Below are 57,403 nucleotides of genomic sequence, written 5' to 3' on the forward strand. Positions count from 1 at the left end.
CAGCATCCCCGCTACGCACTCCGGATCCGGAAGAGCCGGTTATCGCGCACGGTGCGCTCACCTTAAAGCGACGCCCTGTGCCGGAGGAAGCGGTCATGGCGTCAATCAGCGGGGGCGCCTCCCGCAACTCGACGTCGGGTCCGCGCAGGAACGCGTCTCGGTTGGCTGCCGAGACGAGACGCGCCCCGCCGCCCGACCTCGTGGGAGGATGAGGCGGCGGGGTGAGTCGACACCGCGCGTCGATGCGAGGCGGGAGGTCAGCTCCCGAGGTCGGACGAGCCCTCGACGATCTCGGCCTGCTCGGTGCGCTGGGTGCCGTGCGAGACGGCGATCTTGCGCGGCTGCGCCTCCTCGGCCACCGGGATCACCAGCCGGAGGACACCGTCGGTGTAGTCGGCCTCGATCTTGTCGGTGGCCAGGCCCTTGCCCAGGGCGAGTTGGCGGGCGAACGCGCCCGACTGGCGCTCGTGCATGAGCCACTGACCGTCGCCGTCGATCGGGGAGCGACGCTCGGCCCGCACGGTCAGCGTGCGGTCCTCCACGTCGATGTCGATGCTCGCCGGATCGACGCCGGGCATGTCGATGAGGCCGATGAAGCGGTCACCCTCGCGGTAGAGGTCCATCGGCAGGGAGGTCGAGGCGGTCGCGCTGCGCAGCCCCTCGCCCAGGAGGCGGTCGAGCTCACGGAACGGATCAAAGCGGTTGCTGGTGGCCATCGCAGGTCTCCTTCAGGACTGATCGGGGAGCGCCCGGTCTTTCCGGGATCGCACCTCGTCCAACGGAGCCCATTCGTTGAGTATTCCCGACTCATCTTTCCTTGCTCGAGGCAGTCAGGTGGCGGGTGACGAACTCGTCCTCGGTGCATGGTCGGCCGATCCCGAAGCCCTGAGCGAGAGCGATCCCCTCCCGGCTGACCACGTCGAGCACCCCGGGCGAGCCGACGGGTTCGGCCACCGCCTGCATGCCCAGCTCGGTGGCGAGGTCGACGATGGAACGCACGATCGTGCAGTCGGTATCGGACGTGTCCAGTTCGGCGACGAACTCCCCGTCGATCTTGACGAAGTCGAACAGCAGGTGCCGCAGGTACAGCAACGAGGCGAACCCGGTGCCGAAGTCGTTCAGTGCCAGGCGGACTCCGGCTGCGCGCAGTCGCTGCGCCAAAGATCGCGCCGCGGAGACGTCGTTCACGGGCGAGGTCTCGGTCAGTTCCAGAACGACCGCGCTCGGCGGAACTCCGTGGTCCGCCAGGTTGGCGAGCAGGGCGGTCCCCAGTTCCTCGCTGGAGACCGACTGGGCCGAGACGTTGATCCACATCGAGAAGTCGGGCTCGATCCGGCGCAGCCGCGCGGCCATCGCGACCGCCGCCCGCACCACCCAGTGATCGAGGCGGGTGGCCATCCCAGCCCGCTCGGCCACCCGGACGAATTCGGACGGCGGGACCACCACGCCGTCGTCATCGAGCCGGACTAACGCCTCCGCGCCGACGACCCGCCGCGTCGGGACGTCGATGATGGGCTGCAGATGCAGGAGCAGATCGTCGGCCTCGAGCGCGCGCTCGAGCCGGTTCTTCCACTCCACCCGGGTGCGGGTCCGCTCGCGGGGGCCCTCGCTCCGACCCACGACCATCTACTCCGCGCGGTCGCGCAGGACGAGCGCCCACAGGGCGATCACGCCCGCGACGGGCCAGTGCAGCGAGACGCCGGACTCCTGGAGCTCACCGAGACGCCCGAAGGCCGTGGCCACGAGCAGGACGAAGGCGAACACCGCCGAGCGGCGCGGGGTCGTCCACGGCTGCATCGGCCAATGTTAACAGCACCCCCTCCGTTCGAGGAGGTGAACCGCGCCGTTCCCGCCCTTCCGGGCGACGGTCACCGCTTCTCCAGGGCAACCCGGAAGTCGACGGTGCCGTCCGGCGCGACGGTGACGAATCCCAGGCTGGGCGGTTCCACCCCCAGGTCGGTCCACGTCACCGGAATCGAGCCGGAGGCGATGATCCGATCGCCCGACCGGAGCACCGTCACCTCGACGGGCGTCCGGACGGTGGTGCCCTTGACGGTGAGGTTGACCTGCATCGGCACGGTCGCGGTGGTGCCGTCGTCGGGCACGGCGCCCAGGTCGACGGGATCGGCCACCTCGAGGGTCGAAACGGGGTGCCCGGCCACGTCGAGGATGTCGGCCGAGCGGGCCATCTCGTCGCGCGCGCCGATGTCGGTGGACAGGCCGCCCATGTCCACCTCGAAACGGCCCGTCTCGAGCACGCCCTCCGCGATCACGGCCTCGCCGCTCACCTTGTTCGTCGTGCCGACGACCGTCACCGGCTCGCCGCGGAGCATCTCGTCGACCGTGTACCCGGCGACGGTGCCGTTCGGCGGTTCGCCGGGCACGACGACCCAGGTGCCGTCGAGGTCGGTCGCCGCGGCGTCGGCGGCCTCGACATCGATCACCGTCGGCGCGGTGTCATCGCCGCCGCGAGCGGCCTTGTAGACGAACGGTGCGGCGAGGACGACGACGAGGACGACGGCGAGGGCACCGACCACCCACAGGAGTTTCCGCATGCCGACGAGCATAGAAAGCGGGGGCCGCGGAAGGATGAGCGCCGGCTGACAATCCGTGCGCGGCGTGTGCGTGGGTCGCACGACCCGCCCGGCGGTCACCCGGGCAGGTGGCCCGAGTCGCGGACGCCGTCGGCGGCACTAGACTATTCGGGTGGCCGCGCGGGTCATGGCCCACCGTGTGCTCGCGACACGGGCGCCGATCCGGCCCGCGGCCACGGTGCTCCCGAGGAAAGGCCACACCATGCTCTCCCGCATCGACCTGCGCGGTCGCTCTCTCGGCACGGCCGAGCTGAGGCGTACGCTCCCGCGCGGCGCCGCCGACGTCGACTCCGTCGTCGACACCGTCCGTCCGGTGGTCGAGGCGGTCCGCGAGCACGGAGCCGGGGCAGCACTCGACCACGGCGAGAAATTCGACTCGGTGCGGCCGGCCTCGGTGCGCGTGCCCGCCGACGTCATCGCCCGCGCGGCCGAGGAACTCGACCCTGACATCCGGGCCGCACTGGCCGAGGCCATCAGGCGCGCGCGCATCGTCCACTCGGCGCAACGGCGCAGCGACAGCGTCACCGAGGTCGCCCCGGGCGGGTTCGTCACCGAGAAGTGGGTGCCCGTCGAGCGGGTGGGGCTCTACGTCCCGGGAGGCAAGGCCGTCTACCCCTCCAGCGTCATCATGAACGTCGTCCCGGCCCAGGTCGCCGGCGTCGGATCCCTCGTCGTGTCCTCACCGCCGCAGGCCGACTTCGGCGGATGGCCGCACCCGACCATCCTCGCCGCGTGTTCGCTCCTCGGAGTGGACGAGGTCTGGGCCGTCGGCGGCGCGCAGGCCGTCGCGCTCCTCGCCTACGGAGGGGAGGACACCGATGGCGAGGCCCTCGAGCCCGTCGACATGGTCACCGGCCCCGGCAACGTCTACGTCACCGCCGCCAAGCGGCTGTGCCGCAGCGTCGTGGGCATCGACTCCGAGGCCGGCCCCACCGAGATCGCCGTCCTCGCCGACGAGACCGCCGACCCGGTGCACGTCGCCTACGACCTCATCAGCCAGGCCGAGCACGACCCGAACGCCGCCAGCGTCCTGGTCACGGACTCGGAGACGTTCGCGGACGCGGTCGACCGCGAGATCGAGGCCCGGTACGACGTCACCCTCAACTCCGAGCGCGTGCGCGAGGCACTCGAGGGGCCGCAGTCGGGCATCGTCCTGGTCGACGACATCGACGCCGGCCTGAAGGTGGTCGACGCGTACGCGGCCGAGCACCTCGAGGTGCAGACCCGCGACTCCGCCGCCGACGCCGCGCGCGTCCGCAACGCCGGCGCCGTCTTCGTCGGCGCCTATTCGCCGGTGCCGCTCGGCGACTACGCCGCCGGGTCCAACCACGTCCTGCCCACCTCCGGCACCGCCCGCCACTCGTCGGGCCTGAGCGTGCAGACCTTCCTCCGCGGCATCCACGTCGTCGACTACGACCAGGCCGCCCTCAAGGAGATCGCCCCCACCGTCGTGGCGCTGGCCGACGCCGAGCGGCTGCCCGCCCACGGCGAGGCCGTGCGCGCCCGCTTCGAGGACCTGGCCGCAGGGCGGGACGAGCGATGACCGCCGACCCCCGCCCCGGCGTCGGCCTCGACGCCCTGCCACTCCGGGAGAACCTCCGTGGCCAGAGCGCCTACGGCGCGCCGCAGCTCGAGGTCCCCGTTCAGCTCAACACCAACGAGAACCCGCACCCGCCCGGCCCAGCGCTGGTCGCCGATATCGCCGCCGCCGTGTCCGCCGCCGCGACGGATCTCAACCGCTACCCCGACCGTGACGCCGTCGGACTCCGCACCGATCTGGCCGCGTACCTCACCCGTCAGACCGGTGTCGCGGTGGACGTCGCCATGGTGTGGGCCGCCAACGGTTCCAACGAGATCCTCCAACAGCTGCTGCAGGCCTTCGGTGGTCCCGGGCGGTCGGCCATGGGGTTCGTGCCCAGCTATTCGATGCACCCCATCCTCGCGTCCGGCACCGATACCGAGTGGATTCCCGTGCCTCGGGGCGAGGATCTGTCGATCGACGTCGACGCCGCGCTGGCGGCGATCGGTCGCCACCGGCCGGATCTGCTGTTCGTCACGACCCCCAACAACCCCACCGGTCACGTAGTGGACCTCGACGACCTTCGTCGACTTCTCGACGCCGCGCCCGGCATCGTGGTGGTGGACGAGGCGTACGCGGAGTTCTCCCCGTCGCCGAGCGCCTGCACCCTGCTGGCCGAGTACCCGGCGAAGCTGGTCGTGTCGCGCACGATGAGCAAGGCGTTCGCCTTCGCCGGCGGCCGCCTCGGCTACTTCGCTGCCGACCCGTCCTTCGTCGAGGCGGTGCTGCTCGTGCGACTGCCGTACCACCTGTCGATGATCGCGCAGGCCGCCGCGCGCGCCGCCCTGCGCCACGCGGACGAGACGCTGGCCTCGGTCGCGCTCCTCGCCGAGGAGCGGAAGCGGGTCACCGCCGGACTCGAGGAGCAGGGTTACGAGGTGCTGCCCAGTGAGGCGAACTTCGTGCTCTACGGCCCGTTCGCGGACGCCGGCCGCGCGTGGCAGCGCTACCTCGACGCCGGCGTGCTGATCCGCGACGTGGGCATCCCGGGTCGGCTCCGTGCGACCATCGGGCTCGAGCACGAGAACGACCGGTTGCTGCAGGTGAGCGCCGACCTGGCGGCCGATGAGATCGCCACCGGAAGCGAGGAGAGACGATGAACGAGCACAACGCGCGGCGGGCACGCGTCGAGAGGACCACCAAGGAGTCGTCGATCGTCGTGGAGATCGACCTCGACGGCACCGGTCAGACCGACATCTCGACCGGGGTGCCGTTCTTCGACCACATGCTCACGGCCTTCGGGCAGCACGGCGCCTTCGACCTCACGGTCCGCGCCACGGGCGACATCGAGATCGAGGCTCACCACACCGTCGAGGACACGGCGATCGTCCTGGGCCAGGCGTTCGGTCAGGCACTGGGGGACAAGCGCGGGATCCGACGTTTCGGACAGTGTTCGATCCCCATGGACGAGACGCTCGCGGAGGCCGTCGTCGACGTCTCCGGCCGTCCCTACTGCGTGCATACCGGTGAGCCGGACATGATGCTCGGTTACCTCATCGTGGGCCACGACAGCGCGCCATACGGCACGGTCCTCAACCGGCATGTGTTCGAGACCCTGGCCTACAACGCCCGCATCGCCCTCCACGTCCGCGTGCACTACGGACGCGACCCGCACCACATCACCGAGGCGGAGTACAAGGCCGTGGCCCGCGCCCTGCGCGCTGCCGTCGAGCCCGACCCGCGCATCACGGGGATCCCGTCGACCAAGGGCGCGCTGTGATGCCGGCGTGAACGCGGGGGTAGAGAACTCGGGGGCGTTCGCACGCCTGGCCCGCACCCCCGGCGTCCCCGCGGCCTTCGTTCTGGTCCTGCTCGCGTTCGGCGGTTTCTCGCTGCTCCTGCCGGTCGTCCCGCTCGCGGTCGTCCGCGGCGGCGGCAGCGAACTCGTCGCCGGGGCCACCACCGGCGTGTTCATGACGGTGACGGTCCTGTTCCAGCTGGCCACCCCCCGGCTCACGGGGATCATCGGGTACCGGTGGGTGCTCGGGATCGGCAGCGCCCTGCTGGGCTTGCCCTCGGGCCTGCTGGCGGTCTTCGACGGGTCGTTCGCGGTGCTGGCCATCAGCGGAGTGCGCGGCGCCGGCTTCGGCATGATGACGGTCGCCGGTTCCGCGCTCGTCGCCGAACTGGCACCGCCGGGAATGCTGGGACGCGCGACCTCGCTGATCGGCCTCGCCGTGGGCATCTCCGAGGCGCTCTTCCTGCCGGTCGGGCTGTGGCTGCTCGACCTGTTCGGGCTGCCGACGGTGGCCTGGGCCGCCACGGCCTTCGGCGTCGTCGGACTCGTCGCCGCGGTGCGTCTGCCACACGTCTTCCCGACCCCGCCCGAGGGGTCCGACCACGAGGGGATGGGACCCCGGAAGGTGCTGTTCCTCCTCGCCGGACCGTTCCTGGTGATGGTCGCGGTGACGCTGCCTTACGGCGCGGCGGCCTCGTTCCTGTCGCCGGCCCTCGACTCGATCGTCTCCGGCAGCGGCGCCGTCGTCGCCGGGCTGGGGCTCGGCCTGCTGGGCGCCGGCGTCATCGTCGGCCGCACCGTCGCGGGACTCGTGTCGGACCGGCGCGGCCCCGGCGCGCTGGTGTGGCCCGGACTGGGTGTCGCAGCTCTCGGAATGCTGGGCATCGCCTGGCTGTTGACACTGGAGGCGAACCCCTGGTGGTTCCTCGTCCCGACCGTGGTCTTCGGCCTCGGGTTCGGCGCCATCCAGAACGAGGCCCTCGTGGGCTCGTTCGAGCGGATGCCGCGTTCCCGGCTGGGCACCGCGTCCGCGTCGTGGAACATCTCCTTCGACGCCGGCACCGGGCTCGGGTCGGTGGTCATGGGTGGGTTCGCGGGCTTCGGTTACGTCGTGCTGTTCACGGTCGCGGCCGGGATCGTCCTCGTGGTGGGCGGCCCGGCGGCGGTGGGAGCACGCCGCACGCGGCCCGTACGAGATCTGGCCTCAGACGACAGCGGCGATAAGGTGAACTCATGACGAAGACGGCCCCGCGGGTAGCGCTCCTGGACTACGGCTCCGGCAACCTGCGCTCGGCTCACCGCGCTCTCGAGCGTGTCGGCGCCCGGGTGGAGCTGACCTCCGACCCGCGCGTGGCGACCGAGGCCGAGGCGCTCGTCGTGCCCGGCGTCGGTGCGTTCGCCGCCTGCATGAAGGGCCTCGAGGCGGTCAAGGGGCCCCGCATCATCGGAGAGCGTCTCGCGGGCGGTCGCCCGGTTCTCGGCATCTGCGTGGGTATGCAGGTGATGTTCGAGCGCGGAACCGAGTTCTCGGACGGCGAGCACGAGGACTCTCCCGGCGCGCCCGGCTGTGGGGAGTGGCCCGGTGTCGTGGAGAAGCTCGACGCCCCCGTCCTGCCGCACATGGGATGGAACACCGTCGAGGCGCCCGCGAGCACCGTGCTGTTCGCCGGAATGCCCGCCGACGAGCGCTTCTACTTCGTGCACTCCTACGGCGTCCAGCGGTGGGAGATGGAGCCCTCCGACCACCTGCGCGCCCCCGACGTCACGTGGGCGGAGCACGGGACCCGGTTCATCGCCGCGGTCGAGAACGGCCCGCTGTCGGCCACCCAGTTCCACCCCGAGAAGTCCGGGGACGCCGGCCTGCAGCTCCTCGAGAACTGGCTCCGCTCTGTCGCCTGAGAGCGACCGCGGCCCGGCCGCGGTGTCGTTCGCCGCGCTCGCCATGGCGGTGGCGGGGGCGGGCGTCCTGGTTCTCGCGCTCACCGCGCTCGCGGTCGCACTGCTGCCCCTGCCGCCCGCCGGGCGCGCGGTCGTCGCCCTCGTCGGGGTCGTCGCGACGGTGGCGGCGATGGGCCTGACGTCGCGCCGGATCACCGATCGCGCGATCCGCGCCGAGTACGGCGAGGAGCTCGGCGGGCAGGCGGAGCGCCCCGCTGACGACGGACTAGGCTGATGCCCGTGACCAACGCCAGATACCTCGAACTCCTGCCCGCCGTCGACGTCGCCGACGGGCAGGCCGTCCGCCTCGTCCAGGGCGAGGCCGGGACGGAGACCTCCTACGGTGCACCGCTCGACGCGGCGATGCAGTGGCAGAACGACGGCGCCGAGTGGGTACACCTGGTGGACCTGGACGCCGCGTTCGGACGGGGCACCAACCGGGAGCTCCTCGCCGAGGTCGTGCGGGCGCTCGACGTCAAGGTCGAGATGTCCGGCGGGATCCGCGATGACGAGTCGCTCGAGGCCGCGCTCGCCACCGGCTGCGCGCGCGTCAACCTGGGCACGGCCGCGCTCGAGAACCCCGAGTGGTGCGCCTCGGCCATCGCCCGCCACGGTGACCGCATCGCGGTGGGTCTCGACGTGCGGGTCATCGACGGCGAGCCGCGGCTGCGCGGCCGGGGATGGGTCTCCGACGGCGGCAACCTGTGGGAGGTCCTCGAGCGCCTCGACAAGGACGGGTGCGCCCGCTACGTCGTCACCGACGTGTCCAAGGACGGCATGCTCAACGGGCCCAACCTGGAGATGCTCTCCCAGGTGTGCGCTGCCACCGACGCGCCGGTGGTGGCCTCCGGTGGCGTCTCGTCCGTCGCGGATCTCGAGGCCATCGCCTCGCTGGTGCCGCAGGGCGTGGAGGGGGCCATCGTGGGCAAGGCCCTCTACGCCGGTCGGTTCACCCTTCCCGAAGCGCTCGCCGCCGTCAGCGGCCGCTGAATCCGTCGAGCGCCGTGTTCACCCGGTAGCTCCACCCCCGCACGACCTCGAGCAGGAGGCCCGAGATGTCAGATCAGACCGGAAACACCCTGCCGACGGGACTCCCCGTCGACCCCGCCGAGGCGCTCGCGCTGGCGACGCGGGTGCTCGACGAGGTGACGCCCCGGTTCGTCGAGGGCGTCGGCGCCCCCGGCGTCCAGAACAAGGGCGCACGGAACGACTTCGCCACCGAGCTGGACCTGGAACTGGAGCGCCGGATCTCCGACGCGCTGCCTGAGGGGACGGGCCTCGAGGTGCACGGTGAGGAGTTCGGCGGCCCGCCCGTGAACGAGGGCACGCTGTGGGTGGTCGACCCGATCGACGGAACCGCCAACTACTCGCTGGGCATCCCGACGGCGGGCATCCTCGTCGCGTTGGTCCACGAGCGCCAGCCGGTGCTCGGCCTGACGTGGCTGCCGTTGCTCGGCCTGACGTTCACCTCGATCGCCGGTGGGCCGCTCATGGAGAACGGCGTCGAGTCCCCGCGGATGTCGGACGTCTCCATCCGCGACGTGGCACTCGGACTCGGCTCTCTCAATACCGGCGCCCGGACCACGTACCCGCCGGCCTACCGCCGCGAGGTGTTCGAACAGCTCACCCTCGACGCCGCGCGGACCCGCAAGTTCGGCTCGACCGGTGTCGACCTGTCGTTCGTCGCGTCAGGGCGGCTGTCCGCCGCGGTGAGCTTCGGCAACTACGCCTGGGACAACGCCGCGGGCGCGTCCCACATCCGTGCCGCGGGCGGTGTCGTCACCGACCTCACGGGTGGACCGTGGTCCATCGACTCGCCCTCGCTGCTGGCGGCGGCCCCACGCGCCCACGCGGAGGTGTTGGACACGGTCCGGCAGCTCGGTGAGCCGGGGAACTTCTTCGAGGCCGGTCGACGCCGGTCCACGCCGGAACCCGAGAGTCCGCGCCCGTGGCTGGCCGGGGAGCGGTGATCCGGCCATGACACTCGCCACCAGGGTCATCCCGTGTCTCGACGTCGACGCCGGCCGTGTGGTCAAGGGCGTGAACTTCCTCGATCTCCGCGACGCCGGCGATCCCGTGGAGCTCGCCGCGGCCTATGACGCGCAGGGAGCGGACGAGCTCACGTTCCTCGATGTCACCGCGTCGTCCGCGGGTCGCGGCACCATGATCGACGTGGTCCGCCGCACGGCCGAGCAGGTCTTCATCCCACTCACCGTGGGCGGCGGCGTCCGTGCCGAAGAGGACGTCGACCAGCTCCTGCGGGCCGGCGCCGACAAGGTCAGCGTGAACACCGCGGCCATCGCCCGACCTGAGCTACTCGGTGAGCTCAGCCGGCGCTTCGGTTCGCAGTGCATCGTGCTCTCCGTCGACGCGCGCACCGTGCCCGAGGGCTCAGAGCCGACGCCGTCGGGGTGGGAGGTCACCACGCACGGTGGCCGCCGCGGCACCGGCATCGACGCCGTCGAGTGGGCCCGGCGCGGGCAGGAGCTGGGCGTGGGGGAGATCCTGCTCAACTCGATGGACGCCGACGGCACCAAGGAGGGTTTCGACCTGGCGATGGTGCGGGCGGTCCGTGAGGCCGTGTCGATCCCCGTCATCGCCTCGGGAGGCGCGGGCGCGGTGGAGCACTTCGCGCCCGCCGTCCACGCCGGGGCGGACGCGGTGTTGGCCGCCAGCGTCTTCCACTTCGGGGAGATGACCGTCGGCGACGTCAAGAAGGCGCTCGCGGCCGAGGGGATCACGGTCCGATGACCGCGCACGTCCTGGACCGGTCCATCGCCGAGCGGCTCTCACGCAATGCCGACGGCCTGATCGCGGCCGTCGTGCAGGACGCCACCTCGGGTCGGGTGCTCATGATGGCGTGGATGGACGACGCCGCACTCGCCGAGACCCTGGCGACCCGCCGCGGCGTGTACTACTCGCGCTCGCGGGGTCAGCGCTGGGTGAAGGGGGAGACCTCGGGCCACGTGCAGCACGTCCGTAGCGTGGAGATCGACTGCGACGGGGACACAGTCCTGCTCCGGGTCGACCAGACCGGGGCGGCGTGCCACAACGGCACGACCAGTTGTTTCGACACCGCCACACTTCTCGGGGAGGACTGATCGCCGTGCCGTTCATCCAGATCAACCAGCTCGACGGGATGACCGCGGAGGGCAAGGCCCGCGTCATCGAGGCCGTCACCGCGGCGTACGCGGAGGCCTCGGGCAAGGACCCCGCGAAGGTGTGGGTCCATGTCAACGACATGCCGCACGACTCCTTCGGCATCGGCGGCAAGGCCCTCGGATGAGCACCGCGACCACCACGTTGGAGCAGTTCCGCGCGCTCGCCGCGGGGCACCGGGTGGTGCCGGTCGTGCGCACGGTCCTCGCCGACTCCGAGACCCCGCTCTCGGCTTACGTCAAGCTGGCGGGGGACCGGCCGGGCACGTTCCTGTTGGAGTCGGCCGAACACGGGCGCTCCTGGTCACGGTGGTCGTTCATCGGCTGTGGCGCGGCGGCCGCGCTGACGGTCGACGAGGCCGGCGAGGCGACGTGGTGGGGCAGCGTCCCCGCCGGCGCGCCGACCGGCGGTGATCCGCTGGACGCCCTCCGACGGACCCTCGAGCTGCTGCGGACCGACCAGATCGTGGGCCTGCCGCCGCTGACGTCCGGGATGGTCGGTTACCTGGGGTATGACATCGTCCGCAGGCTCGAGCGGATCGCCCCCGACACGATCGACGACCTACGGGTGCCGGAGCTCGTCCAGTTGCTGGCCACGGATCTGGCCGCCTTCGACCACCACGAGGGCCGGATCCATCTCATCGCGAACGCCGTCAACTGGGACGGCAGCGACGAGCGGGTGGACGAGGCGTATGCGGACGCGGTCGAGCGGCTCGAGTCGATGACGGCGCGTCTCGCCGAGCCCGGCGCCGGCGGGGTGAGCGTGTTCAACACACCTGATCCGCGGGTGCGTCGTCGCACCGACGAGCCCACCTATCACGCGCGGGTCGCCGACATCATCGAGCAGATCCACGCGGGCGAGGCGTTCCAGGTGGTGCTGAGCCAGCGCTTCGAGGTCGACACCGACGCCTCGCCGCGCGATGTGTACCGCATCCTGCGTACCACCAACCCCAGCCCGTACATGTTCCTCATGACGATCCCGGACGGCACGGGGCCGGACGGGTTCGGCGGGACGGCGTTCACGATCGTGGGATCGAGCCCGGAGGCTCTGGTCACCGTGGTCGACGGCGTCGCCACGACCCACCCCATCGCGGGGACGAGGCCCAGGGGTGACGACGACGAGCACGACATCCTGCTCGCCAAGGACCTGGTGGACGACGCCAAGGAGAACGCCGAGCATCTGATGTTGGTCGACCTCGGGCGCAACGACCTGGGCCGCGTCTGCGTCCCGGGCACGGTCGAGGTGACCGAGTTCCGCCAGGTGGAGCGGTACAGCCACGTGATGCACCTCGTGTCGACGGTGACGGGGCGCCTGGCCGACGGGCGGACGGGCATCGACGCGGTGACCGCGTGCTTCCCGGCCGGCACCCTCTCGGGTTCCCCGAAGCCGCGGGCCCTGCAGATCATCGAGGACCTCGAGGACACCCGCCGCGGCGTGTACGGCGGCGTGGTCGGCTACGTGGATTTCGCGGGCAACACCGATCAGGCCATCGCGATCCGCTCGGCGGTGATCAAGGACGGCACCGCGTTCGTCCAGGCCGGGGCCGGAATCGTCGCCGACTCGGTGGCGGCCTCGGAGGACGCCGAGTGTCGCAACAAGGCGATGGCGGTCCTGCGGGCCGTCTCCGCCGCGGAGACGCTGCGGCCGGCAGGGGAGTCCCGGTGAGCCGTCGCGCCCGGCTCCTGGTGCCCGTCGTCCTGCTGCTCGTCGGCGCGGCCCTGCTGTGGATCGCCTCCCGGATGGTGTGGCTCGATGTGGCCGCGTTCAACGACCAGTCGGGTGAGGCCCGGCGCGCGCTCGTCGGCGCCGAGTGGCAGCCGGCTCTTGTGCCGCTCGCGCTGGGCGCCCTGGCCGCCATTGCGGCGGTGGCATTGGTGCGGGGGCTCGCGGCCCGCGCCGTGGGAGCGGTCATCGCCCTGCTCGGGGTGGCGGCCGTCGCGTTGCTGATCTCGTCGGTGGGCGGCGTCGACGCCGAGCGGGTCCATACGGTGATCACGAGTGACGAGGGGGTCGCCCGGACCAACGCGGGGCCGGGCGCCGAGGGCTCCGAGTCGATCCCGGAGTGGTCCCGGATCACCGAGTCGTCGACCCGGCCGGTGGGCCCGTCGCTCACCGGCGCCGGCGCGGCCGCGCTGCTCGCGGCGGGGATCGTCGTCCTCGCGCGGCCGGCGCGTCCGGTGCGGCGCGACGACCGGTACGTCACGCCCGCCGTACGCCGCGGAACCGGCGGAGAAGCGAGGGATGACGCGGACGGCGACGCCGGTCGTGACCTCTGGTCGGAGCTCGACGAAGGACGCGATCCGACCGGTTGACCGCGACGGGGTGGACCCGATTCGGGAACCCGGCTCCGGACCTCTATTGTCGATCTCGATCACACTTTCCGCCCCGATCACTGCTGAGGGAGGTCACGGTGGGTACCGTGCTGGACTCGATTCTCGACGGGGTCCGCGAGGACGTCGCGGCCCGCGAGGCCGTCATCGACCTGGAGTCGGTGAAGAAGGCGGCCCTGTCCGCGTCGGACCCGCTCGATGCGCTCAAGGCGCTGCGCGACCCGGGTGTGGGCGTCATCGCCGAGGTGAAGAGGGCGAGCCCGTCCAAGGGGGCGTTGGCCGACATTCCCGATCCGGCGGTGCTGGCCCGCATGTACGAGGACGGCGGGGCGCGGATCATCTCGTGCCTGACCGAGGAGCGACGCTTCCACGGCAGCCTGGCCGATCTCGACGCGGTCCGGCGCGCGGTCGACATCCCGGTCCTGCGCAAGGACTTCGTCGTGGGGCCGTACCAGATCCACGAGGCGCGGGCGCACGGAGCGGACCTGGTCCTGCTCATCGTGGCCGCCCTCGAGCAGGACGCCCTGGTGTCGCTGCTGGACCGTACCGAGTCGCTCGGGATGACCGCGCTGGTGGAGGTCCACACCGAGGAGGAGGCGGACCGCGCCCTGGAGGCCGGAGCGAGCGTCATCGGCGTCAACGCCCGCAACCTCAAGACCCTCGAGGTCGACCGGGACGTGTTCTCCCGCATCGCACCGGGCCTGCCGTCCGACGTCGTGAAGATCGCCGAGTCGGGTGTCCGGGACGCCTCCGACCTCCTGGCGTACGCCAGCGTGGGTGCGGACGCGGTCCTCGTCGGCGAGGGGCTGGTGACGCAGGGCGACCCGCGTGCGGCCTGCAACGCGCTGGCCACGGCGGGTGCTCACCCCTCCTGCCCGCAGGGGCCCCGCTAGGCCCCGGTGGTGGGCTTCCGGCAGACTGGGAGTCGTGAACTCCAAGGATCTGACGTCACTGCCCACCATGGGGGAGGTGCTCCGGACAGCCACCGGACACGAGCCTGACCAGCGCGGCCACTGGGGGCCGTTCGGGGGCCGTTACGTTCCCGAGGCGTTGATGGCGGTCGTGGACGAGGTGACCGACGCCTACGCCAAGGCCCGCGCGGACGAGGAGTACCTCGACCAGCTGGACCGGCTGCAGAAGCACTATTCGGGTCGGCCGTCCCCTCTGTACGAGGCCACGCGGTTCGGCGAGGAGATCGGCGCCCGGGTCTTCCTCAAGCGCGAGGACCTCAACCACACCGGCTCGCACAAGATCAACAACGTGCTCGGTCAGGCGCTGCTCGCCCAGCGGATGGGTAAGAACCGCGTCATCGCGGAGACCGGCGCCGGCCAGCACGGGGTGGCCACCGCCACTGCGTGTGCGTTGCTGGGGTTGGAGTGCAAGATCTACATGGGCGCGGTGGACGTGCGTCGTCAGGCGCTCAACGTCGCCCGGATGCGTCTGCTGGGCGCGGAGGTCGAGGCCGTCGAGATCGGCTCGGCCACGCTCAAGGACGCGATCAACGAGGCGATGCGCGACTGGGTCGCGCACGCCGACGACACCTACTACGCGTTCGGCACGGCGGCCGGGCCGCACCCGTTCCCGACGATGGTCCGCGACTTCCAGCGGATCGTCGGTGCCGAGGCGCGGGTGCAGATCCTCGAGCAGGCGGGACGGCTGCCGGACGCCGCGGTCGCCTGCGTCGGCGGTGGTTCCAACGCGATCGGCCTGTTCCACCCGTTCATCGAGGACGAGTCCGTGCGCCTCGTCGGCTGCGAGGCCGGCGGTGACGGTGTGGAGACCGGGCGTACCGCGGCGACCGTCAACGCCGGCCGGCCCGGCGTGTTCCAGGGCTCGTACGCCCACCTCATGCAGGACGAGGACGGTCAGACGATCGAGTCGCATTCCATCTCCGCCGGCCTGGACTACCCGGGCGTCGGGCCGGAGCACTCGCGGCTGTCGGATATCGGTCGCGCCGAATACCGGCCGATCACCGACACCCAGGCCATGGACGCCTTCGCGCAGTTGTGCCGTACGGAGGGCATCATCCCGGCCATCGAGTCCGCACATGCGGTCGCCGGAGCGGCCCAGCTCGCCGCCGAGGGGGTCGGCCTGATCCTGGTTAACGTCTCCGGCCGCGGGGACAAGGACGTCGACACCGCCGCGCGGTGGTTCGGGTTGTTGGGCGGTGGTGAGCCGCCGGAGGCCGGGGTGGATTCGAGCCGGGGTGCCGACGACGGCGAGGGTGCGTACGCGGACGGGGGAGTCGAGGGATGAGCGTTCTCAGCGACGTGTTCGAGCGGTGCCGGGCGGAGAACCGGGCCGCGCTCATCGGCTACTACCCGGCCGGGTACCCGACCCTCGAGGGATCGATCGAGGCCGTCCGGACGATGGTCGAGGGCGGCTGCGACATCATCGAGGTCGGCATCCCCTACTCCGACCCCATGATGGACGGCCCCACCATCCAGGCCGCCGCGGACACCGCCCTCGAGGCGGGATTCCGGGTCGCGGACACCTTCGAGGTCGTCCGGGCGGTCGCTGACGCCGGCGCGGTGCCCGTGGTGATGACCTACTGGAACCCCGTCCTGCAATACGGGGTCGACCGCTTGGCCGCCGATCTCGCGGCGGCCGGCGGCACCGGCGTGATCACTCCCGACCTCATCCCCGACGAGGCGGACGACTGGATCGCCGCCTCCGATGCGCACGGCATCGACCGGGTCTTCCTCGTGGCCCCGTCGTCCACCCCGGAACGGCTGGCGATGACGCTGTCGCGCACGGGTGGCTTCGTCTACGTCCAGGCGGTGATGGGGGTGACCGGCGCGCGGGACGTCGTTTCGGACGCGCCGCGCACGCTCACCCGGCGCGTACGCGAGATATCCGATCTGGCCTGTGGTGTGGGTCTGGGTGTGCGGAACGGCGACCAGGCCGCCGAGATCGCCTCCTACGCCGACGGCGTCATCGTCGGCTCGGCGCTCATCACGGCGGCGACCGAGGGGCCGGACGCGCTCAGGCGTCTGACGGCGGAGCTGGCCGAGGGTGTCCGTCGCCGCGGAGTGTCGTCGTGATCCCGAGCCCTCCCCAAGGCGTGTGGGAGATCGGCCCGTTCCCGCTGCGCGCCTACGCGTTGTGGATCATCCTCGGCATCGTCATCGCGGTTTGGTGGGGCGAGAAGCGCTGGGTCGCGCGTGGCGGGCGGGCGGGGGTCGTGCTCGACACCGCGCTGTGGGCGATCCCGTTCGGGCTCATCGGCGGGCGCATCTACCACGTGGCCACCGACTGGTACCGCTACTTCGGTGAGGGCCGTAACCCGGTCGACGCGCTGAAGATCTGGGACGGCGGTCTGGGCATCTGGGGCGCCGTCGCGTTCGGTGCGCTCGGGGCCTACATCGGACTCCGGCAGCAGGGGATCCGGGCCCTCGGCGCACTGGGGGACTCGATCGCGCCGGGCGTCGTCCTCGCGCAGGGCATCGGCCGTCTCGGGAACTACTTCAACCAGGAGCTCTACGGACGCGAGACAGACGTGCCGTGGGCCCTGGAGATCTACCAGCGCTACGACGAGGCGTACGGCTACTCCGAGACCATCGGGCGTTCCACCGGGCAGGTGCTGGCGACGGTGCACCCCACGTTCCTCTACGAACTGCTGTGGAACGTCCTCGTCGCGGTCGCGCTGGTGCTGATCGACCGCCGGTTCAGGCTCGGACACGGCCGGCTCTTCGCCCTCTACGTGGCGCTGTACTGCTTCGGCCGGTTCTGGGTCGAGTTGCTGCGCGCCGACGCCGCCACCGAGGTGTTCGGCCTCCGGATCAACACGATCGTGTCGCTGGTCGTCATGATCGCCGCGCTGCTGTACTTCTGGCGTGCCCGCCGCGGCCGTGAGGCCCCCTCGGAGCTGCGCGCTCTCGGCGATCCCGTGGACGAGTCGGTGGGGGACGGCCCGACGGACGCACCCCCGTTGTCCGGCCGTTGACGTCGGGTTAACCGGCCAGCCGGTCGAGGGGACTAGATTGGGTCGGGTGAATCGTCGTACCAAGATCGTCTGCACCCTGGGTCCCGCTGTCGCCTCGGAGGCCGGCATCCGTGAGCTGGTCGACGCGGGGATGGATGTCGCCCGCCTCAACTTCAGTCACGGAGAGCATGCCGACCACGAGGCCAACTACAAGTGGGTCCGCAAGGCCTCCGACGAGTCCGGACGCGCGGTCGGCGTGCTCGCGGACCTCCAGGGCCCCAAGATCAGGCTGGGCCGGTTCATCGAGGGCCGGCACGAGTGGGCGGAGGGCGACCACGTCGTCATCACCGTCGCGGACGTCGAGGGCACCAAGGACCGCGTCTCCACCACGTACAAGGGTCTCGCGGCCGACGCGCGCCCGGGGGACCGCCTGCTGGTGGACGACGGGAACATCGGCTTGACCGTCGAGCGGGTCGAGGGCGACGACGTGCGCTGCGTCGTCACCGAGGGCGGCACCGTGTCCAACAACAAGGGCGTCTCGCTTCCGGGCATGAACGTCTCCGTGCCCGCACTGAGCGAGAAGGACATCGCCGACCTGAGGTTCGCCCTCGCTCTGGGCGTCGACTTCATCGCGTTGTCCTTCGTGCGGTCCCCCGCGGATGTCGACCTCGTGCACGAGGTGATGGACGAGGTGGGCATCCACGTCCCCGTCATCGCCAAGCTCGAGAAGCCCGAGGCCGTCAAGAACCTCGAGTCCATCGTGCTGGCGTTCGACGCCATCATGGTGGCGCGCGGGGACCTGGGCGTTGAGCTGCCGCTGCAGGAGGTCCCGCTGGTCCAGAAGCGGGCCATCCAGATCGCCCGCGAGAACGCCAAGCCGGTCATCGTGGCCACGCAGATGCTCGAGTCGATGATCACCAACTCCCGGCCCACGAGGGCGGAGGCCTCCGACGTGGCCAACGCGGTCCTCGACGGGGCGGACGCGGTCATGCTCTCCGGCGAGACCTCCGTGGGCAAGTACCCCATCGACGCCGTGCGGACGATGTCCTCGATCGCGCTGGCTGTGGAGTCGGATTCCACCGCCGCACCCGACCTGGTCCACATCCCGCGCACCAAGCGTGGCGTGATCTCGTACTCGGCGCGCGAGATCGGCGAGCGGCTCGGGGCGAAGGCGCTCGTCGCGGTCACCTCCACCGGTGACACCGTCCGGCGTCTCGCCCGCCTGCACAGTCACCTGCCACTCATCGCCATCACCGGCGATCCGCGCATCCGCAGTCAGCTGTCGCTGACGTGGGGAACCGAGACCTTCCTCACCGACCGCGTCACCGAGACGGCGGAGCTGGTGAAGGTCACCGACGAACTCCTGCTCCCGGTCGAGGGATACAACGAGGACGACCTCATCGTGATCGTCGCCGGCAACGTGCCGGGGGTGGAGGGGTCGACCAACTTCATCCTCGTGCACCGGATCGGCGAGGCCGACCACTGAACAGGGCGGGGACGAGGCGTCGACCGCCTGTAGTCACCATCTGATAACACCCGGAAGCGCCGGTGAGCACCCCCGCTCACCGGTGCTTTCGTCTGAGTTCGTGCTTTTGACGTGACAGCGCCGAGACAATTCTGTTACCTTCTTGGAGGCCACCGGGGAAGCCGGTCGGCTCACCGCTTCACCCCTCTAGACCCCGAGGTTTCCCCTGATGTCCGACGCCACTCGCATCACCTTCGCCGAGCTCGCAGACCGACTCGGCGTCGAGGGTTCCGGCGCGACCGCCGGTCGCCACCGTGCAGCCCGTTCCTCCAACGCCGTGGGCCGCCTCGTCGCCGGCACCGTCGCCGGCGCGGCCCTCACCGGCGGCGCGGCCCTCGCCGCCGCCCCCGCCGCGTCCGCGCAGTCCGCCGAGATCGGCGTGGACCAGCTCACCGAGATGGCGCAGGGTGTCGTCCAGGGCATCGGACTCACCCCCGAGCAGCTGCGCGAGTACGCGATCGACCCGGCGATGTTCGGTTCGCTCGGCCTCCCGGCCGCCGGTGGTGCGCACGCCCCGACCTACGGCCCGATCACCTCCGGCTTCGGCCCGCGCTGGGGCACGTTCCACAACGGCACGGACTTCGGCGCCCCGATCGGCACCCCGATGTTCGCCGCCAAGTCGGGCACCGTCGTCGCGGCCGGGCCGGCGTCCGGGTACGGCCTGTGGATCCGCATCCAGACCGACGACGGGCACCTCCTCGAGTACGGCCACAACGATCAGAACTACGTCTCCGTGGGGCAGCGGGTCAACGCCGGCCAGGTCATCGGGACGGTCGGCAACCGTGGCTACTCCACCGGGCCGCACCTCCACTTCGGTGTGCGGAACCCGGCCGGCCAGTGGATCGATCCCGTGCCGTGGCTGCGCGCCAACGGCATCGCGGTCTGATCGCGAGGGCCTCGCCGTCTGACCGGGCCATCCCGGCTCACGCACGCACTGCGCCCCGCCTCCCCTGAAGGAGGCGGGGCGCATCGCTTTGTGCGGTCGGGCTCCGTGCGCTTCTGACAGAGTGGGTGGGGAGTATCCACATCTAATCGAGAGGCGATCCATGTCGCAGACCGTGAAGGGCGTCATCGCCCGCAGCAAGGGTGCCGAGGTCGAACTGGTCGATGTCGTGGTGCCCGATCCGGGGCCCAACGATGTCATCGTTCGGGTGCAGGCGTGCGGCGTCTGCCATACCGATCTGGCGTACCGGGACGGCGGCATCAACGACGAGTACCCCTTCCTCCTCGGCCACGAGGCCGCAGGAGTCGTCGAGACCGTCGGGGACCGCGTCACGCACGTGGCCGAGGGTGACTACGTCGTCCTCAACTGGCGGGCGGTGTGTGGCGAGTGCCGTGCCTGCAAGCGCGGGCAGCTCGAGTACTGCTTCAACACCCACAACGCGTCGAAGCCGATGACCCTCACCGACGGCACCGCGCTCACGCCCGCTCTCGGTATCGGGGCGTTCATCGACAAGACGCTGGTCCACGAGGGCCAGTGCACGAAGGTCGATCCGTCCGCCGATCCGGCGGTCGCCGGTCTGCTCGGCTGTGGCGTGATGGCCGGCATCGGTGCCGCGATCAACACCGGCAAGGTGACCCGCGGCCAGTCCGTGGCCGTGATCGGGTGCGGCGGTGTGGGCGTCGCCGCGATCGCCGGCGCGCGACTCGCGGGCGCCTCCGAGATCATCGCGGTGGACATCGACGACACCAAGCTCGAGTGGGCCAAGGACTTCGGGGCGACCCACACGGTCAACTCGACCTCCACGGACCCCGTCGCCGCGATCCGGGAGTCCACCGGCGGTTTCGGCGCAGATGTCGTGATCGACGCGGTCGGCCGGCCCGAGACGTACGAGCAGGCGTTCTACGCCCGCGACCTCGCCGGCACGGTCGTCCTCGTGGGCGTCCCCACGCCGGAGATGCGCCTCGAGCTCCCGCTGCTGGACTTCTTCGGCCGCGGCGGGTCCCTCAAATCCTCCTGGTACGGCGACTGCCTGCCCGAGAGGGATTTCCCGATGCTCGTCGACCTGCACCTGCAGGGTCGACTCCCGCTGGAGAAGTTCGTCTCCGAGCGGATCGGCATCGACGCCGTCGAGGCGGCGTTCGACGCCATGAAGTCCGGTTCCGTACTGCGATCGGTGGTGACGTTGTGAGTGAGACCTACACCAGCGCCGGCTACGCCGGTGGACTGCGTATCGAGAAGGTCATCACGAGCGGGATCTTCGCGCTCGACGGCGGCGAATGGGAGGTGGACAACAACATCTGGATCCTCGGGGACGACTCCGAGGTGTTCGTGATCGACGCGGCCCACACGGCCCAGCCGATCATCGACGCGGTCGGGGGGCGGAAGGTCAAGGGCATCCTGTGCTCGCACGCCCACAACGACCACATCACGGTGGCACCGGAGCTGTCCGAGAAGCTCGACGCCCCGATTTTCGTCCACCCCGGCGACCAGATGCTGTGGGACGAGACGCATCCGGACGTGTCCCACGGTGAACTGCAGGACGGTCAGCAGTTCGAGATCGCGGGTACCCGCGTCGACGTGATGAACACCCCCGGGCACTCGCCGGGCTCGTGCGTGTTCCACGTCCCCGAGGCGGGTGTCCTGTTCTCGGGCGACACGCTGTTCTCGGGCGGGCCGGGCGCCACCGGGCGCTCGTACTCGGACTTCCCGACGATCATCACCTCCATCCGCGAGCGGATCCTCACGCTCCCGGCGGAGACCCTCGTGCACACCGGTCACGGTGACGGCACGAAGGTCGGGGACGAGTCCCCGCACCTCGAGGAGTGGATCAGGCGCGGGCACTGATACCCCGCGCAGAACCAGCCGGCCCGCGGTGGCCCGCCCGGTGTGACGCCGGGTGGTGTCGCCGCGGGCCGGTCCCGTCCCGGCGGGCCGACCGGCTGTCAGACCCACCGCTCGGCGGGCCGATACGGACCGCCGTCGTCGGGCAGGATGGGAGTGGTCTGACGCGCCCACCGGGCGCCACCCTCGCGACCGCGTCGGGTGCGAGAGGGTCGGACCCACGAGGAGGAGTCACCGACATGGCCAGGGTCACCGCCACCAACACCATCGTCATCGAGGCACCGGTCGACGCCGTGACCACGGCGATCGCCGACTACGCCCGGGTCCGGCCGCGGATTCAGCCCGAGCAGTTCAGCGCCTACCGGCTGATCGAGGGCGGGCAGGGCCACGGCACCGTCGCGGCCTGGAACCTGCAGGCGACGAAGAAGCGCAATCGCGACGTCAAGGCGACCGTGACGGTGGACGACGCGGGCGCGCACTGGTCGCTCGTGGAGAAGGACGAGAACTCGTCCATGGCAACCACGTACACCGTCCGCGAGGCCACGGGCGGCTCGCTCGTCGAGATGACCACGTCCTGGAACGGAGCGGGGGGAGTGGGCGGGTTCTTCGAGCGGACCTTCGCGCCGGCCGGACTCAAGCGCATCCAGCACCAGCTGCTGACCAACCTCAAGGCCGACGTCGAGGGCTGACTTCCTGGCGTGGGCGCTGAACGGCACAGTTTCCCCGCCATGGTGCGGAAGGGTCGGCGTGGTGGTGCCCCCGGTCGGACTCGAACCGACACTGGACGGGTTTTGAATCCGTTGCCTCTGCCAATTGGGCTACGGGGGCGAGCGCGGCGAGCCGCTGCTCGGTGAGTCTAACCGACGACCGGTGAGCGTCTGTCCGACGCCCGCCCTAGAGTGGCCGTGTGAGCACCACGAGCCAGACCACAGACGTCACCACCGCCGCACCCTCCTCCGCCGTCCAAGGGGAGGGGCCGGCGAGGCTGCTGCTGCTGGACGGGCACTCGCTGGCGTTCCGTGCGTTCTACGCGCTGCCAGCGGAGAACTTCTCCACCGCGTCCGGTCAGCACACCAACGCCGTCTACGGCTTCCTGTCGATGGTGGCAAACCTCGTCACCGAGGAGGAGCCCACCCACCTCGCCGTGGCGTTCGACGTCTCACGGGCCACGCTGCACCGCACGGCCGAGTACCCCGAGTACAAGTCGACCCGTTCGGCCGCCCCGGAGGAGTTCAAGGGGCAGATCGAGCTCATCCAGGAGGCGCTCGCCGCACTCGGGGTGCGGACGCTCTCACTCGAGGGGCACGAGGCCGACGACATCATCGCCACCCTCGCGACGGGCGCCACGCACTCGGGCGATGCCCGGATCCTCATCTGTACCGGTGACCGCGACGCGCTGCAGCTCGTTTCCGACGCCGTCACCGTGCTCTATCCGGTCAAGGGCGTCTCGGAGCTCGCGCGCTTCACGCCCGAGGCGGTCGAGGCGAAGTACGGCGTCACGCCGGCCCAGTACCCGGACGTCGCCGCGCTGCGCGGGGACAACTCCGACAACCTGCCGGGGGTTCCGAAGGTCGGTGACAAGACCGCCGCCAAGTGGATCACCCAGTACGGCAGCCTGTCCGAGCTCATCGCGCACGCGGACGAGATCAAGGGCAAGGTGGGGGAGAGTTTCCGCGAACACCTCCCGCAGGTCCAGCTCAACCGCCGCATCACCGAGCTCACCCGGGACCTGGATCTGGGTGTCGAGCTCGCCGACCTCGTCCGGTCCACCCCGGAGCGCGGTGATGTCAACGCACTGTTCGACCGGTTGGAATTCGGGCCCCAGGCCCGCGACCGCTTCCTGTCGGCCTTCCTTCCAGAGGGGGCCCCGGAGCCCGCCGCTGAGGTCGCGCTCGAACAGGCGTCGCTCCTGCACGCCGGCGAGGTCTCGGACTGGCTCGCAGCCCACGCGCCGGCCGGGAAGCGGCACGGCCTCGTCGTCGTCGGTCCCTCCCGGCCCGGCGCCGGTGACGCACAGACCATCACCATCGCCGCCGCAGGCGGCGCCTCCGCCCACCTCGACCTCGCGGCGATCGGACCCGACGACGAGCAGGCCCTCCGGGGATGGCTCGGGGACGACGCCGTCCACAAGGCGGTCCACGACGCCAAGGCCGCCACCCACGCGCTGATGGGACGCGACCTACGTCTCGGCGGGGTCACGATGGATGTCGCTCTGGCGGCGTACCTCGTCCGCCCGGGGCAGCGCAGCTACGGACTCGCCGAACTGTTCCAGCGCCACCTGCGCCGCGAACTCCCGGAGGCGGAGGCGGCGGAGAAACAGCTGTCGCTCCTCGACGAGGTCGATGACGCCGAGGCCGCACAGAAGGCCGCCGACGCCGCCGCGACCCGCGCCCGCGCGGTGGTCGACCTCGCCGAGCGGTTGGACGTGGAGCTGGACCAGGTGCACGGCGCCACCCTCATGGCGGAGATGGAGCTACCTCTCGTGCCGGTGCTCGCGCGGATGGAGTCCATCGGCATCGCGGTCGACGCCGCCGCGCTGGACGGACTGCGCGACGACTTCGCCGACCGCGGCCGGCAGGCGGCCGAGGCCGCGTATGCCGCGATCGGGGGCGAGCAGATCAACCTCGGATCGCCCAAGCAACTCCAGGTGGTCCTGTTCGAGACGCTCGGGATGCCCAAGACCAAGAAGACCAAGACCGGGTACACCACCGACGCCAAGGCGCTGGAGGAACTGCTCGCCAAGGAGACGGGCGACACCCCGGGGCGGGCCTTCCTCGAGGCGCTGCTCCTGCACCGTGAGACGACGAAGATGCGCACGACCGTAGAGGGGCTGATCAAGACCATCGGCGACGACCGACGCATCCACACCACCTTCAACCAGACCGTCGCCGCCACCGGCCGCCTGTCCTCGACCGACCCCAACCTGCAGAACATCCCCGTGCGCACCGAAGACGGCCGGCGCATCCGCGGCTCGTTCGTCGTGGGTGAGGGGTACGACTGTCTGCTCACCGCCGACTACAGCCAGATCGAGATGCGCGTCATGGCGCACCTGTCCGGCGACGCCGGCCTCATCGAGGCCTTCCGCACCGGCGAAGACCTGCACTCGTTCGTGGGGGCCCGGGCGTTCGGGGTCCCGATCGACCAGGTCACCCCCGAGCTGCGGCGCCGCGTCAAGGCCATGAGCTACGGCCTCGCGTACGGGCTCAGCGCCTTCGGCCTCGCCGCCCAGCTCGGAATCAGCCAGGGCGAGGCGCGCGAGCAGATGGAGGCGTACTTCTCCCGGTTCGGCGGGGTCCGCGACTACCTCCAGGCGGTCGTCGAACAGGCCCGTAAGGACGGGTACACCGAGACTCTCTTCGGTCGCCGGCGCTATCTCCCCGAGCTCAACTCGGATAACCGGCTCAAGCGCGAGAACGCGGAACGTGCCGCCCTCAACGCGCCGATCCAGGGCACCGCCGCCGACATCATCAAGGCCGCGATGCTCGAGGTGGACGCCGACCTCACCGCACGGGGACTCAGAAGTCGACTGCTCCTCCAGGTCCACGACGAGCTGGTGTTGGAGGTGGCGCCCGGCGAACTGGACGAGGTCCGCGACCTGGTGGTCGACCGCATGTACTCCGCGATCGAGTTGGACGTACCGCTGGACGTGTCGACCGGCACCGGTCCGAACTGGGACTCCGCCGCCCACTGACAGGTCCAGGGAGGGTGGGGCCACCGGCGCGACGGAGCCACTACGCGACGGAGATCACTGGGCCCGAAACAGGTCGATTGGTTTTGAGCCGGTCCCCGTATGCCCTAGGTTCATTGCAGATTCGGCTTCCCGACGCCTGAAAGGGCACCCACATGACCCTCACCTCACGGCGCGGCCTGCGTGCCGCCCTGGCCATGACCGCCACCGCAGCCCTCGCCCTGACCGGCTGCACCACCAACACCGAGGGCCCGCAGGATTCCGGGGAGCCCCGCGAGGAGGTGTCGCTGGAGGCCGACGAGGCGATCGCCGCGCTCGTGCCCGCCGAGATCCGCGACAAGGGCGTCATAGTGATCGGCACCAACCCGCCGTACGCCCCCAACGAGTTCAAGGACGAGAACGGCGAGATCGTCGGCTTCGACATCGACGTCATGACCGCAATCGCCCAGCTCATGGGACTCCGCGCCGAATTCCGCGAGTCGGACTTCGACCGGATCATCCCGGCCATCGAGGGCGGCACCATGGACATGGGCGCCTCCTCCTTCACCGTCAACGACGAGCGCCTCAAGACCGTCGACTTCGTGACCTACTTCGAGGCCGGGATCCAATGGGCGTCGGCCGCCGGCAACGACGTTGACCCCGATGACGCCTGCGGTCTGAGCGTGGCCGTCCAGCAGACCACCGTCTCCGACCAGGAGGACGTGCCCGCCCGCAGCAAGGCCTGCACCGACGCCGGCAAGCCCGCGATCGAGAAGGTCCAGTTCGATTCGCAGGACGAGGCCTCCACGGCCGTCGCGCTGGGCAAGGTGGACGCGATGTCCGCCGATTCGCCGATCACCGCGTACGCGGTCAAGCAATCCGAGGGCAAGATGCAGCTCGCCGGCGACGTCTTCGACGCGGCGCCCTACGGATGGCCGGTGCGCAAGGGCTCCGAGCTGACCGCGGCCCTCGAGGCCGCCGCCGACAAGCTGATCGAGACCGGCGACTTCGAGAAGATCGCCCAGAACTGGGGCGTCGAGGACGGGATGATCGACGACGCCGAGATCCGGAAGGGCTGAGGGATCGTCAGGTGAGCACCGCGGAGAGGGGGGCCGGGGCCCCCGCGGCGGAGGCCCCGGAACCCATCAAGGCCGTACCGCTACGGCACCCGTGGCGCTGGGTGTCGGCGACGATCGTCCTCGTCCTGGTCTTCCTGTTCGTCTGGGGCGCGGCGACCAACCCGGCCTACGGCTGGGACACGTACGCCCGCTACCTGTTCGACACCAGGTTCGGGATGGCCGTGTTCTACACCATCGCGCTGACCGTGCTGTCGATGACCCTGGCCGTGGTTCTCGGCGTCATCCTCTCGGTCATGAGGATGAGCGCCAACCCGGTGCTCAAGGCCGTGGCGTGGGTCTACCTGTGGATCTTCCGCGGAACCCCTGTCTACGTCCAGCTGCTGTTCTGGGGTCTGATCTTCACCATCTACCGACAGGTGCAGTTCGGCATCCCCTTCACCGACATCGACTTCATCCGGTTCGACGACACCATGGTGCTCTACTCGGCCTTCTGGTTGGCCGTGGTGGGCCTGGCGATGAACGAGGCCGCCTACATGGCCGAGATCGTGCGGGCCGGCATCTCGTCGGTGCCGGAAGGGCAGGCGGAGGCGTCCACCGCCCTCGGCATGACGTGGGGCCAGACCATGCGCCGCACGATCCTGCCCCAGGCGATGCGCGTGATCATCCCTCCGACGGGCAACGAGTTCATCTCCATGCTCAAGACCACCTCGCTCGTCGTGGCGATCCCGTTCTCCGGGGAGTTGTACGGTCAGGCGCGCGACATCTCGGGCGTCAACTTCCAGCCGATCCCGCTCCTCCTGGTCGCGGCCACGTGGTATCTCGTCATCACCAGTGTCCTCATGGTGGGGCAGCATTTCCTCGAGAAGAGGTTCTCGCGCGGGGCGACCCGCCAGCTCACCGGCAAGCAATTGCGCGCGCTCGCCGACGCGGACGGTCTCACGCCGTCCTCCCTCGCCGCGGCCGAGGCCGCCGACCCGTCCGGAGGCAAGCGATGACGCCGATGGTCAAGGCCGACCAGGTGGTCAAGAACTTCGGTTCCCTGAAGGTGCTCAAGGGGATCTCCCTGGAGGTGGCCGCGGGTGAGGTGCTCTGCCTGGTGGGACCCTCCGGTTCGGGGAAGTCCACCTTTCTGCGCTGCATCAACCACCTCGAGAAGGTCGACGCCGGTCGGCTCTACGTGGACGGCGACCTGGTGGGCTACCGCGAGAAGGGCGACAAGCTCTACGAGATCTCGCCCGCGGAGGCGGCCCGCCAGCGCCGCGACATCGGGATGGTCTTCCAACACTTCAACCTGTTCCTGCACCGCACCGCGCTGGAGAACGTCATCGAGGCTCCGATGTTGGTGAAGGGGCAGTCGCGGGCGGAGGCCACCGAGCGTGCCCGCGAGCTGCTCGACATGGTCGGGCTCGCCGCCAAGGCCGACGCCTACCCGGCGCAGCTCTCCGGTGGGCAGCAGCAGCGCGTCGCCATCGCCCGTGCGCTCGCGATGGACCCCAAACTCATGCTCTTCGACGAGCCCACCTCGGCGCTCGACCCGGAGCTCGTCGGGGAGGTGCTCGGCGTGATGCGGGAGCTCGCCGCTGCGGGGATGACCATGGTCGTGGTCACCCACGAGATGGGTTTCGCGCGTGAGGTCGCCGACACCGTGGCGTTCATGGACGACGGCGTCGTCGTGGAAGCCGGCAAGCCCGCCGACGTGCTCGCCAGGCCGACTCACCAGCGCACCAAGGACTTCCTGTCGAAGATCCTCTGAGCGCACGCGCCGGGCGCCGGCCGGGATGACCCCGGCCGGCGGGTGTCACGGCAGGGAGGCCACGAAGATCGCGGTGCCGGGGAAGATCCCGCCCCGCAGCGGGCTCCACTGCCCCCATTCCCGGTCGAGCCACTCCGGCCACTCCGGCTCGATGAGGTCCTGAACCACGAACCCGGCGGCGACCAGTTCGCGGATCCGGTCACCCACCGTCCTGTGGTGTTCGACATAGGACAGCTCGCCGTCGTCGTCGTACTCGGTGTACGGCGATCGGTCGAAGTACGGGAACACGGCCTGCAGACCGCCGGGACCCGGGTCATCCCGGAAGATCCACCGCATCGGGTGGTTGACCGAGAACACGAACCGGCCGCCCGGGCGCAACACCCGCGCCGCCTCCGCCATCACGCCCGCCGAGTCCGCCACGAAGGGGATCGCGCCGAACGCCGAGAACGCCACGTCGAAACTCGCGTCGGCGAACGGGAGTCGCCGGGCGTCGGCCTGGATCAGCGGCACGGACGCCGCCGGTCCGGACGAGCGGCTCGCCGCCTCCGCGCCCACCCGGAGCATGCCCGCCGACAGGTCCACGGCCACGGCGCGTGCGCCCTGCCCGGCGATCCACCGCGCGCACGGCGCGGAACCGCACCCGATCTCCAGCACGTCGCGACCCGCCACGGCGCCGAGCAGATGCCAGTCGCCCTCGTGCAGGCCCTCGGGGCACCAGATGAACTCGCCGTCGGGGGAGTGGGCGCCGAGGAAGACGCCGTGTTCCTCGTGGTAGTCGGAGGCCTCCGAGTCCCACCACGAGCGGGAGGCTCGGACCGACTCTCCATGTCCGGGCGGGTTTGTGGACGTCACGGCAGAAGCGTACAGTTGACGGTCGCGTGCGTACGCGTTCGCGTTCAGTCCGTCCACCTACGATTCCTATCCACCTCGGAGCACCCCACCCTATGACCACCAACACCACGTCCCCGCAGGTAGCCGTCAACGACATCGGCTCCGCTGAGGACTTCCTCGCCGCCATCGACGCCACGATCAAGTACTTCAACGATGGTGACATCGTCGAGGGCACGATCGTCAAGGTCGATCGCGACGAGGTCCTGCTCGACATCGGCTACAAGACCGAGGGCGTCATCCCCTCGCGCGAACTCTCGATCAAGCACGATGTCGACCCCGGTGAGGTCGTCGAGGTGGGCGACGAGGTCGAGGCTCTGGTCCTGACCAAGGAGGACAAGGACGGCCGTCTGATCCTGTCCAAGAAGCGCGCCCAGTACGAGCGCGCCTGGGGCACCATCGAGGAGCTCAAGGAGAAGGACGAGGCCGTCAAGGGCACCGTCATCGAGGTCGTCAAGGGCGGCCTGATCCTCGACATCGGCCTCCGTGGCTTCCTCCCCGCCTCGCTGGTGGAGATGCGCCGCGTCCGCGACCTCCTGCCCTACGTCGGCCAGGAGCTCGAGGCCAAGATCATCGAGCTGGACAAGAACCGCAACAACGTCGTGCTCTCGCGTCGTGCGTGGCTGGAGCAGACCCAGTCGGCCGTGCGCTCCGAGTTCCTGCACCAGCTGCAGAAGGGCCAGGTCCGCAAGGGCGTCGTGTCCTCGATCGTCAACTTCGGTGCGTTCGTCGACCTCGGCGGCGTCGACGGTCTGGTCCACGTCTCCGAGCTGTCCTGGAAGCACATCGATCACCCGTCCGAGGTCGTCGAGGTGGGCCAGGAGGTCACCGTCGAGGTGCTCGACGTCGACCTGGACCGCGAGCGCGTCTCCCTGTCGCTGAAGGCCACCCAGGAGGATCCGTGGCGGCACTTCGCCCGGACCCACGCGATCGGCCAGATCGTCCCGGGCAAGGTCACCAAGCTCGTCCCGTTCGGTGCGTTCGTGCGCGTCGAGGAGGGCATCGAGGGCCTGGTCCACATCTCCGAGCTGGCCGAGCGCCACGTCGAGGTCCCCGACCAGGTCGTCTCCGTGGGCGACGACGCCATGGTCAAGGTCATCGACATCGACCTCGACCGTCGTCGTATCTCCCTGTCGCTCAAGCAGGCCGACGAGGACTACTCGGAGGAGTTCGACCCGTCGAAGTACGGCATGGCCGACAGCTACGACGAGGCCGGCAACTACATCTTCCCCGAGGGCTTCGATCCCGAGACCAACGAGTGGCTCGAGGGCTTCGAGAAGCAGCGCGAGGAGTGGGAGAACCGCTACGCGGAGGCCGAGCGTCGCCACAAGATGCACACGGCCCAGATCGAGAAGGGTCGCGTCGCCGCTGCGGAGGCCGCCGAGGCCGCGCCGACCAACTACTCGTCGGAGTCCGCCCCGTCCTCGCGTCCGGCTGCCGACGCCGGCACCTCCGAGACCACCGGCGGTTCGCTGGCCTCGGACGAGCAGCTGGCCGCCCTGCGTGCCAAGCTCGCCGGCGGAGAGTGATCGTCGCAGCCTGACGGCGCCCCGGGCGCCCGAGAGCATCGGCCACGGCCCCGGAGGGTCGCCCACCACGGTGGGTACCCTCCGGGGCCGCGGTCTATTTCGCGCGCCCGGAGCCGCGCACCCCGGAGTCGCCCGCCCGGATTCGCCCGCCCGGATTCGCCCGCTCGGGCGGGTGGCCGGACGGTCACCTAGACTCCAGACCATGCTGATGGTGGGTCTGACCGGTGGGATCGGCGCCGGCAAGTCAACGGTGACGGCGGTACTCGCGGACGCGGGAGCGGTGGTCGTGGACGCCGACCGCATCGCGCGAGAGGTCGTCGAACCCGGCAGTCCCGGTCTGGCGATGCTCGTCGCCGAGTTCGGCGAGGACATCCTCGGACCCGACGGTGCGCTCGACCGCGCCGCCCTCGCCGCCAAGGCGTTCGTCGACGACGAGCGCACGGCCGCCCTTAACGCCATCACTCACCCGCTCATCGCGGAGCGGACCGCCGAGCTCTACAACTCGGCCCCCGCGGACGCGATCGTGGTGCACGACATGCCGCTGCTCGTCGAGGGCGGGATGGCCCCCGGATACCACCTCGTGATCGTGGTCGACACCCCGGCCGAGATCCGGCTCCGGCGGCTCGTGGAGCAGCGCGGGATGCCGGAGGAGGACGCCCGAGCCCGGATGGCCAGGCAGGCGACCGACGAGGCCAGGCGGGCCGTGGCCGACGTGCTGATCGACAACTCCGGCGACCGGCAGACCACCATCGATCTGACCAACGCCCTCATCGAGCTCAGGCTCAGCCCGTTCGAGCACAATCTACGGACCGGCACGCCGGTCGTCGGGGACCGTACCGTCGTCCCGTTCCGTCCCGAGTGGGCCGGCGAGGCCGAGCGGGCGTGCGCGCGGCTCCGCCACGTGGTGGGCGAGCTCGCTACGCGCATCGACCACGTCGGGCCGACGGCGGTCGACGGACTCGACGCGCCGGATGTCATCGATCTGCAGGTCACGGTGCGCGATGCGCCGGCGGTCGAGTCCGCGCTCGCCAAGCTCACCGGCGCGGGTTACGTCCGCGACCGTTCCAGCGAGCGGCCGTTGTTGCACTGGTGCGACCCCGCGCGCCCACTGGAGGTGTCCGTGGTCGCCGAGGACGACCCTGAGCACGAGTTCGCGCTGTTGATGGCAGAAGTGATCGGTGCCGATCCCGGTGCCCGCGCCGAGTATTCCGAGATCCTGCGCCGGGCGAACCGTGAGGAGACGCGTCGCTTCGAGCGCACGTTGTGCGAGTCCTCGCGCCGCGGTCGCTAGGCCGCCGGCGCGAGGCCGCGAGGCGGAGAGGTCATTCGCCGGGGACGATCCCGTCCACGAGCTCGGAGACCGGCACGCGGCGGACGACTTCGGTCTCCAGCGGCCCGGGGGCCACGCCGCGCGCTGAGCGGGAGCGGTCCGGGAACACCTCCGGTAACCGGGTGCGTACGAGGAAGACGTTGTACGCGTTCCAGGTGGTGACGAGGTAGTACAGGTCCTCGCCCTGCGCCCAGGGGTGCATGAACGCCCCGTACACGCCGGGGAGCATGGAGTAGTCCACCAGCGTGGTCGGGGCGCTCCACGGCCCCTCGGGGCGGTCCGCGGTGCGCAGGACCACCGAGTCGAAGCCCTGGGAGTACATCGCCGTGTACTTGCCGAGATGCTCGTTCCACATCGTGGAGATCTCGCTGGCCGGGGCGGGCAGCACGCGTCGGGCGGCGCGGATGTCGGAGACCCACCCCGTGCCGTCCCAGTACTCGTACGCGCGGGGGTCGAGGACGCCGACGGCCGGCGGACCGCCGGGTGCGTCGAGGTCGTCGGCGGTCGGGGACCCGGCGAGGGGGACCCGGGAGACGATCGCACCGCCCTGACGGCCGGACGGGGTGAGGTACTCGTACAGGTGGTCGTCGGTTCGCAGGAACGAGCTCATCTGCGCGCCCCGCCGCGCGGCGTCGACGGCGGGGGATCCGGCGCCGGTGGGGACGGTGTCGGTGATCGGCCGGGCCATAGACGGCACGACGGTCCAGTTCTCCCCGTTGTCGACGGAGTAGGCCAGTCCCGAGTAGTTGGTGGTCCACGATCCCGGCTGACCCCAGTGGGCCACCGACATGAACCGTAGGTACTGGACGCCGTTCACCGCGATGCCCGCGGTGGGGATGATGGTCACCTCGCCGGGCAACCCCGAGCGCGGGACGATGGACTTGGCGAGTCCGTCGGTACCCATGGCGGCGGAGTCGATGGTGATCCCGTCGGTGAGGTCGGTGTCCGCGGAGCGGAACAGGACGTTGGAGCGCCACTGCGTCCCGGGCACGGTGCAGTCACCCATGGTGTCGCCGAAGGCCATGAGCACTTCGGGATCGTCGGGGTCGCCGTTGTCCCACATGATGCCGAGGTCGGTGCCGCCCACGCCGAAGCGACTGACGGACTCGGAGGGGCTGGTGGGCCCGGTGACGAGCTGCTCGAACCGGGTGGGGCCGCGTAGGACGGGTACGGTGCCCTCGTCGCCTGTGATCCACGGCGGCATCCCGTAGACCGAGCCGACCATCGAATCGAGGGAGCCCGACAGTCCGTTGCCGAGCGAGCCGGTTTCCAGTTCACGGACGAGCGACCCGGAACGGTCGGCCGAGCCGAGCGCGCGCGAGGTGGAGCCGAGGGATCCGGAGTCGCCGGACGACCCGAGCGAGCCGAGGGACCCGGTGGCCATGCCGGCGCCGGTGCGGTGTTCGAGCAACGACCCGAAGTTGCCGAACATCTCGCTGCACGGGCCCGCGGAGGCGGTCCCGACGCCGACGGTGCCGACGGCGGTGACCGCGGCGGCGAGCGTGACGGACACGGCGGTGATCGCCCCCGCGAGGCGGGGGAGCGTGCTGGTCACGTCAGACCCCCGGGATCTCGCGGCGCTCGACGAGGACGGTTTCACCGGTCTCGGCGGGGTCCGGGGTGTTGCGGGTCCAGCTGTCGTCGGCCGTGCGCATCCGGGCGTTCGGGTTGGGGACCGTCCGCGTCGGGATGTCGGACAGGTCCGTCCGCATGAGGAAGACGTTGTGGGCGATACGACGACGAGGGGGGCTCAAGGCCACGGTGTTCTCCAGACGACACGACGAGAGGGTGAGGAAGAGTCAAGAATACGGTAGTGGCCGCCTGAGACATCGGTCAGGAGATTGCCGGTGGGCGGGGGTGGGCGAGTGCTCGTACGCTGGTGGCATGGCATTCGCGACCGAGATCCCCGACGACGGGATCCCCGCCGACCCGACCGTCCTCTCGTACTCGGAATTCCGCCCGATCGGCGACGTCGAACGCAGCACCAACCGCTTCGAGGTGGTCAGCGAATTCACGCCGTCGGGCGACCAGCCGACGGCGATCGCCGAACTGAGCGAACGGCTCGCCCGGGGGGAGCGCGACGTCGTGCTGCTCGGCGCGACCGGCACCGGCAAGTCCGCGACCACGGCGTGGCTCATCGAGAAGGTGCAGCGTCCCACGCTGGTGATGGCGCCCAACAAGACGCTCGCGGCGCAGCTGGCGAACGAGCTGCGCGAGATGCTGCCCAACAACGCGGTCGAGTACTTCGTGTCGTACTACGACTACTACCAACCGGAGGCGTACATCGCGCAGACGGACACCTTCATCGAGAAGGACTCGTCGATCAACGACGACGTCGAACGGCTGCGCCACTCCGCGACGTCCTCGCTGCTGTCGAGGCGGGACGTGGTGGTGGTCAGTTCCGTCTCGTGCATCTACGGCCTCGGCACCCCCCAGTCGTACCTCGACCGGTCCGTGTCCCTGGCGGTCGGGCAGGAGGTCGACCGGGACCAGCTGCTCCGCCTGCTGGTGGACGTCCAGTACGAGCGCAACGACGTGTCGATGACCCGCGGAACGTTCCGGGCCAAGGGCGACACGGTCGACATCATCCCCACGTACGAGGAGCTCGCGGTCCGCATCGAGTTCTTCGGTGACGAGGTGGACGCTCTGTACTACATCCATCCGCTGACCGGCGACGTGGTCCGCCGAGTGGACGAGGTCCGCATCTTCCCCGCCACCCACTACGTCGCGGGGCCGGAGCGGATGGCCAAGGCGATCGCGTCGATCGAGGAGGAGCTGGAGGTCCGGCTCGCCGAGCTGGAGAACCAGGGAAAGCTGCTCGAGGCACAGCGCCTGCGCATGCGGACGTCCTACGACATCGAGATGATGCAGCAGGTGGGCTTCTGCTCGGGCATCGAGAACTACTCCCGTCACATCGACGGCCGGCCCGCGGGCAGTGCACCGGCGACCCTCATCGACTACTTCCCCGAGGACTTCCTCACGGTCATCGACGAGTCGCACGTGACCGTGCCGCAGATCGGCGCGATGTACGAGGGCGACGCCTCCCGGAAGCGCAACCTCGTCGACTTCGGCTTCCGCCTGCCGTCCGCTCTCGACAACCGGCCGCTGACGTGGGAGGAGTTCTCCGACCGGGTGGGGCAGACCGTGTACCTCTCCGCGACGCCGGGCCCCTACGAGATGGGCCGCACGGGCGGTGAGTTCGTCGAGCAGGTGATCCGGCCGACCGGCCTCGTCGATCCGAAGATCGTCGTCAAGCCCACCAAGGGACAGATCGACGACCTCATCGGGGAGATCCGCGCGCGGGCCGAGCGCGACGAGCGCGTGCTGGTGACCACGCTGACCAAGAAGATGTCGGAGGACCTCACGGACTACCTGCTCGAACTCGGCGTGCGGGTTCGGTATCTGCATTCGGAGATCGACACACTGCAGCGCGTCGAACTCCTGCGGGACCTGCGTCGTGGCGAGTACGACGTGCTGGTGGGCATCAACCTCCTGCGCGAGGGCCTCGACCTGCCCGAGGTGTCACTGGTGGCGATCCTCGACGCGGACAAGGAGGGGTTCCTCCGGTCGAGCACGTCGCTCATCCAGACGATCGGCCGTGCCGCGCGAAACGTCTCGGGCGAGGTCCACATGTACGCCGACACCATCACCGACTCGATGCGGTACGCGATGGAGGAGACCGAGCGTCGCCGCGAGAAGCAGATCGCCTACAACACCGAACACGGCATCGACCCGCAGCCATTGCGCAAGAAGATCGCCGACATTCTCGACCGGGTCGGTGAGGAGCGCGGTGATTCCGCCGACGGCGCGGATCGTCCGGAGTTGCTCGGCGCCCGTGCGGTCGGGGACGCCGCCCGGCCACGCAAGGAGCTCGAGAAGCTCATCGAGGAGATGACCGAGCAGATGATGTCGGCGGCCACGGACCTGAGGTTCGAGCTGGCGGGCCGGCTCCGCGACGAGATCGCCGAGCTGCGTAAAGAGCTCAAGGGGATGCGAGAGGCCGGCATCGACTGACCCGGACGGTGCGCACACGCACGCCCGGACCTCCGTGCAGACCGCGCTTACCGCGCACGGTCAGGCCCGCCTGGGACTACGCTGTGTGCAACGTGTTCCCGAGGAGAGGAAGCAAATGAGCGCCTACACCAAGGTGGTGGTGGGAACCGACGGCTCGGAGTCGTCCTACCGCGCCGTCGATCGCGCTGCCCGACTGGCCGCCGACGCCGGGGCGACGCTCGTGATCGCCTGCGCGTACGTGCCCGCCGACCCGCGGTCGGTCAGTCAGGCCGCCGACCAGCTGGGTGACGACGCTTACCAGATCCGTGGCGACAATCCCGCCGAGGACATCGTCCGGGGCGCCCGCGAGCGCGCTCTCGTCGCCGGGGCCACGCAGCTCGAGACGCGCACGGTCCGTGGGGCACCGGTGGAGTCGTTGATCAAGCTGGCCGACGAGGTGGACGCAGACCTCCTCGTGGTGGGTAACAAGGGGCTGAATTCGCTGACCGGGCGTCTGCTCGGATCGGTGCCCGCCGACGCGGCCCGCCGGGCCACCTGCGACGTGCTCATCGTCCACACCACCTAGGCGCTCGCGCCACGCGGCCGGGCCGGGCCGTCGCCGGGCCCGGCTGCTGGCCGTATTCGGCCATGAGTCGTACCCCGCCATCAGTCGCAGAGGTGGGCCCGGCTCGCGTCGATGAGCGCGCGACCGACCCTGGCCGTGTCCCACTCGTCGTTCTGGGACGCGATCGCACTGGTGAGGGGACGGATCCGATCGAGGACCGTCTCGGTGTCCGCGCCGTCGTCGATTCCCCGGCAGATGCCGAGACCGACCTCTAGGGTCGTCTCCGCGGTCATCTCGGTCGGCAACCCGAGACCGGCCAGGTCGGCGAGGAAGGCGCGCTCCTCCTCGGTGCGCAGCGGCCCACCCGTCCCCGGCCGGGCGCCGACCGACGTGTCCGCCGCGACGGTCTCGGGCGAGGCCGCCGTGGTCGACCCGTTGGCGTCAGACCCGTCCGCTGCATCGCCACACGCCGCCGCGACGGCCGTCACCGCGAGGAGCGCCGTCGTGGCCAACACCCGTGCACGGACGCGCCTCATGCGCTGAGCTCCCGGTCTGCGGCGGCCACGCGGTCCCGGATCCCCGCGAGCAGCGGGCCGAAGCCCCCGGGCTGGACCAGGACGAGTTCCTGGGTGGCGCGGGTGGTGCCGACGTAGAGATCCTGCAGACCCTGCGGCGAGCGCGCGAGCACACGATCCGGGTCCACGACCACGACCACGTCGAACTCGAGCCCCTTGGCCAGGGCCAATGGCAGCACCGATGTCCCCGGCCGGGCCCGTTCCGCGACCTCGGCGAGGGCGGCGTACCGCGGAGTGGTACCTTCGTCGTCGTCACCGTCATGGTCGCCGCCAACGCCAACGCCACCGTCGTGGCCGCGCCCGTCAACCTCCCCGCCGTCGTCCGGGACCAGAACAGCCACCGCGCGCTCCGACGGCACCGCGCGGATCTCCTCCGCCACGACCCGCGTGACCTCGTCGGCTTCCGGTTCCAGCCACGCCACCGGGCGCCGCCCCGGTCGCACCGGGCGCGGCGAGGCCGCGTCGGGATCGATCTCCGCCAGCAGCAGCTCCGCCACCGCGGAGATCGTCTCGGGCGTCCGGTAGTTCACCGTCAGCTCGGTCAGGATCCACCGGTCGTCGACGTACGGCGACAGGGCGTCGTGCCACGAGTCGATCCCGGCCGGACTCGACGTCTGGGCCACGTCCCCGACGAGGGTCATCCACCGGTTGGGGGAGCGGCGCATGATGACCCGCCACGCCATGGTGGACAACTCCTGGGCCTCGTCGACGATCACGTGCCCGAACGCCCACGTCCGATCGGCCCCCGCTCGGTCCGCGACCGTGAGGTCCGAATCGGCGCTGTGGCGGCGGGCCAGCGCCTCGGCGTCGACGACGTCATACGCCATGAGCACCTCGGGATCGAGATCGTCCTCGATGTCCTGGACCGCCGAGCCGGTGAGGATCTCCAGCGCCTCCTCCGCCTGGCGCAGCTGCTCCGCCCAGGCGCGGTCGGCCTCGCTGCCGTCCGCCGTCGGATCCTCCCCGAGCAGCTCCGCGAGCTCTTCGAGCAGCGGCACGTCCGCCACCGAGAACGCGGCGCCGTCCCGGCGGAAGAGCGCCTCCTGGTCCTCCGCGACGTAGTCACCCGCCGCCTCGGCGATCCGCTCGCGGCTCGAGAGCAGATCGGCCAGCAACTGCTCCGGCCGCAGGACGGGCCACCACTCGTCGACGATCTCCGCGACCTCGCGGGAGGCCTCCACCTCGCGCCGGAGCTCCGCGCGGTCGTCCGCGTCCAACAGCGGCCGGGCCGGATCCCCCAGATCCCCGACGCCGTCGCCCTCCGGCGACCACGCCTCGTCCTCCGCGCGCCCCACCGGATCGGTCAGGGCGGCCACGTACTGCTCGGTGAGCGCGTCGACGATCCGCGTCGCGAACGCCTCCCGCGCCTGGTTGTGGGGGCGTCGGGTCATCCGCGCCCGCCCCCGCGCCGCCCGCACCGTGGCCGGGGCGAGAGTGAGGTCGTGGCCCTCCACGCGCACCACCACCTCGGACCGCGGCGCGAGCTGACGCGCCCGCACGGCGGCCTTGAGGATGCCGACCATCTCGCCCGACCCCTTGACCTCCTCACCACGCAGCGTCTCGGGGCCGGTCGCCCGCACGCCCGGATAGAGATCGGCGAGGGTGCGCAGCACGACCCCCGACTCGCCGAGCGACGGCAGCACCCGGGCGATGTAGTCGAGGAACCGTGCGTTGGGGCCCACGATGAGTACGCCGCTGCGGTCGAGCCGCTGACGGTGGGTGTAGAGCAGATAGGCCGCGCGGTGCAGGGCCACCGCGGTCTTGCCCGTGCCCGGCCCGCCCTGGACGACCAGCACGCCCGCGTGGGGATTGCGGATGATCTCGTCCTGCTCGCGCTGGATGGTCGCCACGATGTCCGTCATGTGCCCGGACCGCGCGGTGTCGAGTGCCTCCAACAGGGCCGATTCCCCCACCACGTCGTCGTGGTCCTCCGGCAACTCGCCGTCCTCCGGCGCCGTCAGGTACTCGTCGTGGATACCGATCACCCGACGCCCGATCGTGCGCAGGTGACGACGGCGGTGCGCGCCCTCGGGCCGGGCGGTCGTGGCCAGGTAGAAGGGGCGGCTGTGGTCGGCGCGCCAGTCCAACAGCAGCGTGGTGAGGTCCTCGTCGTCGTCCCGCAGCCCCACGCGGCCGATCCGCCGGACCTCCCCGTCACCCATGTCCAGGCGGCCGAAGTACAGGCCCAGGTTGGCCGCGCTGAAGGCCGCGAGCTCCGACGAGTAGAGCCGGGCGAACGACTCCCGCTCCGACCGGGCCTGCGGCGTCCCGCCGGAGGTGCGCAGGACGGCGTCGAGCCGCGCGCGGGTGTCCGCCCGCAACTCCTCGAGGCGGTCGAGGAGACGACCGAGGTGACGCTGCTCCTCGTCGACGGCGTCGTGTCCCGTCACAGGCGCTCCTTCCGGTTGGGGCTGTTCGGGCAGGACGTCCAGGGTACCGGGATCCGCGACGTGCCCTCGGACGGCGATGACCCCGCCCGGGTGCGGGCGGGGTCATCGGGTGACGAGATCGTCCGGGGAGCCGACCGGCCCGAGTGGCGGCCGGGTCCCGAACGGGTCAGGGATGGATGGCGTCGGCCGCCTTCGCCCGGACCTCGTCGGTCTTCTTCTTGGCCATCAGGGCCGCCTTGCCGGCGTCCTTCTCGAACCGGGCGGTCTTCTTCTTGGCGTCCTTGCCGAGTCGCGCGGACTTCTTCTTGGCCTGCTTCTCCGCGGCCTTCTTCCGCGCCAGCGCGGCGTTGCGGACGTCGTCGGCCTGGTCGGACGCGACCCGGGCGGCGGCGTCGGCGCGGCCCCGCACCTCGGCGGCGACCGGCACGGCCGCGTCGCGGACCTGGGCGGCGATCGGAGCGGCCTGATCCCGTGCGGCGGCGGCGCGCCCACGCAGTCGGCCGGCGACCTCGGGAGCCTTCTCGCGGACGGCCCCGGCGACGCCGGTCGCCTGCTCACGAACCTGGTCGGCCACCTCGGGGGCCTTCTCACGCACCGTCTCGGCCACCTCCGGGGCCTTGTCCCGGATCGTATCGGCGGCGCCTCGCGCCTGGTCCGCGACGCTGTGGGCGACGCCGGCGATCGCCGCGCCGGCCGCAGCGGACTCGGCCTTCGCGCCGGGCAGCTTGGCGGCGACCGTGTCGCCGGCCTTGCGGGCGCGCCACGCCAGGCCGGGCTGACCGGCGGTGTCGACGGAGGCGAGCAGGAGCGCACCGAGGAGTGCGACGTCCGTGGCCAGCCCCGTGGTCTTGCGGCTGCGCGCGGCCGGGTCGGACTCCATCCAGAACGCGTGTCGGCTGATCGCCGAGGGGACGTGGGCGGCGGTGAGTGCCAGTGCCGACAGGCGGGGGGCCTTGCCCAGCGCGAACAGCGCGCCCGCGCCGATCTTCACCCCGGCGAGCGCCTTGACGAGCGTCTCGGTGTCCTTGGGCACCGGCGGCACCGACGTGGACACCTTCTCGTTGACGGCCTGCTCACCCTTCTCCACCAGCGGTGCCGTCTTGTCGACGAGCGGTGCGGCATCGGCGACGTGGGCCTGCGGATTGCGAAGCGTCTCAACGCCGTCGATGACGAACACCGTGGCGAGCATGGGTCGTGCGAGTCGTCGAATCATCGTTCCTCCTGGATAGGTGGGAGTGCGTCACCGAACCTAGTGCGAACTCGCGGCGCGCGCTTCCGGTCGCGGTCGCGGGTCGCCGGTCGGCGGGCGAGTCGACCGACCGTCACCACCCGCGGTCGCGCCACTCGGCCAGGTGCGGACGCTCGGCGCCGATCGTCGTGTCGTCGCCGTGTCCGGGGTGGACCACCACGTCGTCGTCGAGGACGTCGAAGACCCGGGACTCCAGGTCGTCCATCAGGGTGGTGAAGTCCTCGGGGGATCCGGTCTTGCCGGGCCCGCCGGGGAACAACGAATCGCCCGAGAACAGATGGGTCCCCGCGTCCGTCCGCAGGAGCAGGGCGATGCCGTCGGGCGTGTGGCCGCGCAGTCCGATGACCTCCAGTCGGAGGTCGCCCACCTCGAGTTCGTCCCCGTGGGAGACGTGTCGATCCGTGGGGACGTCGATGCCCGCGGCGTCACCGGGGGAGGCGATGGTGGTCAGGCCGAGCGCCTCGACCGTCTCAGCGAGCCCGATCCAGTGGTCGGCGTGCAGGTGGGTGGTCAGCACCTCCTTGACGCCGGGGGCGCGGTCGCGCAGATGCTCGACGAGCTGCGGCGCGTCGTTGGCGGCGTCGACCAGCAGGACCGCGCCGGTGTCGGTCGACTCGATGACGTAGACGTTGTTGTCCATCTCGCCGACGGAGATCTTGCTCAGTCGCGCGGGACCCACGGTCCAGCGCTCGCCGGTCAGGCGCCCGGAGAGGCGGCCGGAATAACCCTCGGTGAGGGTGATGCGGTCGGGTAGGGACTCGGTGGGATTCGACATAACTGCAGGCTACCGACGTCGGACGCGGCCGGTGGCCGTAAACGTGTCGTACCACGTTGGTACCTTCGTCTGCGGGAACGGTGGCCATGCCCCGGCGTACGGCTTCCGTCACGGATCAGTGGCGGCGCTCCCCATTCGGAAGGAGAACCCATGGTGGACCGTCTGGTCGTCCGCGGCGCACGGGAGCACAACCTCAAGGGCGTGGACATCGACGTGCCCCGCGACTCGCTGATCGTCTTCACGGGGCTGTCCGGCTCCGGCAAGTCGTCGCTGGCGTTCGACACGATCTTCGCGGAGGGTCAGCGTCGGTACGTCGAGTCGCTGTCCTCCTACGCCCGGATGTTCCTCGGTCAGATGGACAAGCCGGACGTCGACTTCATCGAGGGTCTCTCGCCGGCGGTGTCGATCGACCAGAAGTCGACCAACCGCAACCCCCGGTCGACCGTCGGAACCATCACCGAGGTCCACGACTACCTCCGTCTGCTCTACGCGCGCGCCGGGGTACCACACTGTCCGACGTGTGGCGAGGTGATCTCGCGGCAGACCCCGCAGCAGATCGTCGACCAGATCCTCGAGGGTGAGGAAGGGGCGCGGTTCCAGGTGCTCGCGCCCGTCGTGCGGACGCGAAAGGGGGAGTTCGTCGACCTCTTCGCGCAGCTCGCCGCCGACGGCTACAGCCGTGTGCGAGTGGACGGTGTCCTGCACTCGCTGTCCGAGCCCCCGACGCTGAAGAAGCAGGAGAAGCACGACATCGAGGTGGTGGTCGACCGGTTGGCGACCAAGCCGTCCTCGCGCCAGCGGCTGACCGACTCGGTCGAGACCGCCCTCGGCCTGGCCGACGGCGTGATCGTGATCGAGTACGTGGACCGCGACGAGTCGGATCCCGCCCGCCACCGGCGGTTCTCGGAGCACATGGCGTGCCCCAACGGCCACCCCATCGCGTTGGACGACATGGAGCCGCGCGCGTTCTCGTTCAACAACCCGTACGGCGCCTGCCCGGTGTGTGACGGCCTAGGAGCGCACCTCGAGGTGGACCCCGACCTCGTGGTCCCCGATCCCGAGCGGTCCCTGGCCGACGGTGCGATCGCGCCCTGGTCGGGTGGTCAGAGCGCGGACTACTTCCAGCAGCTCCTCACCGGCCTGGCCAGCGACATGGGCTTCGATCTGCGGACGCCGTGGCAGGACCTGCCCGCGAAGGTGCGCAAGGCCGTGCTGGGAGGAGCCCCGACCAAGGTCCGGGTCCAGTACCGCAACAGGTTCGGACGGACCCGCACCTATGACGCCAAGTTCGAGGGCGTCATGTCGTTCCTCAAGCGACGCCTCGAACAGACCGAGTCCGAATCGCAGAAGGAGCGCTACCAGGGTTACATGCGCGAGGTGCCCTGCCCGGGCTGCGACGGGACCCGCCTCAAGCCGGAGATCCTCGCCGTCACCCTCGCGGGCCCCGGCGGCCAGGAGCGCTCGATCGCGGACATCAGCCGTATGTCGGTCGAGGACTGCGCGGCCTTCCTCGACGGGCTGGAACTGGACTCGCGGCAGGCGATGATCGCCGGCCGCGTCCTCAAGGAGATCCAGGCCCGGATGGGGTTCCTCCTCGACGTGGGCCTGGACTACCTCTCCCTGGACCGCGTCGCCGGCAGTCTGTCCGGTGGTGAGGCCCAGCGCATCCGCCTGGCCACCCAGATCGGGTCGGGCCTGGCGGGAGTGCTCTACGTGCTCGACGAACCGTCGATCGGCCTTCACCAGCGCGACAACCGCCGCCTCATCGACACCCTCGTCCGCCTCCGCGACCTGGGCAACACCCTGCTCGTGGTCGAGCACGACGAGGACACCATCCGGTCCGCGGACTGGATCGTCGACATCGGCCCGCTGGCCGGTGAGCACGGCGGGCGGGTCGTCCACTCGGGCGACTACAAGGGGTTGCTGGCCAACACGGAGTCGCTCACCGGCGACTACCTGGCCGGCCGACGGAAGATCGCAGTGCCCGCCAAGCGACGCGAGCCGAGCCCCGACAGGCGGCTCCACGTCCGGGGCGCCCGGGAGAACAATCTCAAGAACGTCGACGTCGTGTTCCCCGCCGGCGTGCTGTGCGCTGTCACCGGGGTGTCGGGGTCCGGTAAGTCCACCCTTGTCAACGACATCCTGGCGACGACGCTCGCCAACCAGCTCAACCGCGCGCGGCAGGTCCCCGGCCGGCACTCCCGGATCGACGGGGTCGAGGACTTCGACAAGCTCGTCCAGGTGGACCAGTCGCCGATCGGCCGGACCCCGCGCTCCAACCCGGCCACCTACACCGGCGTCTTCGACAAGATCCGCACCCTGTTCGCGGCGACCACCGAGGCCAAGGTGCGTGGCTACAAGCAGGGCCGGTTCTCGTTCAACGTCAAGGGCGGGCGCTGCGAGGCCTGTCAGGGCGACGGCACGCTCAAGATCGAGATGAACTTCCTGCCGGACGTCTACGTGCCGTGCGAGGTGTGCCACGGCGCGCGGTACAACCGCGAGACGCTCGAGGTGCACTACAAGGGCAAGACCATTGCCGAGGTGCTCGACATGCCCATCGAGGAGGCCTGCGAGTTCTTCGAGCCCATCACCTCGATCCACCGCTACCTCAAGACGCTCACCGAGGTCGGGCTCGGCTACGTCCGACTCGGCCAGCCCGCGCCCACCCTCTCGGGCGGCGAGGCCCAACGCGTGAAGCTCGCAGCGGAGCTGCAGAAGCGTTCCAGCGGACGGACGGTGTACATCCTCGACGAGCCCACCACCGGTCTGCACTTCGAGGACATCACCAAGCTCCTGCTGGTGATCCAGGGTCTGGTGGACAAGGGCAACACCGTCATCGTCATCGAGCACAATCTCGACGTCATCAAGAGCGCCGACTGGGTCATCGACATGGGACCGGAGGGCGGTGCCGGCGGCGGGACCGTGGTCGCCGAGGGGACCCCCGAGCAGGTCGCCACCGTCCCGGAGAGCCACACGGGACGGTTCCTCGCGGAGGTCCTGCCCGCAGCGGATACCTCGACGGGGCAGGGGACCGACGGAACGAGCGCGGGAGAGAAGCCCTCCGCCTCGACCGCGACGAACGGGGCGCGCAAGGCCGGTGTGGCGAAGGCCGGTTCGACACAGACCGGAGAGAAGAGTTCGGGTACGAAGAAGCCCGCCCCGACCGCGGCCAAGAAGACCGCCGCCAAGGCGGCTCGCAGGGCGCGCGCGCTGCGCTGATCACCCGCCTCCGGGCGCGTGGTGCGTGCCCGATGCGAGCGGTCGGCGCCGTGCGGGCGCCGACCGCGGTGGGGGAGAGGTCAGTAGACCGGGCCGGTGAACTTCTCGCCGGGGCCCTCGCCGGGCTCGTCGGGGTACGCGCTGGCCTCGCGGAACGCCCGCTGCAGGCCCTGCAGCCCGTCACGCACGACGCGTGCCTGGGGCCCGAGATGCTCGGCCGAGCCGGTCACCAGGCCCGCGAGAGCGGTGATGAGCTTGCGGGACTCGTCGAGGTCGAGGCGCGGGCTCGAGGCCGGGTCATCGTCGGACAGCCCCAGCTTCTCGGCCGCGGCACTCATGAGGACGACGATGGAACGGAAGATGATCTCCTGCGCGGAGACGTCCGCCAGATCGACGATCTCGACCTCGCGAGCGTCGAGGTGATCCCCGAGCAGGTTCTCGGTGGCCTGGTCGGCGGATGAAGGATGGTCGGTGCTCATGCCGTTTACTGTCCCACGGACCGCCCGGAGCCGTGTGTACCGACACCGGTTTGGGGGCAACGGCCGGAACTGGTAGAGTTCATCACCGACTGTGGGAGCCCGCTACGACGCGGGTTCCGTCGTCCAAGAGGAGCCCGATCTCCCACCATCCGACGCCGCGAGGCAGTTTGATGGTCACCACCCCGGCGAGGGGTACCGCGAGTGATCGCGGACGTGTTCTCGTCGACGGGTGAGGAGTGAGAGGCCCCCGGTAGACATGCCGTGGGGCCTTCTCGGCTTCGCCGGCCACGGCCGGCGAGCGTGGGGCCCCTCGAGGGCGGTTGTGCGGCCACGTGAGTGGTCGCGGACGCCAGCACCGTAACTACCGAGGAGGGCCCATCAGCGCCGAAGCACGTATCAACGAACGAATCCGTGTCCCCGAAGTCCGACTCGTCGGCCCCGGGGGCGAGCAGGTGGGGATCGTTCGCGTCGAGGATGCACTTCGTCTGGCCCTGGAGGCCGATCTGGACCTCGTTGAGGTCGCGCCCAACGCACGCCCGCCGGTGTGCAAGATCATGGACTACGGCAAGTTCAAGTACGAGGCGGCGCAGAAAGAGCGCGAGTCGCGGAAGAACCAGCAGCAGACCGTCGTCAAGGAGCAGAAGCTCCGGCCGAAGATCGACACACATGACTACGAGACCAAGAAGGGGAACGTCGTCCGTTTCCTCGAGAAGGGCTCGAAGGTCAAGGTCACCATCATGTTCCGTGGCCGTGAGCAGTCCCGGCCCGAGCTCGGGTTCCGGCTGCTGCAGCGCCTGGCCGACGACATCACCGAGTACGGATACGTGGAGACCAGCGCCAAGCAGGACGGCCGCAACATGACCATGGTCGTGGCCCCCCACCGCGGCGCCAAGACCCGCGCCAAGGCGCAGGACTCGAAGGTCACCGACCCCGCGTCCGAGTAGGCCCTCCGCGCCGACAAGACCACGGACGCACGCCGTCCGCACACCCGAGGCCCCACCGGGCATTCCGGGCCGAACCATGTGAGGAAGACCGATCATGCCGAAGATGAAGACCCACAAGGGCACTGCCAAGCGCTTCCGGAAGACCGGAACCGGCAAGCTGGTCCGCCAGCAGGCCAACCGCCGCCACATCATGGAGAAGAAGCCCACCAAGCGCACCCGTCGCCTCGACGGCCGCACGGACGTCGCCCCGGCCGACGTGCCCCGCATCAAGCGGCTCCTCGGGCTCTGAGCCCCTCCTACCTTCAGTAATTCACGGTCGCCCCGTAGGCGACCGACCCAGACCAGTGAGGATTGACCAGTGGCACGCGTGAAGAGGGCAGTCAACGCCCAGAAGAAGCGTCGGACCGTACTCGAGTCCACCAAGGGCTACCGTGGGCAGCGTTCACGGCTGTACCGCAAGGCCAAGGAGCAGATGCTCCACTCGATGACCTACAGCTACCGCGATCGTCGCGCGCGCAAGGGCGACTTCCGGAAGCTGTGGATCTCGCGGATCAACGCCGCGGCCCGCGCCAACGACATGACCTACAACCGCTTCGTCCAGGGCCTCAAGCTCGCCGGCGTTGAGGTGGACCGTAAGGTGCTCGCCGACCTCGCCGTCACCGACCCGGCCGCCTTCACGGCGCTGGTCGAGGTCGCACGCAAGGCTCTGCCGGCCGACGTCAACGCACCGGCTGCCTGACACTCGCGACTTGACGAACACTCCGCCCGACCAGGGCACGGGGCGACCCGCGGATCCGTTCACCGAACGGACCCCGCGGGTCGTTTCCGCATCCAAGCTCCACCGCTCGGCTGCCCGGCGCAAGGCCGGCCGCTTCCTCGCCGAGGGCGCCAACTCGGTCGAGGCCGCGCTCGCCACCGGCTCCGCCGTCGAACTCTTCTGTACCGAGGCGGCGCTCGACCGGTTCGGCGGCCTGATCGACGCCGGTCGCTCCGCCGGCGTCCCGGTGTCCGTGGTGACCGACCGCGCCATCCGCGGGCTGTCCGATACCGTCACGCCGACCGGGATCGTCGCTGTCTGCCGCTCCGTCACGCGAACCGCCGCCGACGCCACCACGCGCGCCGCGGTGACGAACGACGGGCCGGACATGGTCGCCTCGCCGCGCCTCGTCGCGGTCGGTCAGGGACTGGCCGAGCCGGGCAACGTCGGTACCCTCATCCGTGTCGCGGACGCGCTCGGCGCCGACGCCGTGTGGCTCACCGAGGGAGCGGTCGACCCGGAGAACCCCAAGGCCGTCCGTTCCTCGGCCGGGAGTGTCTTCCACCTCCCCGTGGTACGCGGCATCGCCGAGGACGACCTCGTCGGTCGCGCCCACCGGGCGGGTCTGCAGGTCGCCGTCGCGGACGCCGGCGGAGAGGTCGACATCGAACGCGCCGACGATGTGCTCGCCGCTCCCACCGCGTGGATCTTCGGCAACGAGGCCCACGGCGTGCCGACTGACCTCGCCGTCGCCGCCGACCTGCGGGTTCGCATCCCCATCCGCGGTCGCGCCGAGAGCCTGAACATCGTCACTGCGGCGTCCATCTGCCTGCACACCAGCTCCCGGCTGCAGGCGGGAGCGTGAGCGCCACGCTCACCGTCCGCGGAGTCGGCGCCACCCGGGGAGCGCGCACGCTGTTCGATGGGCTCGACCTCGTCGTCGCCCCCGGTGACGTCTGGGGCCTGGCCGGGCCCAACGGCGCCGGTAAGTCCACCCTGCTCCACGCGCTGGCCGGCGACCCTCTCGCGGAGATGACCGGACAGGTCACCGTCAGCCCGCCGGACGCCACGGTCGGCCTCCTCCGCCAGGAGGTGGAGCGGGACGACGACGAGGTGGTGCGCGACTTCCTGCACCGCGTCACCGGCGTCGCGGACGCGCAGGCGCGGATGGACGCGCTCGCGGAGCGGATGGCCGACTCCACCGCCGCCGCCGAGGCCTACGGGGACGCCCTCGAACGCTGGCTCGCGCTCGGCGGCGGCGACCTCGACGACCGGATCCCCGCCACCGCCGCGCGGCTCGGGCTCGACGCCGCCGTGACGGAGCTGCCGATGACCGCGCTGTCGGGAGGGCAGGCCGCGCGCGTCAACCTCTGCGCCGTCCTGCTCAGCCAGTACGACATCCTGCTCCTCGACGAGCCGACCAACGACCTCGACCTCGCGGGACTGGCCGTCCTCGAGGAGTTCATGCGGTCCGAACGCCGCCCCATGGTGGTGGTCAGCCACGATCGCGAGTTCCTGTCCCGATGCGTGACCGGCATCGTCGAACTCGACTCCGCCCAGCGGCAGATCACCGTGTTCGACGGGGGCTACGAGTCCTACCTGACCGAGCGCGCGCTGGCGCGGCAGCGGGCCCGCGACGCCTATGAGGAGTACGCGGGCCGGGTCGACCAGCTCAAAGAGCGCGTGCAGACGCAGAAGACCTGGCTCGACAAAGGCGTGCGCAACACCATGCGCAAGACCGGCGGCAAGGACGTCGAACGGGACAAGCACATCCGCAACCGGGCCGGACAGCGGTCGGAGAAGCAGGCTGCCAAGATCGCCCAGTCCGAGCGGGCGATGGAGCGGCTCGAGGTGGTCGAGGAGCCGCGCAAGGAGTGGGAGCTGCGCATGGAGATCGCCGCCGCACCCCGCTCCGGCGCGGTGGTGGCGGTGCTGACCGACGCGGTGGTCCGGCGCGGGGACTTCGCGCTGGGGCCCGTCACCGTGCAGCTGGGTGCCGGCGACCGGGTCCTCGTCAGCGGGGCCAACGGTGCCGGGAAATCCACCCTGCTGGCGGTGCTCACCGGAGCGTCGTCGCCCGATGCGGGGCGCGCGACGATCGGGTCCGGCGTGGTGCCCGGCCGGGTCGACCAGGCGCGCTCGGAGTTCAGCGGCGGCGACACGCTGCTCGACACGTTCTGTGTGGCCGCCGACCCGGCCGGGCTCGACCCCACCGAGGCGCGAACACTCCTGGCCAAGTTCGGGCTCGGCGGCGAGCACGTCGCGCGGGCCTGCGCCACGCTGTCACCGGGCGAGCGCACCCGCGCGGCGCTGGCGCTGCTCCAGCAGCGCGGGGTGAACCTGCTCGTCCTGGACGAACCCACCAACCACCTCGACCTTCCCGCGATCGAGCAGCTCGAGCAGGCCGTGGACGCCTTCGACGGGACGGTCCTGCTGGTGACCCACGACCGGCGCATGCGGGACACCTTCCGCGCGACCCGCGAGTTCGTGGTGGAGTCGGGGGCCGTCCGGGAGGCCAGGTGACGCAGCCTGCCGGCGGGATCAGCTCGGAGCGCAAGCCGTCAGGATTGTCGCCGCCGCGGTGTGGGATCCGGCGAGGAGATGACGACGACGAGGAGCGCGGTGACCCGGCGCCGGGGCTGAGCCCTCGGACGAGCCGGCCCGGGCGGACCCGGGGGCGCTACGGGGATCGACTACCCTCGGAACCCGTGGTGTGTCGGTTGCGAGAGGCCGACGTGACGGGGAGGACGAGGGCACTGGTGAGCGAAGACACAGGCGCGGGCGAGGTCCGGATCGACGAGGAGTCACTGACCGGCTACGCCGCCGACGCCGAGGCCGCGTTCGCGGGAGCCTCCGACCTCGACGCGTTGGCCGCCGCCAAGACGGCGCATCTGGGCGACCGCAGTCCGGTCGCCCTGGCGCGGCGGGGCCTGGGCGCGCTGCGCAAGGAGCAGAAGGCGTCGGCCGGCAAGGCGGTCAACGTGGCCCGCGGGCGCGTGCAGCAGGCATATGACAGGCGCCTGGCCGAACTGCAGGCCGAGCGCGACGCCGCCGTCCTCGTGGCCGAGACGCTCGACCTGACGGTCCCGTCCGGACGCGCCCCGGTGGGAGCCCAGCATCCCATCACGATCATCACCGAGGAGGTCACGGACGTGTTCGTGGCGATGGGCTGGGAGATCACCGAGGGGCCCGAGGTCGAGGCGGAGCACTACAACTTCGACGCGCTGAACTTCTTGCCCGATCATCCGGCGCGCACGCTGCAGGACACCTTCCACGTCGCGCCCGAGGGCAGCCGCCAGGTGCTGCGCACGCACACCTCCCCGGTGCAGATCCGCACGATGCTCGACCGCGAGCCGCCGATCTACGTGGCATGCCCGGGCCGGACCTTCCGTACCGACGAGCTCGACGCCACCCACACCCCGGTCTTCCACCAGGTGGAGGGTCTGGCGATAGACAAGGGGCTGACGATGGCCCACCTGCGTGGCGCGCTCGACGCGTTCGCGCGCGCCCTGTTCGGTCCGGGGACCCGGACGCGCATGCGGCCCAACTACTTCCCGTTCACCGAACCCTCCGCCGAGGTGGACGTGTGGTTCCCCCGCAAGAAGGGCGGCGCCGGGTGGGTCGAGTGGGGCGGCTGCGGCATGGTCCACCCGAACGTCCTCACGGCCTGCGGGATCGACCCCGAGGAGTACTCGGGCTTCGCGTTCGGTATGGGCCTGGAGCGCACCCTGCAGTTCCGGAACGGCCTGTCGGACATGCGCGACATGGTCGAGGGCGACGTCCGCTTCTCCCTGCCCTTCGGCATCCGCGCCTGACGCGCCGCACCCCTCCCACCACACTGAGACGAAGGACCCCACAGTGCGAATTGCGCAGTCCTGGTTGACCGAGATCCTGCAGCGGGCCAACGACGGCTGGTCCGTGACGCCCGCCGAGCTCGACGCCGGGTTCGTTCGCGTCGGCCTCGAGGTGGAGGGCGAGCCGGAGCAGCTCCCCGAGATCACCGGCCCGCTCACGATCGGCCGGGTCGCGAGTATCGAGGAGCTCGAGGGCTTCAAGAAGCCCATCCGCTTCTGTCTGGTCGACGTGGGCGGTGACGAGCCGCAGCAGATCGTGTGCGGCGCCCGCAACTTCGCGGAAGGCGACCTGGTCGTCGTCGCCCTACCGGGCACCGTCCTGCCGGGCGGGTTCGAGATCGGCAAGCGCAAGACCTACGGCAAGCCGAGTGAGGGCATGATCTGTTCGGCCTCCGAGCTGGGGATCGGCTCCGACCACAGCGGGATCATCGTCCTCGCCGAGGGCACCGCCGAGCCCGGGGACCCCGCCGGCCCGGTGTTGGCCGCGGGCGCCGGCGAGCGGGACACCGTGATCGAACTCAACGTGACGCCGGATCGGGGCTACTGCCTGTCTGCCCGCGGCCTGGCCCGCGAGCTGGCGTGCGGGTTCGACCTGGATTTCGCCGACCCGGCGGTCGAGCTCGGGCTGCCGTCGGAGAAGGAGGCCTGGCCGCACGAGGTGACCGCCGAGTCCGGTGCCCGGCGGTTCGCCCTGCGTCGCGTGACGGGCGTGGACCCGGCCGCGCGCACCCCGTGGTGGATGGCCCGCCGCCTGTTGCTCTCGGGCGTGCGTCCGATCTCCCCGGCCGTAGACGTCACCAACTACGTCATGCTCGAACTCGGTCACCCGATGCACGCGTTCGACGCCGCCCGCGTGCAGGGCGGTCTCGTTGTGCGTCGTGCGCGGGCGGGGGAGACCCTGGTGACGCTCGACGACGTCACGCGCACCCTCGACCCCGAGGACGTCGTCATCTGCGACGAGACCGGCCCCATCTCGATGGCCGGCGTCATGGGCGGTGCCTCCACCGAGGTCTCGGACACGACGACCGACGTCCTGTTGGAGGCCGCGGTGTGGGACACGCTCGCGGTGTTCCGGACGATCCGCCGTCACAAGCTGCCGAGTGAGGCCGGCAAGCGCTACGAGCGCGGGGTCGACGCGGCGGCCTCGATCGCCGCCCTGGACCGCGCGGCCACCCTGCTCGCCGAGATCACCGGCGGCACGGTCGAGGACTCGCTCACGGACGTGGGGTCCGCCCCGGTCATGCCGACGATCGCGTTCGACCCGGACCGCCCCTCGCGCGTGGCCGGCGTCGGGTACCCGGCCGGGACCGCCCGGAGGCGCCTGGAGCAGATCGGCTGCGCCGTCGCCGGTGACGACGCAGTGCTGCTGGAGGTCACGCCGCCGACCTGGCGTCCCGACCTCGCGCTGCCGGCCGACCTCGTGGAGGAGGTGCTGCGCCTGGAGGGGCTGGAGAACATCCCGTCGGTGCTGCCCACCGCCCCGGCGGGCCGGGGCCTGACCGCCGAGCAGCGTGGGCGACGCGCCGTCGGTCACGCCCTCGCCGCGGCCGGGCACGTGGAGGTGCTGACGTCCCCGTTCTGTGATCCGTCGGTGTTCGACGACATGGGACTGGGTGACGACGACGAGCGCCGCAACACGATGTCCGTGGTCAACCCCCTCGAGAGCGACAAGTCGCACCTCGCGACCACGCTGCTGCCCTCATTGGTCGAGATCGCCCGCCGCAACATCACCCGGGGGACTCGCGATCTCGCGCTGTTCTCGGTCGCGCAGGTGTCGTTCCGTACGCCCACAACCGCGCCGGTGGAGATGCTGCCGGTCGACCGCGAGCCCACCCCGGAGGAGCGCGAGCGGCTGAGCGCCTCGCTGCCCGAGCAGCCGCTGCACGTCGCTGCGTTGTACACCGGCAAGCGCGAGCCGGCCGGGCACTTCGGCCCGGGCCGGGAGGCCGACGCCCTCGACGCGGTGGAGGCGGCGAGGATCGTCGGTCGTACGCTCGGTGCCGAGGTGCGTGTCCGGGCGGCGGAGTGCGCGCCCTGGCACCCGGGCCGCTGTGTGGAGGTGCTCGTCGACTCGGTCGTCGTCGGGCACGCCGGCGAACTGCACCCGGCGGCGTGCGAGCGACTCGGAGTGCCGGCCCGGACCTGCGCCGTGGAACTCGACCTCACCGCGATCGGTGTCCGTGAGGTCCTGCCGGCCCCGACGATCTCGGCGTACCCGGCGGTGAACCAGGACGTCGCTCTCGTGGTGGACGCCTCGGTGCCAGCCGCGGACGTCGAGTCCGCGCTGCGCTCGGGGGGCGGGGAGCTGCTCGAGAGCGTGCGCCTGTTCGACGTCTACACCGGCGCCCAGCTCGGCGAGGGCCGCAAGTCCCTGGCGTATGCGCTGACGTTCCGCGCCGCCGACCGCACGCTCACCGAGGACGAGGCGAGCACCTGGCGCAGCGCGGCCGTCGAGGCCGCGGAGAAGGCCGTGGGGGCGGTTCTGCGTGGCTGACAGGGTCCGGGCACCGAGGGTGCTGTGCATCGCGGGCACCGACCCGTCCGGCGGCGCGGGTTTGCTCGCGGACGTCAAGGCGGTCGCCGCGATGGGCGGGTACGGGATGGGCGCCGTCACCGCGGTCACCGTCCAGAACACCGTCGGCGTCACCGGGGTGCACGCCGTGCCGCCCGAGACCGTCATCGCCCAGCTCGACGCCGTGGCCGAGGACGTGGTGATCGACGCCGTCAAGATCGGCATGCTCGGTGAGGCGGGCCTCGTCGAGGCGGTCGGGGACTGGCTTCGTCGTCGTCGTCCTCCGCACGTCGTCCTCGACCCGGTCATGGTCGCCACCACCGGTGGCCAGCTGGCCAGTGACGACGCCGCGCACAGGCTCCGTGACCTGGTACCCCTCGCGGACCTTGTCACGCCGAACGTCCCCGAGCTCGCCGTCCTGTGCGGCGAGACGAGCGCCACGGACATCGAGACCATCGTCGGTCAGGCCGAACTCGTTCACGAGCAGACCGGCTGCGCGGTGCTCGCCACCACCGGCGACCTCGAGGACGGCAGCGCCGAGGACGTCCTCGTCGAGACCGAGGGCGGCCGGCGGACCACGCTCCGCCTGCCGTTCGTGCGGGTCGACACCCCGCACACGCACGGCACCGGATGCTCGTTGTCCTCGGCCCTGGCCACCGCCCGTGTCGGCGTGCCGGACTGGGAGGCGGCCTACCGCCGCGTCCGGCCGTGGATGGACGGGGCGCTGCACGGTGGGCTCGCACTCGAGGTGGGCCGCGGATCCGGGCCGCTCGACCACACCTGGTTCCTGCACCGCTGAGCGTGTCCGGGGGTCGCCCCGGACGTCGGGCACGGTTGCTCCGGCCGAGGCGCGGCCGCCGTCGGTGTCGTACACGTGTGCGAGCATCCGTCCCGACTGACAGCCGAGACGACCAGGAGCAGACCATGAACGCCTCCCACGCCACCTCCTCGCATGACGACCAGCGCCACGGGAGCGACCGCGACCGGCGCGGAGCGGACGACCGCGACCCGCATGGTGCGGGCCCGCGCGGCCGCGACGACGCCCCGCCACCCGAGAAGGCGCTGGACCGGGTGCGCAAGCTCTTCGCCAAGGCCGAGAGCGTGGCCGGCACGCCGGAGGCGGACGTGCTCCTCGAGCGCGCCTACGCACTTCTCGCCAAGTACGGCGTCGACGAGGCGCTGGCGCGCACGGGTCCCGACACCACCGCGGCGGAGGTGACCGTGCTCGACCACGTGGTCTCGGGCAGCTATCAGCCCGACCAGGTGGGCCTCGTCGCCGCACTCGCGTCGGCGATGCACTGCCGGGCCGTCACCGCCGTGCGCGGGGACAACACGCGCGTCGTCCATATCGTCGGGGTCCGTCGGCACGTCGAGCGGGTGGGCATGCTGGCCGGCGCGTTGACCGGGGTGATGCTCGCCGCGGCGGCCCGCCAGCGCCCGGCGCCCGGCGTCTCCGCCGTCACCCATCGCAAGTCGTTCATGACCGGGTTCGCCTTCGAGGTCGGCCGGCGGCTGGAAGCCGCGGAGCAGGGCGCCGTCGCCGAGAGCCGCGACGCGGCAGGGGCGGGGATCGTCCTCCGGTCGGACGCCCAGCGGGCGGACGCGGAACTGCGCCGCCGGTTCCCGACCGCGGTGCGCGGCTCCCGCCGACGGGTCGGTATGTCCGGGATCGAGGAGGGGCGCCGGGTGGGCGGCTCGGTGGACCTGGGGCAGCGGCGGTTCGCGGGGGGACGGCGGCAGCTGGGGGCCTGACCCCGCACGTGCAAAAGATTGCAATCTCGTGCATACTCGTGCGTATGGCAATCAAGGTAGCGGTCGCAGGTGCTTCGGGATACGCGGGAGGGGAGTTTCTCCGCCTCCTCCTGGGGCATCCGGCCTACGTGTCGGGTGAGCTCGAGCTGGGCACCCTGTCCGCCGGGTCGAACGCCGGGCAGACGCTGGGTGAGCATCATCCGCACCTGCTGCCGCTCGCCGACCGCGTCCTGGCGGAGACCGACTCGCAGTCCCTCGCAGGCCACGACGTGGTGGTGCTCGGCCTGCCCCACGGGCACTCCGCGGCGATCGCCGAGCAGCTGGGGCCGGACGTCCTCGTCGTCGACCTCGGCGCGGACTTCCGGCTCTCCAGCGCCGAGGACTGGACGGGCTACTACGGTTCCGAGCACGCCGGGTCGTGGCCGTACGGGCTGCCCGAGCTGCCGGGGGCGCGCGAGGCGCTGCGGACCACCCGCCGTGTCGCCGTGCCCGGGTGCTTTCCCACCGGGGCGACGCTCGCGTTGTTCCCGGCCGTCGCGGCGGCACTGATCGACGCCTCGGGCATCACGATCGTCTCCGTCACCGGCGCGTCGGGCGCCGGCAAGTCCGCCAAGGTCCCGATGCTGGCCTCGGAGGTCATGGGCTCGGTCAAGGCGTACGGCGTCACCACCCACCGGCACACCCCGGAGATCCTCCAGAACCTCCGGTCGGTCACCGACGAGGAGGTGTCGTTGAGCTTCACGCCGGTTCTCGCCCCCATGGCACGCGGCATCCTCACCACCGCCGTGGCCCCCACCACGGCGAGCGCCGCCGAGCTGCGAGCGGTCTACGCGGAGGCGTTCGGCGCCGAGCCGTTCGTCCACGTCCTGCCCGCTGGCGTGCAGCCCATGACCGCCTCCGTTCTCGGCTCCAACGCCGTGCAGCTTGGCATCGAAGTGGACGAGCGCGCGGGCCGCGCGGTGTTCACCGCCGCGATCGACAACCTCGCCAAGGGCACCGCCGGCGGGGCGATCCAGTCGATGAACCTCGCTCTCGGCCTGCCCGAGACCGACGGGCTCAGCACGGTCGGTCTCGCCCCGTGACAGGCGGCGGACCGGTCGGCGCTGACGGCGCCGCGCCGGGGGAGGACCTCCACGGCCTCGTCCGTCGGAGGTACATCGACGCCCCGGGGAGCGTGTCGTGGTGGGCGCCCGTCGGCACCGCGGCCCGGCTCGACATCTCCGCGCCGGGCGTGCCCGAGACGGCGCTGGCCGGCGAACTCCAGTGGAGCGCCCGCTGCGCACAAATACCCGCCACCCGCGGCGTGGTGTTGATCGGAGGCGCCGGCGCAGGGGACACGGCCGCCGACTTCGCCGCTGCGCACCTCGTCGCCGAGAGTGTCGCCGAGTCGTTGGCTGCGACGTCCGGGACGCAGGTCGGCCCGATCGAGGTCCTCGTCTTCCGACCGGACACCGAGCACTCGCCGTTGCCAGAGCCGGCGCCCACGGCCGACGGCGTGGAGTTCCGGTTCCGACACCGCGGCGGCGCCGGCGTCCATCTCACCCTGACCATCCCCGACCAGCCCGGAGAGGCCTGACATGACCACAGCGATGAACGACGGGTCCACCGAGCTGACGCCGTTCGTCCGCGCGCACGTCCTCGCCGAGGCGCTGCCGTGGCTGCAGAAGTTCCACGACAGGATCGTCGTGGTGAAGTACGGCGGCAACGCGATGATCGACGACGGGCTCAAGAAGGCCTTCGCCGCCGACATGGTCTTCCTGCGCACCTGCGGACTGAAGCCCGTCGTGGTCCACGGCGGGGGACCGCAGATCACGTCGATGCTCACTCGGCTCGGGATGGAGGGGAAGTTCCGCGGCGGGTTCCGGGTCACCACCCCCGAGGTGATGGACGTGGTGCGGATGGTGCTGTTCGGGCAGGTCGGTCGCGAACTCGTCGGACTGATCAACGCCCACGGCCCGTACGCGGTCGGCATCTCCGGCGAGGACGCCGGCCTGTTCACCGCCGTCCGCCGCACCGCGATGGTCGACGGCCGGCCCACAGACATCGGGCTGGTCGGCGACGTCGAGTCCGTCGACCCCCGCGCGGTCCTCGACCTCATCGAGGCCGGGCGAATCCCCGTGGTCTCGACCATCGCCCCCGACGCCGACGGCACCGTCCACAACATCAACGCCGACTCCGCCGCGGGCGCCCTCGCCGCGGCCCTGGAGGCGGAGAAGCTCATCGTCCTCACCGACGTCGAGGGGTTGTACACCGACTGGCCCGACCGTTCCTCGCTGGTGACCCACCTGGGCACCGAGCCGCTGGAGCGACTGCTGCCGTCCCTGGAGAGCGGGATGGTCCCCAAGATGGAGGCCTGCCTGCGCGCGGTGCAGGGTGGCGTGCGCGCCGCCCACGTCATCGACGGCCGTGTCGAGCACTCCGTGTTGCTGGAGATCCTCACCGAGGGCGGCATCGGGACGATGGTGACCGAGGGCGATCACGAGACCCGGATACCGGCAGGAGACCACGCGTGAGTGAGAA

Annotated in this window: 56 protein-coding genes and 1 tRNA gene (1 of these 57 cut by a window edge); 44 read left to right on the plus strand and 13 right to left on the minus strand. The window is 70.9% G+C overall.

From position 1 onward, the window contains the following. Positions 1-257: 257 nt before the first annotated feature. The 4 genes from DPA01S_RS09045 to DPA01S_RS09055 all read right to left on the minus strand — a co-directional run bounded on the left by DPA01S_RS09045 (position 258) and on the right by DPA01S_RS09055 (position 2,555). Positions 258-716, minus strand: a complete 459-nt coding sequence (locus DPA01S_RS09045; protein ID WP_007631991.1) for an Hsp20/alpha crystallin family protein — start codon at positions 714-716, stop codon at positions 258-260. Between the two features lie 91 nt (positions 717-807). Next, entirely contained in the window at positions 808-1,620 is an 813-nt protein-coding gene (locus tag DPA01S_RS09050) for an EAL domain-containing protein (protein ID WP_167349552.1), read from the minus strand. Between the two features lie 6 nt (positions 1,621-1,626). After that, positions 1,627-1,797 carry a hypothetical protein gene (locus DPA01S_RS16780; RefSeq protein WP_156482559.1) on the minus strand — a complete coding sequence of 57 codons (171 nt, stop codon included), beginning with the start codon at positions 1,795-1,797 and terminating at the stop codon, positions 1,627-1,629. 71 nt (positions 1,798-1,868) lie between these two features. Continuing rightward, positions 1,869-2,555 (minus strand): YceI family protein, encoded by a 687-nt coding sequence (locus tag DPA01S_RS09055; RefSeq protein ID WP_063935166.1) that lies wholly within the window; start codon positions 2,553-2,555, stop codon positions 1,869-1,871. 241 nt (positions 2,556-2,796) lie between these two features. Here DPA01S_RS09055 and hisD point away from each other — a divergent pair, with 241 nt between their 5' ends. The 22 genes from hisD (at position 2,797) to DPA01S_RS09165 (ending at position 22,262) form a co-directional block, all read left to right on the plus strand. Further along, complete coding sequence (gene hisD, locus DPA01S_RS09060) at positions 2,797-4,137, plus strand: histidinol dehydrogenase (protein ID WP_061228798.1); 1,341 nt, start codon at positions 2,797-2,799, stop codon at positions 4,135-4,137. Then, positions 4,134-5,273 carry a histidinol-phosphate transaminase gene (locus DPA01S_RS09065; RefSeq protein WP_061228797.1) on the plus strand — a complete coding sequence of 380 codons (1,140 nt, stop codon included), beginning with the start codon at positions 4,134-4,136 and terminating at the stop codon, positions 5,271-5,273. Before hisD ends, DPA01S_RS09065 begins: the two co-directional genes overlap by 4 nt. Continuing rightward, positions 5,270-5,893 carry an imidazoleglycerol-phosphate dehydratase HisB gene (hisB, locus tag DPA01S_RS09070; RefSeq protein WP_061915597.1) on the plus strand — a complete coding sequence of 208 codons (624 nt, stop codon included), beginning with the start codon at positions 5,270-5,272 and terminating at the stop codon, positions 5,891-5,893. Before DPA01S_RS09065 ends, hisB begins: the two co-directional genes overlap by 4 nt. A gap of 7 nt (positions 5,894-5,900) precedes the next feature. Next, positions 5,901-7,148: an MFS transporter gene (locus DPA01S_RS09075; RefSeq protein WP_061915600.1), complete on the plus strand. Its 1,248-nt coding sequence runs from the start codon at positions 5,901-5,903 to the stop codon at positions 7,146-7,148. Beyond that, the gene (gene hisH, locus DPA01S_RS09080) at positions 7,145-7,810 is read left to right on the plus strand and encodes an imidazole glycerol phosphate synthase subunit HisH (RefSeq protein WP_061915603.1); all 666 of its coding nucleotides are present in this window, start codon (positions 7,145-7,147) and stop codon (positions 7,808-7,810) included. The genes DPA01S_RS09075 and hisH overlap by 4 nt, the downstream gene beginning before the upstream one ends. 22 nt (positions 7,811-7,832) lie before the next feature. Continuing rightward, on the plus strand, positions 7,833-8,084 hold the full coding sequence (locus DPA01S_RS09085; protein ID WP_061915606.1) for a hypothetical protein: 252 nt from the start codon (positions 7,833-7,835) through the stop codon (positions 8,082-8,084). After that, positions 8,084-8,839: a bifunctional 1-(5-phosphoribosyl)-5-((5-phosphoribosylamino)methylideneamino)imidazole-4-carboxamide isomerase/phosphoribosylanthranilate isomerase PriA gene (gene priA, locus DPA01S_RS09090; RefSeq protein WP_007632011.1), complete on the plus strand. Its 756-nt coding sequence runs from the start codon at positions 8,084-8,086 to the stop codon at positions 8,837-8,839. Before DPA01S_RS09085 ends, priA begins: the two co-directional genes overlap by 1 nt. 65 nt (positions 8,840-8,904) lie before the next feature. Continuing rightward, positions 8,905-9,819 (plus strand): inositol monophosphatase family protein, encoded by a 915-nt coding sequence (locus DPA01S_RS09095; RefSeq protein WP_061915609.1) that lies wholly within the window; start codon positions 8,905-8,907, stop codon positions 9,817-9,819. Between the two features lie 7 nt (positions 9,820-9,826). Next, positions 9,827-10,600, plus strand: coding sequence for an imidazole glycerol phosphate synthase subunit HisF (gene hisF / locus DPA01S_RS09100; protein WP_061228790.1), 774 nt, complete (start codon positions 9,827-9,829; stop codon positions 10,598-10,600). Continuing rightward, entirely contained in the window at positions 10,597-10,950 is a 354-nt protein-coding gene (hisI, locus tag DPA01S_RS09105) for a phosphoribosyl-AMP cyclohydrolase (protein ID WP_007632014.1), read from the plus strand. The genes hisF and hisI overlap by 4 nt, the downstream gene beginning before the upstream one ends. Positions 10,951-10,955: 5 nt before the next feature. Further along, positions 10,956-11,135 (plus strand): tautomerase family protein, encoded by a 180-nt coding sequence (locus tag DPA01S_RS09110; RefSeq protein ID WP_007632015.1) that lies wholly within the window; start codon positions 10,956-10,958, stop codon positions 11,133-11,135. Further along, positions 11,132-12,673 (plus strand): anthranilate synthase component I, encoded by a 1,542-nt coding sequence (locus DPA01S_RS09115; RefSeq protein WP_061228789.1) that lies wholly within the window; start codon positions 11,132-11,134, stop codon positions 12,671-12,673. Before DPA01S_RS09110 ends, DPA01S_RS09115 begins: the two co-directional genes overlap by 4 nt. Next, positions 12,670-13,320 (plus strand): TIGR02234 family membrane protein, encoded by a 651-nt coding sequence (locus DPA01S_RS09120; RefSeq protein WP_061228788.1) that lies wholly within the window; start codon positions 12,670-12,672, stop codon positions 13,318-13,320. The genes DPA01S_RS09115 and DPA01S_RS09120 overlap by 4 nt, the downstream gene beginning before the upstream one ends. Before the next feature lie 98 nt (positions 13,321-13,418). Continuing rightward, the gene (trpC, locus tag DPA01S_RS09125; RefSeq protein WP_061228787.1) at positions 13,419-14,231 is read left to right on the plus strand and encodes an indole-3-glycerol phosphate synthase TrpC; all 813 of its coding nucleotides are present in this window, start codon (positions 13,419-13,421) and stop codon (positions 14,229-14,231) included. 67 nt (positions 14,232-14,298) lie between these two features. After that, complete coding sequence (gene trpB, locus DPA01S_RS09130) at positions 14,299-15,594, plus strand: tryptophan synthase subunit beta (protein WP_061228809.1); 1,296 nt, start codon at positions 14,299-14,301, stop codon at positions 15,592-15,594. Then, the gene (gene trpA / locus DPA01S_RS09135; protein ID WP_061915612.1) at positions 15,591-16,382 is read left to right on the plus strand and encodes a tryptophan synthase subunit alpha; all 792 of its coding nucleotides are present in this window, start codon (positions 15,591-15,593) and stop codon (positions 16,380-16,382) included. Before trpB ends, trpA begins: the two co-directional genes overlap by 4 nt. Beyond that, on the plus strand, positions 16,379-17,284 hold the full coding sequence (lgt, locus tag DPA01S_RS09140; protein ID WP_061228785.1) for a prolipoprotein diacylglyceryl transferase: 906 nt from the start codon (positions 16,379-16,381) through the stop codon (positions 17,282-17,284). The genes trpA and lgt overlap by 4 nt, the downstream gene beginning before the upstream one ends. Positions 17,285-17,330: 46 nt before the next feature. Next, on the plus strand, positions 17,331-18,749 hold the full coding sequence (gene pyk, locus DPA01S_RS09145; protein ID WP_061228784.1) for a pyruvate kinase: 1,419 nt from the start codon (positions 17,331-17,333) through the stop codon (positions 18,747-18,749). A gap of 208 nt (positions 18,750-18,957) precedes the next feature. Next, entirely contained in the window at positions 18,958-19,674 is a 717-nt protein-coding gene (locus DPA01S_RS09150) for a M23 family metallopeptidase (RefSeq protein ID WP_061228783.1), read from the plus strand. Positions 19,675-19,834: 160 nt separating this feature from the next. Further along, on the plus strand, positions 19,835-20,920 hold the full coding sequence (locus DPA01S_RS09155; protein ID WP_061915614.1) for an S-(hydroxymethyl)mycothiol dehydrogenase: 1,086 nt from the start codon (positions 19,835-19,837) through the stop codon (positions 20,918-20,920). Beyond that, a complete protein-coding gene (locus DPA01S_RS09160; protein WP_061228781.1) occupies positions 20,917-21,576 on the plus strand; it encodes an MBL fold metallo-hydrolase in 660 nt (219 codons plus the stop codon). The genes DPA01S_RS09155 and DPA01S_RS09160 overlap by 4 nt, the downstream gene beginning before the upstream one ends. A 236-nt stretch (positions 21,577-21,812) precedes the next feature. After that, complete coding sequence (locus tag DPA01S_RS09165; RefSeq protein WP_061228780.1) at positions 21,813-22,262, plus strand: SRPBCC family protein; 450 nt, start codon at positions 21,813-21,815, stop codon at positions 22,260-22,262. A gap of 62 nt (positions 22,263-22,324) precedes the next feature. Here DPA01S_RS09165 and DPA01S_RS09170 read toward each other — a convergent pair. Beyond that, a tRNA-Leu gene (locus DPA01S_RS09170) sits at positions 22,325-22,401 on the minus strand. A gap of 79 nt (positions 22,402-22,480) precedes the next feature. Between DPA01S_RS09170 and polA the strand changes: the two genes are divergently transcribed. From polA to DPA01S_RS09190, 4 genes are all read left to right on the plus strand, one after another. After that, positions 22,481-25,264 carry a DNA polymerase I gene (gene polA / locus DPA01S_RS09175; protein ID WP_181366007.1) on the plus strand — a complete coding sequence of 928 codons (2,784 nt, stop codon included), beginning with the start codon at positions 22,481-22,483 and terminating at the stop codon, positions 25,262-25,264. 152 nt (positions 25,265-25,416) lie between these two features. Beyond that, positions 25,417-26,319, plus strand: coding sequence for an ABC transporter substrate-binding protein (locus DPA01S_RS09180; RefSeq protein ID WP_061228779.1), 903 nt, complete (start codon positions 25,417-25,419; stop codon positions 26,317-26,319). Between the two features lie 11 nt (positions 26,320-26,330). Then, complete coding sequence (locus DPA01S_RS09185) at positions 26,331-27,314, plus strand: amino acid ABC transporter permease (protein WP_061915617.1); 984 nt, start codon at positions 26,331-26,333, stop codon at positions 27,312-27,314. Beyond that, positions 27,311-28,072 carry an amino acid ABC transporter ATP-binding protein gene (locus tag DPA01S_RS09190; protein WP_061915620.1) on the plus strand — a complete coding sequence of 254 codons (762 nt, stop codon included), beginning with the start codon at positions 27,311-27,313 and terminating at the stop codon, positions 28,070-28,072. Before DPA01S_RS09185 ends, DPA01S_RS09190 begins: the two co-directional genes overlap by 4 nt. A 45-nt stretch (positions 28,073-28,117) precedes the next feature. Here the strand turns inward: DPA01S_RS09190 and DPA01S_RS09195 are convergent, their stop codons facing one another. After that, complete coding sequence (locus DPA01S_RS09195; protein ID WP_232303086.1) at positions 28,118-28,924, minus strand: class I SAM-dependent methyltransferase; 807 nt, start codon at positions 28,922-28,924, stop codon at positions 28,118-28,120. A gap of 92 nt (positions 28,925-29,016) precedes the next feature. Between DPA01S_RS09195 and rpsA the strand changes: the two genes are divergently transcribed. Both rpsA and coaE read left to right on the plus strand, forming a co-directional pair. After that, complete coding sequence (gene rpsA / locus DPA01S_RS09200; RefSeq protein ID WP_061915625.1) at positions 29,017-30,489, plus strand: 30S ribosomal protein S1; 1,473 nt, start codon at positions 29,017-29,019, stop codon at positions 30,487-30,489. Positions 30,490-30,691: 202 nt separating this feature from the next. Continuing rightward, positions 30,692-31,780 (plus strand): dephospho-CoA kinase, encoded by a 1,089-nt coding sequence (coaE, locus tag DPA01S_RS09205; RefSeq protein WP_061915628.1) that lies wholly within the window; start codon positions 30,692-30,694, stop codon positions 31,778-31,780. A 31-nt stretch (positions 31,781-31,811) separates the two neighbouring features. Here the strand turns inward: coaE and DPA01S_RS09210 are convergent, their stop codons facing one another. Both DPA01S_RS09210 and DPA01S_RS16785 read right to left on the minus strand, forming a co-directional pair. Further along, positions 31,812-33,374, minus strand: coding sequence for a glycoside hydrolase family 183 protein (locus tag DPA01S_RS09210; protein WP_061915631.1), 1,563 nt, complete (start codon positions 33,372-33,374; stop codon positions 31,812-31,814). A gap of 1 nt (position 33,375) precedes the next feature. Next, positions 33,376-33,579, minus strand: coding sequence for a hypothetical protein (locus DPA01S_RS16785; protein ID WP_232303087.1), 204 nt, complete (start codon positions 33,577-33,579; stop codon positions 33,376-33,378). Between the two features lie 124 nt (positions 33,580-33,703). Here DPA01S_RS16785 and uvrB point away from each other — a divergent pair, with 124 nt between their 5' ends. Then, on the plus strand, positions 33,704-35,833 hold the full coding sequence (uvrB, locus tag DPA01S_RS09215; protein WP_061228806.1) for an excinuclease ABC subunit UvrB: 2,130 nt from the start codon (positions 33,704-33,706) through the stop codon (positions 35,831-35,833). A 115-nt stretch (positions 35,834-35,948) separates the two neighbouring features. Next, positions 35,949-36,398: a universal stress protein gene (locus DPA01S_RS09220; RefSeq protein WP_061228773.1), complete on the plus strand. Its 450-nt coding sequence runs from the start codon at positions 35,949-35,951 to the stop codon at positions 36,396-36,398. An 80-nt stretch (positions 36,399-36,478) separates the two neighbouring features. Here DPA01S_RS09220 and DPA01S_RS09225 read toward each other — a convergent pair whose 3' ends face one another. From DPA01S_RS09225 to DPA01S_RS09240, 4 genes are all read right to left on the minus strand, one after another. Then, positions 36,479-36,913 (minus strand): DUF732 domain-containing protein, encoded by a 435-nt coding sequence (locus tag DPA01S_RS09225; RefSeq protein ID WP_232303088.1) that lies wholly within the window; start codon positions 36,911-36,913, stop codon positions 36,479-36,481. After that, positions 36,910-39,342, minus strand: coding sequence for a HelD family protein (locus tag DPA01S_RS09230; RefSeq protein WP_061228771.1), 2,433 nt, complete (start codon positions 39,340-39,342; stop codon positions 36,910-36,912). Before DPA01S_RS09230 ends, DPA01S_RS09225 begins: the two co-directional genes overlap by 4 nt. A gap of 166 nt (positions 39,343-39,508) precedes the next feature. Then, entirely contained in the window at positions 39,509-40,555 is a 1,047-nt protein-coding gene (locus DPA01S_RS09235; RefSeq protein WP_061228770.1) for a DoxX family protein, read from the minus strand. A gap of 109 nt (positions 40,556-40,664) precedes the next feature. Next, a complete protein-coding gene (locus tag DPA01S_RS09240; protein WP_061228769.1) occupies positions 40,665-41,366 on the minus strand; it encodes an MBL fold metallo-hydrolase in 702 nt (233 codons plus the stop codon). Between the two features lie 150 nt (positions 41,367-41,516). On the opposite strand from DPA01S_RS09240, the gene uvrA reads away from it, so the two are divergent. Next, the gene (gene uvrA / locus DPA01S_RS09245; protein WP_061228768.1) at positions 41,517-44,585 is read left to right on the plus strand and encodes an excinuclease ABC subunit UvrA; all 3,069 of its coding nucleotides are present in this window, start codon (positions 41,517-41,519) and stop codon (positions 44,583-44,585) included. A gap of 80 nt (positions 44,586-44,665) precedes the next feature. Here the strand turns inward: uvrA and DPA01S_RS09250 are convergent, their stop codons facing one another. Next, the gene (locus tag DPA01S_RS09250; protein WP_061228767.1) at positions 44,666-45,064 is read right to left on the minus strand and encodes a DUF1844 domain-containing protein; all 399 of its coding nucleotides are present in this window, start codon (positions 45,062-45,064) and stop codon (positions 44,666-44,668) included. Positions 45,065-45,396: 332 nt separating this feature from the next. On the opposite strand from DPA01S_RS09250, the gene infC reads away from it, so the two are divergent. From infC to DPA01S_RS09315, 13 genes are all read left to right on the plus strand, one after another. Then, on the plus strand, positions 45,397-46,008 hold the full coding sequence (gene infC / locus DPA01S_RS09255) for a translation initiation factor IF-3 (RefSeq protein WP_100086307.1): 612 nt from the start codon (positions 45,397-45,399) through the stop codon (positions 46,006-46,008). 94 nt (positions 46,009-46,102) lie between these two features. Further along, positions 46,103-46,297, plus strand: coding sequence for a 50S ribosomal protein L35 (gene rpmI, locus DPA01S_RS09260; RefSeq protein WP_007630819.1), 195 nt, complete (start codon positions 46,103-46,105; stop codon positions 46,295-46,297). 69 nt (positions 46,298-46,366) lie between these two features. After that, complete coding sequence (gene rplT, locus DPA01S_RS09265; protein WP_007630820.1) at positions 46,367-46,747, plus strand: 50S ribosomal protein L20; 381 nt, start codon at positions 46,367-46,369, stop codon at positions 46,745-46,747. A 10-nt stretch (positions 46,748-46,757) separates the two neighbouring features. Further along, positions 46,758-47,630: a TrmH family RNA methyltransferase gene (locus DPA01S_RS09270; protein WP_061228766.1), complete on the plus strand. Its 873-nt coding sequence runs from the start codon at positions 46,758-46,760 to the stop codon at positions 47,628-47,630. Then, the gene (locus DPA01S_RS09275) at positions 47,627-49,288 is read left to right on the plus strand and encodes an ABC-F family ATP-binding cassette domain-containing protein (RefSeq protein WP_061228765.1); all 1,662 of its coding nucleotides are present in this window, start codon (positions 47,627-47,629) and stop codon (positions 49,286-49,288) included. The genes DPA01S_RS09270 and DPA01S_RS09275 overlap by 4 nt, the downstream gene beginning before the upstream one ends. A 236-nt stretch (positions 49,289-49,524) precedes the next feature. Then, positions 49,525-50,580 (plus strand): phenylalanine--tRNA ligase subunit alpha, encoded by a 1,056-nt coding sequence (gene pheS, locus DPA01S_RS09280; RefSeq protein ID WP_061228764.1) that lies wholly within the window; start codon positions 49,525-49,527, stop codon positions 50,578-50,580. 43 nt (positions 50,581-50,623) lie between these two features. Beyond that, on the plus strand, positions 50,624-53,113 hold the full coding sequence (gene pheT, locus DPA01S_RS09285) for a phenylalanine--tRNA ligase subunit beta (RefSeq protein ID WP_061915635.1): 2,490 nt from the start codon (positions 50,624-50,626) through the stop codon (positions 53,111-53,113). Then, the gene (thiD, locus tag DPA01S_RS09290) at positions 53,106-53,930 is read left to right on the plus strand and encodes a bifunctional hydroxymethylpyrimidine kinase/phosphomethylpyrimidine kinase (RefSeq protein WP_232303089.1); all 825 of its coding nucleotides are present in this window, start codon (positions 53,106-53,108) and stop codon (positions 53,928-53,930) included. Before pheT ends, thiD begins: the two co-directional genes overlap by 8 nt. Before the next feature lie 125 nt (positions 53,931-54,055). Next, positions 54,056-54,883: a DUF2786 domain-containing protein gene (locus tag DPA01S_RS09295; RefSeq protein ID WP_232303090.1), complete on the plus strand. Its 828-nt coding sequence runs from the start codon at positions 54,056-54,058 to the stop codon at positions 54,881-54,883. A 44-nt stretch (positions 54,884-54,927) separates the two neighbouring features. Next, positions 54,928-55,965, plus strand: a complete 1,038-nt coding sequence (argC, locus tag DPA01S_RS09300) for an N-acetyl-gamma-glutamyl-phosphate reductase (RefSeq protein ID WP_061915638.1) — start codon at positions 54,928-54,930, stop codon at positions 55,963-55,965. Further along, entirely contained in the window at positions 55,962-56,459 is a 498-nt protein-coding gene (locus DPA01S_RS09305; protein ID WP_061915641.1) for a hypothetical protein, read from the plus strand. Before argC ends, DPA01S_RS09305 begins: the two co-directional genes overlap by 4 nt. A gap of 1 nt (position 56,460) precedes the next feature. After that, on the plus strand, positions 56,461-57,396 hold the full coding sequence (gene argB / locus DPA01S_RS09310) for an acetylglutamate kinase (protein ID WP_061915644.1): 936 nt from the start codon (positions 56,461-56,463) through the stop codon (positions 57,394-57,396). Continuing rightward, positions 57,393-57,403 carry the 5' portion of an acetylornithine transaminase gene (locus DPA01S_RS09315; protein ID WP_084374735.1) on the plus strand. 1,204 nt of this gene lie beyond the right edge of the window, so the window shows 11 of its 1,215 coding nt (coding positions 1-11); the start codon lies at positions 57,393-57,395; the stop codon falls past the right edge of the window. Before argB ends, DPA01S_RS09315 begins: the two co-directional genes overlap by 4 nt.

This window comes from Dietzia papillomatosis NBRC 105045 (assembly GCF_001570845.1).
GTDB lineage: Bacteria > Actinomycetota > Actinomycetes > Mycobacteriales > Mycobacteriaceae > Dietzia > Dietzia cinnamea.

Excerpts from the sequence above, each read along its gene's own strand:
- hisD (WP_061228798.1), top strand. The coding sequence starts at position 2,797 with ATGCTCTCCCGCATCGACCTGCGCGGTCGCTCTCTCGGCACGGCCGAG.
- rpsA (WP_061915625.1), top strand. The coding sequence starts at position 29,017 with ATGACCACCAACACCACGTCCCCGCAGGTAGCCGTCAACGACATCGGC.
- trpB (WP_061228809.1), top strand. The coding sequence starts at position 14,299 with ATGGGGGAGGTGCTCCGGACAGCCACCGGACACGAGCCTGACCAGCGC.
- hisB (WP_061915597.1), top strand. The coding sequence starts at position 5,270 with ATGAACGAGCACAACGCGCGGCGGGCACGCGTCGAGAGGACCACCAAG.
- DPA01S_RS09065 (WP_061228797.1), top strand. The coding sequence starts at position 4,134 with ATGACCGCCGACCCCCGCCCCGGCGTCGGCCTCGACGCCCTGCCACTC.
- DPA01S_RS09055 (WP_063935166.1), bottom strand. The coding sequence starts at position 2,555 with ATGCGGAAACTCCTGTGGGTGGTCGGTGCCCTCGCCGTCGTCCTCGTC.
- argB (WP_061915644.1), top strand. The coding sequence starts at position 56,461 with ATGACCACAGCGATGAACGACGGGTCCACCGAGCTGACGCCGTTCGTC.
- rpmI (WP_007630819.1), top strand. The coding sequence starts at position 46,103 with ATGCCGAAGATGAAGACCCACAAGGGCACTGCCAAGCGCTTCCGGAAG.
- uvrA (WP_061228768.1), top strand. The coding sequence starts at position 41,517 with ATGGTGGACCGTCTGGTCGTCCGCGGCGCACGGGAGCACAACCTCAAG.
- DPA01S_RS09155 (WP_061915614.1), top strand. The coding sequence starts at position 19,835 with ATGTCGCAGACCGTGAAGGGCGTCATCGCCCGCAGCAAGGGTGCCGAG.
- DPA01S_RS09095 (WP_061915609.1), top strand. The coding sequence starts at position 8,905 with ATGTCAGATCAGACCGGAAACACCCTGCCGACGGGACTCCCCGTCGAC.
- uvrB (WP_061228806.1), top strand. The coding sequence starts at position 33,704 with ATGGCATTCGCGACCGAGATCCCCGACGACGGGATCCCCGCCGACCCG.
- DPA01S_RS09165 (WP_061228780.1), top strand. The coding sequence starts at position 21,813 with ATGGCCAGGGTCACCGCCACCAACACCATCGTCATCGAGGCACCGGTC.
- trpA (WP_061915612.1), top strand. The coding sequence starts at position 15,591 with ATGAGCGTTCTCAGCGACGTGTTCGAGCGGTGCCGGGCGGAGAACCGG.
- DPA01S_RS09295 (WP_232303090.1), top strand. The coding sequence starts at position 54,056 with ATGAACGCCTCCCACGCCACCTCCTCGCATGACGACCAGCGCCACGGG.
- DPA01S_RS09225 (WP_232303088.1), bottom strand. The coding sequence starts at position 36,913 with ATGAGGCGCGTCCGTGCACGGGTGTTGGCCACGACGGCGCTCCTCGCG.
- hisH (WP_061915603.1), top strand. The coding sequence starts at position 7,145 with ATGACGAAGACGGCCCCGCGGGTAGCGCTCCTGGACTACGGCTCCGGC.
- DPA01S_RS09240 (WP_061228769.1), bottom strand. The coding sequence starts at position 41,366 with ATGTCGAATCCCACCGAGTCCCTACCCGACCGCATCACCCTCACCGAG.
- DPA01S_RS09150 (WP_061228783.1), top strand. The coding sequence starts at position 18,958 with ATGTCCGACGCCACTCGCATCACCTTCGCCGAGCTCGCAGACCGACTC.
- hisF (WP_061228790.1), top strand. The coding sequence starts at position 9,827 with ATGACACTCGCCACCAGGGTCATCCCGTGTCTCGACGTCGACGCCGGC.
- DPA01S_RS09220 (WP_061228773.1), top strand. The coding sequence starts at position 35,949 with ATGAGCGCCTACACCAAGGTGGTGGTGGGAACCGACGGCTCGGAGTCG.
- DPA01S_RS16780 (WP_156482559.1), bottom strand. The coding sequence starts at position 1,797 with ATGCAGCCGTGGACGACCCCGCGCCGCTCGGCGGTGTTCGCCTTCGTC.
- coaE (WP_061915628.1), top strand. The coding sequence starts at position 30,692 with ATGCTGATGGTGGGTCTGACCGGTGGGATCGGCGCCGGCAAGTCAACG.
- DPA01S_RS09235 (WP_061228770.1), bottom strand. The coding sequence starts at position 40,555 with ATGATTCGACGACTCGCACGACCCATGCTCGCCACGGTGTTCGTCATC.
- DPA01S_RS09190 (WP_061915620.1), top strand. The coding sequence starts at position 27,311 with ATGACGCCGATGGTCAAGGCCGACCAGGTGGTCAAGAACTTCGGTTCC.
- priA (WP_007632011.1), top strand. The coding sequence starts at position 8,084 with ATGCCCGTGACCAACGCCAGATACCTCGAACTCCTGCCCGCCGTCGAC.
- argC (WP_061915638.1), top strand. The coding sequence starts at position 54,928 with ATGGCAATCAAGGTAGCGGTCGCAGGTGCTTCGGGATACGCGGGAGGG.
- DPA01S_RS09115 (WP_061228789.1), top strand. The coding sequence starts at position 11,132 with ATGAGCACCGCGACCACCACGTTGGAGCAGTTCCGCGCGCTCGCCGCG.
- hisI (WP_007632014.1), top strand. The coding sequence starts at position 10,597 with ATGACCGCGCACGTCCTGGACCGGTCCATCGCCGAGCGGCTCTCACGC.
- DPA01S_RS09045 (WP_007631991.1), bottom strand. The coding sequence starts at position 716 with ATGGCCACCAGCAACCGCTTTGATCCGTTCCGTGAGCTCGACCGCCTC.
- DPA01S_RS09180 (WP_061228779.1), top strand. The coding sequence starts at position 25,417 with ATGACCCTCACCTCACGGCGCGGCCTGCGTGCCGCCCTGGCCATGACC.
- DPA01S_RS09250 (WP_061228767.1), bottom strand. The coding sequence starts at position 45,064 with ATGAGCACCGACCATCCTTCATCCGCCGACCAGGCCACCGAGAACCTG.